This is a genomic window from Geodermatophilus sp. SMS 5-13 (assembly GCF_059428245.1).
In genome coordinates this window covers 2201316-2256890 of sequence record NZ_CP165729.1, presented here as the reverse complement: position 1 = coordinate 2256890, position 55575 = coordinate 2201316, and the positions used below count along the sequence as shown (strand labels likewise).

The 55575-nt window shown below is 74.0% G+C and carries 57 protein-coding genes and 1 riboswitch (2 of these 58 running past the window's edge); of the genes, 32 read left to right on the top strand and 25 right to left on the bottom strand.

Annotation, left to right across the window (positions count from 1 at the left end; all coding sequences use genetic code 11):
- Positions 1–296 carry the 5' portion of a polyadenylate-specific 3'-exoribonuclease AS gene (locus AB3388_RS11040; protein WP_495410818.1) on the bottom strand. The gene continues 190 nt to the left of window position 1, outside the view, so only the first 296 of its 486 coding nucleotides appear in the window; it begins with the start codon at positions 294–296; its stop codon lies beyond the left edge, outside the window.
- A gap of 20 nt (positions 297–316) precedes the next feature.
- On the bottom strand, positions 317–466 hold the full coding sequence (locus AB3388_RS11035; protein ID WP_495410817.1) for a PNPOx family protein: 150 nt from the start codon (positions 464–466) through the stop codon (positions 317–319).
- Between the two features lie 276 nt (positions 467–742).
- Here AB3388_RS11035 and glpK point away from each other — a divergent pair, with 276 nt between their 5' ends.
- From glpK to AB3388_RS11020, 3 genes are read left to right on the top strand one after another with little or no spacing between them, the layout of a single operon-like run.
- Positions 743–2215, top strand: a complete 1473-nt coding sequence (gene glpK / locus AB3388_RS11030) for a glycerol kinase GlpK (protein WP_495410816.1) — start codon at positions 743–745, stop codon at positions 2213–2215.
- Complete coding sequence (locus AB3388_RS11025; protein WP_495410815.1) at positions 2128–3000, top strand: TSUP family transporter; 873 nt, start codon at positions 2128–2130, stop codon at positions 2998–3000. The genes glpK and AB3388_RS11025 overlap by 88 nt, the downstream gene beginning before the upstream one ends.
- 16 nt (positions 3001–3016) lie before the next feature.
- The gene (locus AB3388_RS11020; RefSeq protein WP_495410814.1) at positions 3017–3373 is read left to right on the top strand and encodes a VOC family protein; all 357 of its coding nucleotides are present in this window, start codon (positions 3017–3019) and stop codon (positions 3371–3373) included.
- Positions 3374–3444: 71 nt separating this feature from the next.
- Here the strand turns inward: AB3388_RS11020 and AB3388_RS11015 are convergent, their stop codons facing one another.
- Positions 3445–4206, bottom strand: coding sequence for a lysophospholipid acyltransferase family protein (locus tag AB3388_RS11015; RefSeq protein ID WP_495410813.1), 762 nt, complete (start codon positions 4204–4206; stop codon positions 3445–3447).
- A gap of 114 nt (positions 4207–4320) precedes the next feature.
- Between AB3388_RS11015 and AB3388_RS11010 the strand changes: the two genes are divergently transcribed.
- From AB3388_RS11010 to AB3388_RS11000, 3 genes are read left to right on the top strand one after another with little or no spacing between them, the layout of a single operon-like run.
- Positions 4321–5124 (top strand): alpha/beta hydrolase, encoded by an 804-nt coding sequence (locus tag AB3388_RS11010; protein WP_495410812.1) that lies wholly within the window; start codon positions 4321–4323, stop codon positions 5122–5124.
- On the top strand, positions 5121–5804 hold the full coding sequence (locus tag AB3388_RS11005) for a hypothetical protein (RefSeq protein ID WP_495410811.1): 684 nt from the start codon (positions 5121–5123) through the stop codon (positions 5802–5804). Before AB3388_RS11010 ends, AB3388_RS11005 begins: the two co-directional genes overlap by 4 nt.
- A gap of 20 nt (positions 5805–5824) precedes the next feature.
- Positions 5825–7060 (top strand): ornithine cyclodeaminase, nickel-pincer nucleotide-dependent, encoded by a 1236-nt coding sequence (locus tag AB3388_RS11000; protein WP_495410810.1) that lies wholly within the window; start codon positions 5825–5827, stop codon positions 7058–7060.
- A gap of 43 nt (positions 7061–7103) precedes the next feature.
- On the opposite strand, the gene AB3388_RS10995 is transcribed toward AB3388_RS11000, so the two are convergent.
- From AB3388_RS10995 to AB3388_RS10980, 4 genes are read right to left on the bottom strand one after another with little or no spacing between them, the layout of a single operon-like run.
- Positions 7104–8075, bottom strand: coding sequence for an ROK family protein (locus tag AB3388_RS10995; RefSeq protein ID WP_495410809.1), 972 nt, complete (start codon positions 8073–8075; stop codon positions 7104–7106).
- Positions 8072–8371, bottom strand: a complete 300-nt coding sequence (locus AB3388_RS10990) for a hypothetical protein (RefSeq protein WP_495410808.1) — start codon at positions 8369–8371, stop codon at positions 8072–8074. The genes AB3388_RS10995 and AB3388_RS10990 overlap by 4 nt, the downstream gene beginning before the upstream one ends.
- Positions 8368–9516, bottom strand: a complete 1149-nt coding sequence (locus tag AB3388_RS10985) for an ArsA family ATPase (RefSeq protein ID WP_495410807.1) — start codon at positions 9514–9516, stop codon at positions 8368–8370. The genes AB3388_RS10990 and AB3388_RS10985 overlap by 4 nt, the downstream gene beginning before the upstream one ends.
- Positions 9517–9522: 6 nt before the next feature.
- A complete protein-coding gene (locus AB3388_RS10980; RefSeq protein WP_495410806.1) occupies positions 9523–9954 on the bottom strand; it encodes an SRPBCC family protein in 432 nt (143 codons plus the stop codon).
- Positions 9955–10119: 165 nt separating this feature from the next.
- Between AB3388_RS10980 and AB3388_RS10975 the strand changes: the two genes are divergently transcribed.
- The gene (locus AB3388_RS10975; RefSeq protein ID WP_495410805.1) at positions 10120–11913 is read left to right on the top strand and encodes an AMP-dependent synthetase/ligase; all 1794 of its coding nucleotides are present in this window, start codon (positions 10120–10122) and stop codon (positions 11911–11913) included.
- Here AB3388_RS10975 and AB3388_RS10970 read toward each other — a convergent pair whose 3' ends face one another.
- The 5 genes from AB3388_RS10970 to AB3388_RS10950 form a co-directional block, all read right to left on the bottom strand.
- The gene (locus AB3388_RS10970) at positions 11914–13032 is read right to left on the bottom strand and encodes a glycosyltransferase family 4 protein (RefSeq protein ID WP_495410804.1); all 1119 of its coding nucleotides are present in this window, start codon (positions 13030–13032) and stop codon (positions 11914–11916) included.
- A complete protein-coding gene (locus tag AB3388_RS10965) occupies positions 13029–14309 on the bottom strand; it encodes a M48 family metallopeptidase (RefSeq protein ID WP_495410803.1) in 1281 nt (426 codons plus the stop codon). Before AB3388_RS10965 ends, AB3388_RS10970 begins: the two co-directional genes overlap by 4 nt.
- Positions 14310–14497: 188 nt before the next feature.
- Complete coding sequence (locus AB3388_RS10960; RefSeq protein WP_495410802.1) at positions 14498–15481, bottom strand: C40 family peptidase; 984 nt, start codon at positions 15479–15481, stop codon at positions 14498–14500.
- Between the two features lie 141 nt (positions 15482–15622).
- Positions 15623–15798: riboswitch (cyclic di-AMP (ydaO/yuaA leader) on the bottom strand.
- Between the two features lie 169 nt (positions 15799–15967).
- The gene (locus tag AB3388_RS10955) at positions 15968–16297 is read right to left on the bottom strand and encodes a hypothetical protein (protein WP_495410801.1); all 330 of its coding nucleotides are present in this window, start codon (positions 16295–16297) and stop codon (positions 15968–15970) included.
- Positions 16298–16389: 92 nt separating this feature from the next.
- Positions 16390–18138 carry a D-alanyl-D-alanine carboxypeptidase family protein gene (locus AB3388_RS10950; RefSeq protein WP_495410800.1) on the bottom strand — a complete coding sequence of 583 codons (1749 nt, stop codon included), beginning with the start codon at positions 18136–18138 and terminating at the stop codon, positions 16390–16392.
- A 218-nt stretch (positions 18139–18356) separates the two neighbouring features.
- Between AB3388_RS10950 and AB3388_RS10945 the strand changes: the two genes are divergently transcribed.
- Both AB3388_RS10945 and AB3388_RS10940 read left to right on the top strand, forming a co-directional pair.
- Positions 18357–20216: a DEDD exonuclease domain-containing protein gene (locus tag AB3388_RS10945; RefSeq protein ID WP_495410799.1), complete on the top strand. Its 1860-nt coding sequence runs from the start codon at positions 18357–18359 to the stop codon at positions 20214–20216.
- Complete coding sequence (locus tag AB3388_RS10940; protein WP_495410798.1) at positions 20213–20500, top strand: Lrp/AsnC family transcriptional regulator; 288 nt, start codon at positions 20213–20215, stop codon at positions 20498–20500. The genes AB3388_RS10945 and AB3388_RS10940 overlap by 4 nt, the downstream gene beginning before the upstream one ends.
- Before the next feature lie 3 nt (positions 20501–20503).
- Here AB3388_RS10940 and trpD read toward each other — a convergent pair whose 3' ends face one another.
- Together trpD and AB3388_RS10930 are read right to left on the bottom strand one after the other, a co-directional pair.
- Positions 20504–21547 (bottom strand): anthranilate phosphoribosyltransferase, encoded by a 1044-nt coding sequence (trpD, locus tag AB3388_RS10935; protein ID WP_495410797.1) that lies wholly within the window; start codon positions 21545–21547, stop codon positions 20504–20506.
- A 6-nt stretch (positions 21548–21553) separates the two neighbouring features.
- On the bottom strand, positions 21554–21973 hold the full coding sequence (locus AB3388_RS10930) for a response regulator (protein WP_495410796.1): 420 nt from the start codon (positions 21971–21973) through the stop codon (positions 21554–21556).
- 133 nt (positions 21974–22106) lie between these two features.
- On the opposite strand from AB3388_RS10930, the gene ctaE reads away from it, so the two are divergent.
- Genes ctaE through qcrB form a run of 4 tightly spaced genes read left to right on the top strand, consistent with a single transcriptional unit; the run spans position 22107 to position 26329 of the window.
- Positions 22107–22718 carry an aa3-type cytochrome oxidase subunit III gene (ctaE, locus tag AB3388_RS10925; RefSeq protein ID WP_495410795.1) on the top strand — a complete coding sequence of 204 codons (612 nt, stop codon included), beginning with the start codon at positions 22107–22109 and terminating at the stop codon, positions 22716–22718.
- Between the two features lie 7 nt (positions 22719–22725).
- A complete protein-coding gene (gene qcrC / locus AB3388_RS10920) occupies positions 22726–23550 on the top strand; it encodes a cytochrome bc1 complex diheme cytochrome c subunit (protein WP_495410794.1) in 825 nt (274 codons plus the stop codon).
- Entirely contained in the window at positions 23547–24644 is a 1098-nt protein-coding gene (qcrA, locus tag AB3388_RS10915) for a cytochrome bc1 complex Rieske iron-sulfur subunit (protein WP_495410793.1), read from the top strand. Before qcrC ends, qcrA begins: the two co-directional genes overlap by 4 nt.
- Positions 24644–26329 (top strand): cytochrome bc1 complex cytochrome b subunit, encoded by a 1686-nt coding sequence (gene qcrB, locus AB3388_RS10910; RefSeq protein ID WP_495410792.1) that lies wholly within the window; start codon positions 24644–24646, stop codon positions 26327–26329. The genes qcrA and qcrB overlap by 1 nt, the downstream gene beginning before the upstream one ends.
- Before the next feature lie 422 nt (positions 26330–26751).
- Here qcrB and AB3388_RS10905 read toward each other — a convergent pair whose 3' ends face one another.
- Both AB3388_RS10905 and ctaC read right to left on the bottom strand, forming a co-directional pair.
- On the bottom strand, positions 26752–27156 hold the full coding sequence (locus tag AB3388_RS10905) for a cytochrome c oxidase subunit 4 (protein WP_495410791.1): 405 nt from the start codon (positions 27154–27156) through the stop codon (positions 26752–26754).
- 42 nt (positions 27157–27198) lie between these two features.
- Positions 27199–28053 (bottom strand): aa3-type cytochrome oxidase subunit II, encoded by an 855-nt coding sequence (gene ctaC, locus AB3388_RS10900; RefSeq protein WP_495410790.1) that lies wholly within the window; start codon positions 28051–28053, stop codon positions 27199–27201.
- A 288-nt stretch (positions 28054–28341) separates the two neighbouring features.
- Here ctaC and AB3388_RS10895 point away from each other — a divergent pair, with 288 nt between their 5' ends.
- From AB3388_RS10895 to AB3388_RS10880, 4 genes are read left to right on the top strand one after another with little or no spacing between them, the layout of a single operon-like run.
- On the top strand, positions 28342–28713 hold the full coding sequence (locus AB3388_RS10895; RefSeq protein ID WP_495410789.1) for a metalloprotease: 372 nt from the start codon (positions 28342–28344) through the stop codon (positions 28711–28713).
- On the top strand, positions 28713–29051 hold the full coding sequence (locus AB3388_RS10890; RefSeq protein ID WP_495410788.1) for a DUF3817 domain-containing protein: 339 nt from the start codon (positions 28713–28715) through the stop codon (positions 29049–29051). Before AB3388_RS10895 ends, AB3388_RS10890 begins: the two co-directional genes overlap by 1 nt.
- Positions 29052–29104: 53 nt before the next feature.
- Positions 29105–31036, top strand: coding sequence for an asparagine synthase (glutamine-hydrolyzing) (gene asnB, locus AB3388_RS10885; RefSeq protein WP_495410787.1), 1932 nt, complete (start codon positions 29105–29107; stop codon positions 31034–31036).
- Positions 31037–31091: 55 nt separating this feature from the next.
- On the top strand, positions 31092–31595 hold the full coding sequence (locus tag AB3388_RS10880; protein ID WP_495410786.1) for a DUF4231 domain-containing protein: 504 nt from the start codon (positions 31092–31094) through the stop codon (positions 31593–31595).
- Positions 31596–31649: 54 nt separating this feature from the next.
- Here AB3388_RS10880 and AB3388_RS10875 read toward each other — a convergent pair whose 3' ends face one another.
- Positions 31650–32006, bottom strand: coding sequence for a HesB/IscA family protein (locus AB3388_RS10875; protein WP_495410785.1), 357 nt, complete (start codon positions 32004–32006; stop codon positions 31650–31652).
- A gap of 141 nt (positions 32007–32147) precedes the next feature.
- On the opposite strand from AB3388_RS10875, the gene AB3388_RS10870 reads away from it, so the two are divergent.
- The gene (locus tag AB3388_RS10870) at positions 32148–32750 is read left to right on the top strand and encodes a DUF3043 domain-containing protein (RefSeq protein ID WP_495410784.1); all 603 of its coding nucleotides are present in this window, start codon (positions 32148–32150) and stop codon (positions 32748–32750) included.
- Between the two features lie 49 nt (positions 32751–32799).
- The gene (locus AB3388_RS10865) at positions 32800–33783 is read left to right on the top strand and encodes an aldo/keto reductase family protein (RefSeq protein WP_495410783.1); all 984 of its coding nucleotides are present in this window, start codon (positions 32800–32802) and stop codon (positions 33781–33783) included.
- 47 nt (positions 33784–33830) lie between these two features.
- On the opposite strand, the gene AB3388_RS10860 is transcribed toward AB3388_RS10865, so the two are convergent.
- Positions 33831–34043: a hypothetical protein gene (locus AB3388_RS10860; protein WP_495410782.1), complete on the bottom strand. Its 213-nt coding sequence runs from the start codon at positions 34041–34043 to the stop codon at positions 33831–33833.
- Between the two features lie 123 nt (positions 34044–34166).
- Here AB3388_RS10860 and AB3388_RS10855 point away from each other — a divergent pair, with 123 nt between their 5' ends.
- Genes AB3388_RS10855 through AB3388_RS10845 form a run of 3 tightly spaced genes read left to right on the top strand, consistent with a single transcriptional unit; the run spans position 34167 to position 35921 of the window.
- Positions 34167–34469 (top strand): DUF3618 domain-containing protein, encoded by a 303-nt coding sequence (locus AB3388_RS10855; protein ID WP_495410781.1) that lies wholly within the window; start codon positions 34167–34169, stop codon positions 34467–34469.
- Complete coding sequence (locus tag AB3388_RS10850; protein WP_495410780.1) at positions 34466–34738, top strand: DUF4235 domain-containing protein; 273 nt, start codon at positions 34466–34468, stop codon at positions 34736–34738. The genes AB3388_RS10855 and AB3388_RS10850 overlap by 4 nt, the downstream gene beginning before the upstream one ends.
- A 46-nt stretch (positions 34739–34784) precedes the next feature.
- On the top strand, positions 34785–35921 hold the full coding sequence (locus AB3388_RS10845) for a YihY/virulence factor BrkB family protein (protein WP_495410779.1): 1137 nt from the start codon (positions 34785–34787) through the stop codon (positions 35919–35921).
- Here AB3388_RS10845 and gcvT read toward each other — a convergent pair.
- Entirely contained in the window at positions 35918–37003 is a 1086-nt protein-coding gene (gene gcvT / locus AB3388_RS10840; protein WP_495410778.1) for a glycine cleavage system aminomethyltransferase GcvT, read from the bottom strand. The two genes, AB3388_RS10845 and gcvT, sit on opposite strands and share 4 nt — an antisense overlap.
- A gap of 90 nt (positions 37004–37093) precedes the next feature.
- On the opposite strand from gcvT, the gene AB3388_RS10835 reads away from it, so the two are divergent.
- Positions 37094–38605 carry a leucyl aminopeptidase gene (locus AB3388_RS10835; RefSeq protein ID WP_495410777.1) on the top strand — a complete coding sequence of 504 codons (1512 nt, stop codon included), beginning with the start codon at positions 37094–37096 and terminating at the stop codon, positions 38603–38605.
- A gap of 49 nt (positions 38606–38654) precedes the next feature.
- Here the strand turns inward: AB3388_RS10835 and AB3388_RS10830 are convergent, their stop codons facing one another.
- Complete coding sequence (locus tag AB3388_RS10830) at positions 38655–38999, bottom strand: oxidoreductase (RefSeq protein WP_495410776.1); 345 nt, start codon at positions 38997–38999, stop codon at positions 38655–38657.
- A gap of 146 nt (positions 39000–39145) precedes the next feature.
- Between AB3388_RS10830 and lpdA the strand changes: the two genes are divergently transcribed.
- From lpdA to AB3388_RS10815, 3 genes are all read left to right on the top strand, one after another.
- Positions 39146–40525 (top strand): dihydrolipoyl dehydrogenase, encoded by a 1380-nt coding sequence (gene lpdA, locus AB3388_RS10825; RefSeq protein WP_495410775.1) that lies wholly within the window; start codon positions 39146–39148, stop codon positions 40523–40525.
- 47 nt (positions 40526–40572) lie between these two features.
- Entirely contained in the window at positions 40573–42387 is a 1815-nt protein-coding gene (sucB, locus tag AB3388_RS10820) for a 2-oxoglutarate dehydrogenase, E2 component, dihydrolipoamide succinyltransferase (RefSeq protein WP_495410774.1), read from the top strand.
- Between the two features lie 79 nt (positions 42388–42466).
- The gene (locus AB3388_RS10815) at positions 42467–43375 is read left to right on the top strand and encodes a TIGR01777 family oxidoreductase (protein WP_495410773.1); all 909 of its coding nucleotides are present in this window, start codon (positions 42467–42469) and stop codon (positions 43373–43375) included.
- Between the two features lie 60 nt (positions 43376–43435).
- Here AB3388_RS10815 and AB3388_RS10810 read toward each other — a convergent pair whose 3' ends face one another.
- Positions 43436–44980: a serine/threonine-protein kinase gene (locus AB3388_RS10810; protein ID WP_495410772.1), complete on the bottom strand. Its 1545-nt coding sequence runs from the start codon at positions 44978–44980 to the stop codon at positions 43436–43438.
- A 71-nt stretch (positions 44981–45051) separates the two neighbouring features.
- On the opposite strand from AB3388_RS10810, the gene AB3388_RS10805 reads away from it, so the two are divergent.
- Both AB3388_RS10805 and lipB read left to right on the top strand, forming a co-directional pair.
- Complete coding sequence (locus AB3388_RS10805; protein ID WP_495410771.1) at positions 45052–45786, top strand: Type 1 glutamine amidotransferase-like domain-containing protein; 735 nt, start codon at positions 45052–45054, stop codon at positions 45784–45786.
- Between the two features lie 5 nt (positions 45787–45791).
- Positions 45792–46436, top strand: coding sequence for a lipoyl(octanoyl) transferase LipB (gene lipB / locus AB3388_RS10800; RefSeq protein ID WP_495410770.1), 645 nt, complete (start codon positions 45792–45794; stop codon positions 46434–46436).
- Positions 46437–46457: 21 nt separating this feature from the next.
- On the opposite strand, the gene leuS is transcribed toward lipB, so the two are convergent.
- Together leuS and AB3388_RS10790 are read right to left on the bottom strand one after the other, a co-directional pair.
- Entirely contained in the window at positions 46458–49358 is a 2901-nt protein-coding gene (leuS, locus tag AB3388_RS10795; protein WP_495410769.1) for a leucine--tRNA ligase, read from the bottom strand.
- A gap of 185 nt (positions 49359–49543) precedes the next feature.
- The gene (locus tag AB3388_RS10790) at positions 49544–50488 is read right to left on the bottom strand and encodes a helix-turn-helix transcriptional regulator (protein WP_495410768.1); all 945 of its coding nucleotides are present in this window, start codon (positions 50486–50488) and stop codon (positions 49544–49546) included.
- A gap of 61 nt (positions 50489–50549) precedes the next feature.
- Here AB3388_RS10790 and AB3388_RS10785 point away from each other — a divergent pair, with 61 nt between their 5' ends.
- Positions 50550–51158, top strand: coding sequence for a TIGR03086 family metal-binding protein (locus AB3388_RS10785; protein ID WP_495410767.1), 609 nt, complete (start codon positions 50550–50552; stop codon positions 51156–51158).
- 69 nt (positions 51159–51227) lie between these two features.
- On the opposite strand, the gene AB3388_RS10780 is transcribed toward AB3388_RS10785, so the two are convergent.
- Positions 51228–52157 (bottom strand): LLM class F420-dependent oxidoreductase, encoded by a 930-nt coding sequence (locus AB3388_RS10780; RefSeq protein ID WP_495410766.1) that lies wholly within the window; start codon positions 52155–52157, stop codon positions 51228–51230.
- A gap of 116 nt (positions 52158–52273) precedes the next feature.
- Between AB3388_RS10780 and AB3388_RS10775 the strand changes: the two genes are divergently transcribed.
- The 3 genes from AB3388_RS10775 to AB3388_RS10765 all read left to right on the top strand — a co-directional run bounded on the left by AB3388_RS10775 (position 52274) and on the right by AB3388_RS10765 (position 55393).
- Entirely contained in the window at positions 52274–53422 is a 1149-nt protein-coding gene (locus AB3388_RS10775; protein ID WP_495410765.1) for a hypothetical protein, read from the top strand.
- 127 nt (positions 53423–53549) lie between these two features.
- Entirely contained in the window at positions 53550–54524 is a 975-nt protein-coding gene (lipA, locus tag AB3388_RS10770) for a lipoyl synthase (RefSeq protein ID WP_495410764.1), read from the top strand.
- A 38-nt stretch (positions 54525–54562) separates the two neighbouring features.
- A complete protein-coding gene (locus tag AB3388_RS10765; protein ID WP_495410763.1) occupies positions 54563–55393 on the top strand; it encodes a DUF4191 domain-containing protein in 831 nt (276 codons plus the stop codon).
- A gap of 71 nt (positions 55394–55464) precedes the next feature.
- Here AB3388_RS10765 and AB3388_RS10760 read toward each other — a convergent pair whose 3' ends face one another.
- Positions 55465–55575: the end of an ABC transporter permease gene (locus tag AB3388_RS10760; RefSeq protein WP_495410762.1), read on the bottom strand. The gene runs 645 nt beyond the window's last position; the window shows 111 of its 756 coding nt (coding positions 646–756); its start codon lies off the right edge, out of view; it ends in the stop codon at positions 55465–55467.

The following is a 55575-nucleotide window of genomic DNA, read 5'->3' as shown; positions in this document are numbered from 1 at the left end:
AGCGCCACGTGGTCGTAGGCGGCGAACCAGGCCCACAGCTCGATCTCCTCGCCCGGCCCGGTGAGGAAGGCCAGCAGGTCCTCGCGGATCCGCTCGCGGCTGCGCCAGGCCCGGTCGGCCGGCGGCGGCAGCTTGTCGAGCACGTTGCGGCGCACCCACGGGATCGCCTTGCGGTCGTCGAACTCGGTGCTGACGGCGTAGAACTCGCGGCCGGCCTCGTCGACGACGCCGATCGAGACGAGGTCGATCGTCGTCCCGTCCTCGATGAACTCGGTGTCGTAGAAGAACCGGCGCACGCCGCCCACCGTAGGGGGCGCTACTCGGGGCCGAAGCTGCGCACCGTGTCCGGGTGGAGGCGGATGAAGGCCTCCCCGAACCCGGGGCCCCGGTGCGCGCCGCCGGTCGGGACGGCCTCCGCGCGGCCGCGGATCTCGAGGAACCGCGCCCGCCACGGGTCGACCGACACCGGGTCGTCGACGCACAGCGCCGCCCAGCCGTTCGCCTGAGAAAGGACCCCCCCTTCCCCCCACCGCTCGCAAGCTCGCGGCGGGACCCTGAAGGGGGGCCTCGGGCGTCGTAGCGGAAGGACGTCGGGGTGACGTGCGCCCGGGCGTCGGCGCCGGCCGTGGCCAGCCGCTGGCCGGCGAGGTACTCGATCTGCGCGGTGCTCAAGCTCGTCATGCCTGCCAGTGGACCGGTTCACGTCGGCCCGAGGTCAAGAGGCGTGGGCTAGCGTGCGGCCATGCCGGTTCTCGCCATCGACGCAGGCACGACCGGGGTGACCGCGCTGGTCGTGGGCGAGGACGGCGGCGTCCTGGCGAAGGGCTACCGCGAGTTCGCCCAGCTGTTCCCCCGCCCGGGCTGGGTCGAGCACGAGCCCGACGACATCTGGACGGCGACGCTGGCCGCCTGCCGCGAGGCACTCGCCGGCACCGACGCCGCGCCGACCTGCGTGGGGATCACCGACCAGCGGGAGACCGCGGTCGTCTGGGACCGCCGCACGCTGCGCGCCCCCCGGCCGGCGATCGTCTGGCAGGACCGCCGCACCTCCGGCATCTGCGACCGGCTGCGCGACGCCGGCAGCGAGGAGCGGGTCGCGGCGCTGACCGGCCTGCGCCTGGACCCCTACTTCACCGGCACCAAGTTCGCCTGGCTGGCCGCCGAGGAGCCTGCGCTCTGGGACGGCGTCCGCGGCGGCTCCCTGGCGCTGGGCACCGTCGACTCCTACGTCGTCGCCCGGCTGACCGGCGGCGCCCGGCACGTCACCGACCCGAGCAACGCCAGCCGCACGCTGCTGTTCGACCTGGAGAAGGGCGCCTGGTCCGACGAGCTGTGCGAGCTGTTCGACGTTCCCCGCGACGCCCTGCCCGAGCTCGTGCCCAACTCCGGGGTCGTCGGCACCACCGACCCCGACTCGTTCCTCGGCCTGGAGCTGCCGATCGCGGGGCTGGCCGGCGACCAGCAGGCCGCGCTCTTCGGGCAGGCCTGCTACTCCCCCGGCGACACCAAGTGCACGTACGGCACGGGGTCGTTCGTGCTCACCACCACAGGGTCGAGGCCGGTGCGGTCGGAGAGCCTGCTGACCACCGTCGCCTGGGACATCGGCGACGGGCTGGTCTACGCGCTGGAGGGCTCGATCTTCGTCACCGGCGCCGCGGTCCAGTGGCTGCGCGACGGGCTCGGCCTCCTCGACTCGGCCGCCGAGACCGAGGGCCTGGCCCGCACGGTGCCCGACTCCGGCGACGTCGTCTTCGTGCCGGCGCTGACCGGGCTCGGCGCGCCGCACTGGGACCCGCACGCGCGCGGCGCCGTCCTCGGGATCACCCGGGGGACGACGCGGGCACACCTGGTGCGGGCCACGCTCGAGGCGATCGCCTTCCAGGTGCGCGACGTCGTCGACGTGATGGTGTCCGAGGCCGGGCTGTCGGTGCCGGAGCTGTCCGCGGACGGCGGGGCCAGCGCCAACGGGCTGCTCATGCAGCTGCAGGCCGACCAGCTCGGCGTGCCGGTGCGCCGTCCGGTGGTCGCGGAGACGACGGCCCTCGGCGCGGCCTTCCTCGCCGGGCTCGGCACCGGGGTGTGGGCGTCGACCGACGAGCTGGCCGCGACCTGGACGCTCGACGCGCGGTGGGAGCCCACGCCCGAGCGGCGGGACGACGGCCGCTACGACCGCTGGCGCGACGCCGTCCGGCGCGCGGGGGGCTGGACCAGCTGACGGCGACCACCCTCGGATCCCTCGGTGCGGGAACGCTGGTCCTGCTCGTCCTGGCCGCCTTCGCCGCCGGCTGGATCGACGCGGTGGTCGGCGGCGGCGGGCTGATCCAGCTGCCGGCGCTGCTGCTCGTGCCCGGGATGCAGACCGTGCAGGCGCTGGCCACGAACAAGCTCTCCAGCGCCATGGGCACGGGCACGAGCGCGGTCACCTACTACCGCCGGGTGCGGCCGGGGCTGGCCACGGCGCTGCCCATGGCCGCGGTGGCGGCGCTGGGCTCCGCCTTGGGCGCGCTGTCGGCGGCGGCGGTGCCCGACGGCGTGCTGGAGCCGATCGTGCTGGTCGCCCTCGTGGTGGTGGCGGTCTACACCCTGCTGCGGCCGAGCCTCGGCGGCGCGACCGAGCTGCGCTTCCGCGGCCACCGGCACACGGCGGTCGCGGCCGCGGTCGGGGCGGTCATCGGTTTCTACGACGGCATCGCGGGCCCCGGCACGGGCGCGTTCCTCGTCTTCACCCTGGTGGGGCTGCTCGGCTACGCGTTCCTGGAGGCCAGCGCGACCGCCAAGATCGTCAACCTGGCGACCAACGTCGGCGCGCTGGTCGTGTTCGCCCTCCACGGATCGGTCCTGTGGGGGCTGGGGCTGGTCATGGGCGTGGCCAACCTGGCCGGCGGCTACCTGGGCGCCCGCACGGCGGTCGGTGCCGGGAGCCGCTTCGTCCGGGTCGTGTTCCTCCTCGTGGTCGGGGCGCTGATCGTCCGCCTGGCCTGGCAGGTGCTGGGCGGCTGAGCCCTAGGGTTCGCGCATGACGGTCGAGCTCTTCGCCGGCATCCCGGTCGGCGACCTCGCGCGCGCCAAGGACTGGTACGAGCGGCTGCTCGGGGCCGGACCGGCGTTCCTGCCCAACGACGTCGAGGCCGTGTGGGAGGTCGCCGAGCACCGGTTCGTCTACGTCGAGCTGCTGCCCGAGCACGCCGGCCACGCGCGGCACACCCTGTTCGTCGACGACCTGGACGCGCGGGTCGAGGCGATGGCCGCCCGGGGCCTCGAGCCGGCCCAGCGGGAGACCTACGACAACGGCGTCCGCAAGATCACCTACCGCGATCCGGACGGCAACGAGATCGGCTTCGGCGGCGGTCCGGACGAGTCGCCCCCGGGCTGATCATCGGCAGGTGGCTGCTCGACACGCCGACGGGCCCAGCCACTCGCCGATGATCACGGGAGGGCGACCCCTCAGCCGGCGAGGGTGTCGAGGCGGTCGGCGGACTCGTCCGTCGGGGGCTGCAGCCGGCCGAGCACCTCGGCGGCGCTGTCACCGGTGGCGTCCATCGACTTCTTCACGGTCGCGCCGTAGACGTCGACGTACTCCTGCCCGGACAGGGTCATGATCTCGTACATGATCTCGTCGGTGATCGACCGCTCGACGAACCGGTCGCCGGCCATGCCCTCGTAGCGGGAGAAGTCCAGCGGCTTGCCGAACTTCACGCACACGCGCACGAGCTTCTTGCCGAAGGGCAGCTTCCGGGAGCGGTAGATCATCGCCACGGGGACGACGGGGGCGCCGGTCTCCAGCGCCATGCGGGCGACGCCGATCTTGCCGCGGTAGAGACGGCGGCCGTCGGGCGAACGGGTGCCCTCGGGGTAGATGCCCAGCAGGTTGCCGCTGCGCAGGATCCCGATGCCCGTGCGGATCGCGTCCTCGGCGGCGCTGGCGCTGGTCCGGTCGATGGGCACCTGCCCGCTGCCGGCGAAGAAGACGCGCTGCGCCCAGCCCTTCAGGCCCGTCCCGGTGAAGTACTCCTGCTTCGCCAGGAAGGTGACCCGCCGCCGCAGCGACAGCGGCATGAAGATCCAGTCAGCGGCCGACAGGTGGTTGCTCGCCAGGATCGCGGCACCCCCGGAGGGCACGTGCTCCGTGCCCTCCGCCTGCGGTCGGATGACCAGCTTCACGGCCGGGCCGATCGCGACGAACTTGAGGAACCAGTAGAACAACACGCCTCCCTCGTGAGCTGCCAGACTAGGGAGGTCGGCGGCCCGTGGACAATCGGCGGGTGCTGTGACCTGTATCCGCTGGTCGGCGCGGCCGCCCGGCACCGAGGAGGAGCCACCGTGCCGCAGCCCCCCGCGCCCGACGAGGTGCTCGCCGGTGCCGAGCCGTTCGCCTTCCCGGGCGGGGACGGCCCGGAGGGGCGCACCGGCGTGCTGCTGGTGCACGGTTTCACCGGCTCGCCGATGAGCATGCGGCCGTGGGGTGAGCACCTCGCGGCCGCGGGGTTCGCCGTCCGCTGCCCCCTGCTGCCGGGGCACGGCACCCGGTGGCAGGACTGCAACCTGGTCACCGAGGACGACTGGACGACGGCGGTCGGCGAGGCGTTCGACACGCTGGCCCGGGACGTCGACCGCGTCGTCGTCGCGGGCCTGTCGATGGGCGGCACGCTGGCGATCCGGCTGGCCGAGCTCCGCCCGGACGACGTCGCCGCGCTGGTGCTGGTCAACCCCTCCCTGCTCACCCAGCGGCTGGACGCCAAGCTGCTGCCGCTGCTGGCCCGGCTGACCACGAGCTGGGCGCCGATCGCCAGCGACATCAAGAAGCCCGGCGTCACCGAGCTCGCCTATCCCCGGCTGCCGCTGCGCGCCATGCTCGGCCTGCGCCGGCTCTGGACGGCGACCCGAGCCGACCTCGCCGCGATCACCGCCCCCGTGCTGCTCTACCGCAGCGCGGTCGACCACGTCGTCGAGCCGGAGTCGAGCCGGGTGCTGCTGGCCGGCGTCGGCAGCTCCGACGTCACCGAGGTCGTGCTGGAGGACAGCTACCACGTGGCCACGCTGGACAACGACGCCCCGGCGATCTTCGCCGGCTCCGTGGACTGGATCCGTGCCCGCACCGGTGCGACCGCGCCGGAGACGACGTGAACGGCCGCGGACGGCGGGACAACGGGCTGGACGCCGCCCTCTGGAGCCCGCTGCGCGACGTGGACCCGAGGGTCGGCGAGCACCTGCTCGACGTCCTGTACGCCGCCGGCATCGCCGCCTATCTGGAGCCGGCCGCCGACGTCGGCCCCTACACCCGCACCGTCTTCCTGCCCAGCCCGCCGTCGGACCGGCTCTACGTCGACCGCGCCCACCGCGCCGAGGCCCGCGCGCTGGTCGACGCGCAGGCCGACGAGCACGTCCGCGGCCCGGTGCCCGAGCGCGCGCGGATCCGCCGCGACCTCGACGAGAACGCCGAGTGGGAGCGGATCGTGGCCGCCTTCGAGGCCGAGCACGGCCACACCGTGGTCGAGGACGCGCCCGCCGACGATCCCGTCCCGCCGCCCCCGCCGCCGGCCGAGCCCGAGGTCCTCGACCGGCCCGAGGAGCACTTCGAGCCGCCGCCGGCCCCGCCCGTGCCGCTGCCGTCGCCCCATTCGCTCTACGCGTTCCTGCTGATCGCCGCCGGCGTGCTGCTGGTGTGGGCGCCGGGCGTGGTCGGCCTGTCGTCGGACGTCGGGCTGGTCCTCGGCGTGGCCGCGGTCGCCGCCGGGGTGTTCACCGCCGTCTCCCGCATGCGGGACCGGTCGACCGACGACGGAGACGACGGCGCGGTGGTGTGACAGCCTCTACGGTGCGGCTGGTGAGCAGCGCACCGTCCTCCGCCACCGTCGCCCTGACCGGGCATCTCATGGACACCGGCATCCTGGCCAAGGTCCTCGACGACGTCCTCGAGTACGGCGGCGACTACCGCATCGAGAGCCTGGAGCTCGGCCGCGAGCACGAGGACGAGTCGCGCGCCGTCATCTCGCTGCGCGCCGCCGACGGGGACCTGCTCGACCGGATCGTCATGCGGCTGCAGACCCACGGCGCCAACGCCGTCGACCCCGGGACGGCGACGCTGCGGCCGGCGCCGGCCGACGGGGTCTTCCCCGACGACTTCTACTCCACGACCAACCTCGACACCTTCGTCCGGCTGGACCGCGACTGGGTGCGGGTCGACCGCGCCGAGATGGACTGCGGCCTGGTCGTCACCGAGGACGACGGGCAGGTCGTCGTCCGCACCGTCCCGGTGAGCGACGTGCGGGCCGGCGAGCAGGTCGTCTGCGGCGCCCACGGCGTCCGGGTGGTGATGCCGCCGGCGCCGGCCCGCGGCGAGGAGGAGGCCTTCGGGTTCATGTCCTCGATCGCCTCCAGCGAGAAGCCGCAGGCGCTGCTGGTCCGCCAGATCGCCGAGCGGATGCGCGAGGTCAAGGCGGCCGGCGAGAAGGTGCTCTGGGTCGGCGGCCCGGCGATCGTGCACACCGGCGCCGCGCCCGCGATGGTCCGGCTGGTCCGCGCCGGCTACGTCGACGTCCTGTTCGCGGGCAACGCCCTGGCCACGCACGACATCGAGGCGGCGCTGTTCGGGACCTCGCTCGGCGTCGACCTCGCCAAGGGCTCGGGCGTGCCGCACGGGCACGAGCACCACATCCGCGCGATCAACACGATCCGGGCCGCCGGCTCGATCCGGGCCGCCGTGGAGAAGGGCGTGCTGACCGGCGGCGTCATGCACGCGATCGTGGAGGCCGGCAAGCCGTTCGTGCTGGTCGGCTCGGTCCGCGACGACGGCCCCCTGCCCGACGTCCACACCGACGTCATCGAGGGGCAGCGGGCGATGCGCGCGCAGCTGCCCGGCGTCGGCTTCGCGATCATGGTGGCGACGATGCTGCACGCGATCGCGACGGGGAACATCCTCCCGGCGTCGGTGCCGCTGGTCTGCGTCGACATCAACCCCGCGACGGTGACCAAGCTGGCCGACCGCGGCAGCGCCCAGGCGATGGGCATCGTCACCGACATCGGCCTGTTCCTCGAGCAGCTCGCCCGAGAGCTGTGCTGATGCGGAGTCGCTCGGTGACGGAAACCGTCACCGAGCGACTCCGCTACAGCTCGTGGCGCACGAGGTCCGCGGCGCCCACGAGGCCGGCCTGCGGGCCGAGCTCGGCGGCGACCACCCGCGGGCCCGGCCGGAAGCCGCGGCCGGGCAGCGCGTGCCCCAGCCGGTCGCGCGCGGGGCCGAGCACCAGCTCGCCCAGCTTGCTCACCCCGCCGCCGATGACGACGACCTCGGGGTCGAGGACGGCGGCCAGGTCGGCGATGCCCTGGCCCAGCCACGTGCCGACCTCGGTGACCAGCTCGAGGGCGAGCGCGTCGCCGTCCGCGGCGGCCGCGGCGACGTCCTCGCCGGTCAGCCGGCGGGCATCGCCGTCCACCCGCTCGAGCAGCTGCGCCGCGGCGGCCGGGGACGACGTCGCCACCTCGCGTGCGGTCTGGCCGAGCGCGGTGCCGCTGGCGTACTGCTCCCAGCAGCCGCGGTTGCCGCAGGCGCACAGCCGCCCGTCCGGGACGACCCGCATGTGTCCCCACTCCCCCGCGACCCCGTGCGAGCCGCGCCGCAGCCGGCCGTCGAGGACGATCCCGCCGCCGATCCCGGTGCCGAGGGTGATCATCAGGGCGAGGTCGGCGCCGCGCGCCGCGCCGTAGCGGTACTCGGCCCAGCCGGCCGCGTCGGCGTCGTTGCCCACCCACAGCGGCAGCTGCAGCCGGCCCGCGAGGTCCTTGCGCAGCGTCGAGTGCCGCCAGGCCAGGTGCGGGCTGAACAGCACGGTGTCACCGGTGCGGTCGAACCAGCCGGCCGCGCCGACCCCGGCGCCGACCACCGGACCCTCGTGCCGCCCGAGCAGCTCGCCCACGACGCCCACGATGGCGTCCTCGGTCTCGGTGACCGAGGCGCCCGGCGTCGCCCGCCGCGCGGTGTCGAGGATGCGGCCGTCCGGCGCGACCAGGCCGCCGGCGACCTTGGTGCCGCCGATGTCGATGCCGACCGCGGGCAGCTCCGCGGCGCCTGCGCTCACGCGAGCTCGATCCGCTGGACCACCGGAGCGGGATCACGGTGCGTCGGCTCCTCCGCGTGGGCGGGGGGATCCGCGGCCGGCGCCTGCTCGGCGAAGGACCGCAGCGCGGCCGACGCGGTGGCGAGCACGTCACCCAGCACCGCGGTCAGCTCGGGCCGGTCGCCGCGCAGCACCGCCAGCAGCTGGCAGTGCGGGCACCACTTGCACTCGGCCGTGGGCTCGTGCGCCTCGGCGGCGGACTTCGCCGCCTCGAACAGGCGGCGGGCCTGGTCGGCCCAGTCGGCTCCGGTGGTCATGACGCACCCTCCTCGGCGGGCAGCAGGTCGGCCGGCCACAGCCGGGGATCGGGGGCGAAGGTGACCTCGAGCCGCGCGCCCGCGGTCCCGGGGTCGGCCAGCCGGCCGCCGGTCACCGAGCAGCGGCGCAGCAGGGCGTCGAGCCGCACCGACCGGCGCAGGCCCCCGGCGGTCACCACCAGCTCGTCACCCCAGCGGGTCAGCTCGACCTGCTCGCGCTCGGCGAACGGCAGCGGCAGGGCCAGCCGCCAGCTGCCGTCCAGCCGCTCCGGCGCCGGCGCCGCGACCGGCGCCGGCTCGGGCAGGTCCAGCCCGTCGACCAGCGCGGCGAGCTCCTCGACGCCGGACGGCGTCCCCGCGGACTCGGGCACCCGGCGCAGCGCGGCGACCTCGCCGAGGCCGGCCAGCACGGCCTCCTGCTCGGCCATCCGCCGCGCCCACCAGTTCCCGGACCCGCCCTCGGGCAGCACCCGGGCGACGACCGCCACCGGCCGCTGGCCGAGCAGCCCGAGCGTGGTCGCGGCCGACCGCAGCGCCGGGACGGCGGCCGGCCGGGCCGCGGCGGTCAGGACGACGGCGGTGGCCTCGGGGTCGGCGAGCGGCACCCGGGCCAGCAGCGCCTCGATCGCCGGGACGGCGCCGAGCAGCGCGTCGACCGGCCCCGAGCGGGCGACCCCGGAGCGGACGGCGGCCGTGCGGATCGCGGCGAGCGCGCGCATCCGCGGCGGCAGCGCGACGTCCAGCCACCAGCGCAGGGTCGTGGGCAGGGCCACCAGTGCGGTGCCGGACTCGAGCGGGCCGGCGTCCAGGACGACGACGTCGGCCTCGGCCCGCCCGAGCGCCGTGAGGAGGGCGAGCTCCGCGGCGCCCGGCAGCGGCACCACCGAGCTCGCCGGCGGCAGGTCGACCTGCGGGAGCAGCCCGGCCAGCGTGCCCGCGTGGGTCTGCCAGGTCTGCTCGGCGGCGGCCTGCGCATCGACGGCGACGACGTCCAGCCCCGGGACGGCGTCCAGCCCGGCGACGGCCGGGCGCTGACGGGACAGCAGCACGGTGCGGGCCCCCGACCGGGCCGCCCGCACCGCCGCGGCCGCGGCCAGCGTCGTCGTCCCGGCGCCACCGGGGCCGGTGAACAGCAGCCTGCGCACCGGGGCTCAGCCCTCGACGCGCTTCTTGAGCTCCTTGAGAGCCGTGTCGAGGATGACCTTCTCGGCCTTGCGCTTGATCATCCCGAGCATCGGGATCGAGAGGTCGATCGTGATGGAGTAGGTGACCTCGGTGCGGCCGCCGGACTCCACCAGCGTGTACGAGCCGTCCTGGCGCTTCTGCATCTGGCCCTTGACCAGCGTCCAGGAGACCTGGCGGTCGCCGTCCCACGTGTAGTCCAGGACGTAGTCGTCCTTGACCGCGCCGGCGTCCAGCACGAAGTGCACCCGGCGGGCGCGGCCGTCCTCGCCGGCCTCCACGACCTCGACCTTCTTGGCGGCGGCGACCCACTGCGGGTAGGACGGGAAGTCCGCGATGACCGCCATCACGTCGGCGGCGGGCGCGTCGACGACGATCGACTGGGTGGACTGGTCGGCCATGGGAGGCAGGCTAACCGCTGGGGGCCCACCCTTCCGGGCGGGGCGGGCCGTCCTCTGCTACTCGCGGGTAGGAGATGTCCTGCCCAGCCGCTAGATTGATCGTGACCCGTACCGGGAGCCGCGAGCGAGGGTGCTCGGCGGACGGTCGGGCGGAGAGGATCAGGCGTGCGCGAGTTCAGCGTTCCCGCGACGACCGAGGTGGGCCCGGACGAGGCGATCCCGGATCTGCTGGCCACCAACGTCGCCGAGCACGGCGACGAGGTGGGCTTGCGCGTGCACCTCGACGGCCAGTGGCGGGACGTGACGTGGCGGGAGTTCGGCGCCCAGGTCGCCGGCGTCGCCAAGGGACTCATCGCCTCCGGCGTCGCCGCGGGTGACCGCGTGGCGCTGCAGGCCCGCACCCGCTACGAGTGGACCGTCTGCGACTTCGCCATCTGGGCCGCCGGCGCGGTGACCGTGCCGGTGTACGAGACCTCCAGCGCCGACCAGGTCGCCTGGATCCTGTCCGACTCCGGCGCGACGGCCGCGATCGTCGAGCGCGCCGAGCACGCCGAGGCCATGGACTCGGTGCGCGACCAGACGCCCGACCTCGGTCCGGTCTGGGTCATGGACGACGACGCCGTCGGCACCCTCACCGCGGCCGGCACCGACGTCCCCGACGCCGAGCTCGACGCCCGCCGCGCCACGCTCAAGGCCGACAGCCTGGCAACGCTGATCTACACCAGCGGCACCACCGGCCGGCCCAAGGGCTGCGAGCTCACCCACGGCAACTTCCTGTTCGAGATCGGCAACGGCATGAGCCTGCTGGGCCGCTTCCTGAACATCGAGGGCTCGCTGCTGCTGTTCATCCCGCTCGCGCACGTGCTGGCCCGGGTCCTGCAGGTGGGCGCGGTGAAGACCCGCACGGTCATCGGGCACACCCCGGACGTGAAGAACCTGGTGGCCGACCTCGGCGAGTTCAAGCCGACGTTCGTCCTCGCCGTCCCCCGGGTGTTCGAGAAGGTCTACAACCAGGCCAAGGCCACCGCCGACGCCGGCGGCAAGGGCAAGATCTTCGACCGGGCCGCGCAGGTCGCCATCGACTGGTCGAAGGCGCAGGACACCGGCGGCCCCGGCCTCGCGCTGCGCGCCCAGCACGCGCTGTTCGACAAGCTGGTCTACGGCAAGCTGCGCGCCGCGCTCGGCGGCCGCTGCATCGGCGCGGTGTCCGGCGGCGCGCCCCTCGGCGAGCGGCTCGGCCACTTCTACCGGGGCATCGGCGTCACCGTCTACGAGGGCTACGGGCTCACCGAGACCACCGCGGCCGCCGCGGTCAACCACGACGAGGCCTTCCGCATCGGCACCGTCGGCCGCCCGCTGCCGGGCGTCTCCGCCGCGATCGCCGACGACGGCGAGATCCTCATCAAGGGCGGCATCGTCATGCGCGGCTACTGGAAGAACGAGGACGCCACCCGGGAGGCGATCGACGGCGAGGGCTGGTTCCACTCCGGCGACCTCGGCGAGATCGACGGCGACGGCTTCCTCAAGATCACCGGTCGCAAGAAGGAGATCCTGGTGACCGCGGGCGGCAAGAACGTCGCCCCCGCCGTCCTCGAGGACCGGCTGCGCGCCCACGCCCTGGTCAGCCAGACCATCGTCGTCGGCGACCAGCGGCCGTTCATCGGCGCGCTGATCACCCTCGACGAGGAGGCGCTGCCCGCCTGGCTGGCGTCCAAGGGCAAGCCGAAGGACACCCCGGTCGACAAGCTCCGGGACGACGAGGACCTGATCAAGGAGCTCGACGCCGCGGTGGCCGACGCCAACAAGGCCGTCTCGCACGCCGAAGCGATCAAGAAGTACCGCGTCCTCGGCTCGGACTTCACCGAGGAGAACGGGATGCTGACGCCGAGCCTGAAGCTCAAGCGCGCCGTCGTCCTCAAGGAGTTCGGCGACGAGGTCGAGGCGCTCTACGCCCGCTAGTCAGCCCTCCAGCAGGCGGGCGAACGTCGCGGCGATCGTCGTCCACGACCACCGCTCCTCGACCCAGGCCCGGCCGGCCGCGCCCATGGCCTGCGCCTTGGCCGGGTCGTCGAGCAGGCCGGTGATCGCCGCGGCCACGGCCTCGGGTGAGCGCGGCTCGACGACGTGCCCGGTGACGCCGTCCCGCACCGCCTCCGGGGCGCCGCCGGAGGTGCCGGCCACCACGGGCCGCCCGCACGCGGCCGCCTCGAGGAAGACCATGCCGAGGCCCTCGACGTCCAGCCCCGCGCGGCGGGTGCGGCACGGCATCGCGAAGACGTCGCCCGCGGCGTAGTGGGCCGGCAGCTCGTCGGCCGGCACGCTCCCGGTGAGGACGACGGAGCCGCCGAGCCCGCCGGCGTCGATCGCGCGGCGCAGCGAGGCCTCGGCCGGACCGCCGCCGACCAGCAGCAGGCGGGCGCGGGGGTGCCGGGCCAGGACCCGCGGCCAGGCCGCGACCAGGACGTCCTGGCCCTTGCGCGCCACCAGCCGGGACACGCAGACCACGACCGGCTCCTCCCCCAGCCCGTACCGGCGGCGGACGGCGGCCCCGTCGGCGGCCGGCGTGAACGCCTCGACGTCGACGCCGGGCGAGAGCTGGGCCAGCTCGGCGCGCCCGCCGAGCGCGGGCGCCAGCCGGCCGCGGGTGTACGCGCTGATGTAGGTGACCAGGTCGAGGCCCGAGGCGATCCGCTGCATCAGCTGCCGCGCGCCGGGCAGCGCCACCCAGCCGGTCTCGTGCCCGTGGGTGGCGCCCACCAGCCGCCGCACCCCGGCCGCGCGCAGCGCCGGGGCGAGCAGGCCCAGCGGGGCGGCGGCGCCGAAGAAGGCCGTGTCGCAGCCGTGTTCGCGGGCCAGCGCCACGGCGGCGCGCGCCGTGGCCCGGGTCGGCAGCAGCACCGACGTCGGCCGCCGCACCACCGGATACGGCAGCGCCGCGTCGTGGGCCTCCCAGCCCGGCGAGCGGGAGGCGAGCACGACCAGGGAGTCCGGCGGGCGGCGCTCGAGCAGCGCGGCGACGAAGGTCTGGATGCCGCCCTGCCGCGGCGGGAAGTCGTTCGTGACGACGAGGGTCTTCATCGCCGGTCCAGCTTCTCCCAGTCGCCGGCCATGGCCACCCGCTCCGCCGTGGTCGGGTGGCTGCCGAAGAACCACTGCCACACCGCGGGCGGGTCCGGCTGGGCGAGGTTGGTCTCGGCCAGCCGCTGCTGCATGGACACGAAGGCGTCCGGGTCCGCGGTGAGGTCGAGCGCATGGACGTCGGCGCGGGCCTCGATGCGCCGCGACACGAGGTTCTGCACGGGCGTGGTCAGCAACATCCCCACCGCGACGAGGAAGAGCAGCAGCGGCACGACCCGTGGGTCGCCCGGCCCGTCGGCGCCGGCCCGGCGCAGCAGCGGCGTCCAGGACAACAGCCAGCCCAGGAGCGCGACGCCGGCCGCGGCGCCCAGCGCGCCGAGCAGCGTCCCGGTGAGGACGTCGCCGGTGGACACGTGACCGAGCTCGTGCGCCACGATCGACTCGATCTCGTCGTCCGGCAGGGTCTGCAGCACCGTGTCGTAGAGGACGACGCGGCGGGTGGAGCCGAAGCCGGAGACGTAGGCGTTCAGCCCGGTCGTCCGCCGGGAGGCGTCGGAGACCAGCACGTCCCGGACCGGTGTGCCGTTCTCCTCGGCGAGCGCCAGGATCTGCGTGCGCAGCTCCCCGGCCGGCAGCGACTCGAAGCGGTTGAACGCCGGCTCGATGACCACCGGGTAGAGGAACGAGCCGACGACGACCAGCAGCGCGGCGGCGGCCGCGGCCCAGGCCCACCAGAACCGGGGCGCCCGGCGGGCGAGGACGACGAGCACGAGGACGGTGAGCGCGGTCAGGCCGGCGTCGATCGCCGTCGAGACGCCGACGTCGCGCAGGAACAGCGGCCAACTGCGGGTCGACAGCCCGTAGCGGTGCCGCACCACCTCGCCGTAGACCGCGAGCGGCAGGGTGACCAGCCGGCCGACGACCACCAGCGCCACCGTGCCGAGCAGAACCTGCCACACCCAGCCACCGCCGAGCGGGGCGGCGACCGCGCGGACCAGCCGGCTGCCCAGCCTGGTCAGCCCCAGCACCGCGGAGACCGCCAGCCCGAGGACCAGGTTCGCCAGCGAGGCCGGCCGCAGCGCGGCGGCGAAGGAGTCGGCGCGGTCGACGACCTCGGCCGGCAGCCCGGCGGTCGGGTCGAACGGCACGTGGCCGCCGGGCGGCGTGGGCAGCGGGGTCCACGGCGTGCGGAGGACCACCACCAGCACGAACGCGGCGCCCAGCACGATCGCCACGGCCAGGGCGGCGCGGGCACTGCTCCGCCCCGCCCCGCTCACGCCGCCGATCCTAGAAGGACCCCCTGCCCCCCACCGTTGAAGGACCCGGTCCTCCCCACCCCTCGCAAGCTCGGGGCGGTGCCCGGGATGGGGCCGGCGGCGGGACCCTGCAGGGGGCCACGGCCCAGTCCCACCAACGAGGGCCGGTGACCCGTGCGGGTCCACCGGCCCTCGCCGAGTGCTGCCGCCTAGGAGATGCGGCGGGCGCTGTTGTACCCCGGCATGGAGTCGACGCTCGCGATCTTGACCGGCTGGCCGGAGGTCGAGGCGTGGACCATCTGCCCGTTGCCGATGTACATCGCCACGTGGCTGACCGGGCTGTAGAAGAAGATCAGGTCACCCGGCTGCAGCTCCGAGCGCGAGACGGGCGTGCCCATCCGCGACTGCATGCTGCTCGAGTGCGGCAGGCTGATGCCCGCCGCCGCGTAGGCGTACTGGGTCAGACCCGAGCAGTCGAAGCTGTTCGGGCCGCCCGCGCCCCACACGTACGGGTCGCCGACCTGGGCCAGGGCGGTGTTCACCGCGGTCTGCGCGGCGGCGCTGCCGCCGCCCGCTGCCGCGGCCACCGGGGCGGCCGCGGGGGCCGCCGCCGGCGCGGTGAGCGCCCGGCCACCGTGGGACTCCGCCACCTGCTGCCGCTGCGCCGCGGTCAGCCGGTCGTACTGCTTCTGGTAGTCGGCGATGTCCGACTTCAGGTCGGCTTCCTGGGCCTTGATGCCGTCGAGGGTCCGCTGCGCCTTCGCGGCGGCCTCGTCGGCCTCGGTCCGGGCGGCCTCGGCGGCGTCGGCCGCCTCGGAGACCTGGTCGACCACCTGGTTGGTGTGACCGGCGATCGCGTTCAACGTGCCCAGCGACGAGACGAAGTCGTCGGCCGACTCGCTGGTCAGCAGCGCGTTGAGGGTCGTGACGTCGTCGCCCCCGGTCGTGTAGGCGCTGCGGGCGATCTCCCGGATCTGCCCGTCGAGCTCCTCGAGCTGCTGCTGCGCCTCCTCGGCGGCCTTGTCGGCGGCCTCGGCGGCGGCCTTCTGCTGCTCGAGCTCCTCGCGGGCGGTGTTGACCTGCTCCTGCACGACCTCGAGCTGGTGGCTGGCGTCGGCGACCAGCTGGGCGGCCTGCTCGGGCGTGGTGGCCCGGCCGGGTTCGGCGGCGGCCGTGCCGGGTAGGAGGGTCACGGTCAGGGCCGTGGTAGCACCCAACAGGAGCCCGGAGCGGAGCCAGGCGGAGGGGCGGGTGCGGCCCGGATGGCGGTTGTCGTTTCGTTCGCGTGCATGCCCCAGGGCAGGGCGAGGCGTCGCCACGTGCGGCGGCTCTCCTTCTTCCTCAGCTACCGCCTACCGAGTTAGCTGACGGGTTCGGGCTGGGAAGATGGCGCCCTATCTTCGTGCCCCGGCAAGCCGGCGCACGCTGAATTCACCCCAGTGCTGCGGTGGGTCCCCGGTTCCTCCTCGGGCACGTGACGTGCCGTCGGACGACTCGGCGGTGCTCGTCCGAGGTCACCCCGGTGGGGCGACGACCACCCGGTCGAACTCCGCCACCGTACGGGCGTGATGCAGTTGTGACAAACCGGCCCCCCCTCATTTGTCGTGATCGTCACTGCGAGCAGCATCACGGGCGCGCCGCGTGATGAGCCGCAGGTCCGACGGCAGGAGTGCCGGGGCTCAGCCGATCCGGCGGCCGCTCGCCCCGCCGGAGCGGTGGCGCAGCGGGGGCACCAGGCCGACGTCGGCCAGCGCACGGACGGCGCGGCGCTCCACGTCGTCGAAGTCCACGACGACCCCCGGCCTCGGGACGACGGCGTCCTCCGCGGCCGGCTCCCCGCCGGCACGGGCGGTCGCAGGTGCGCGGTCGGTCGCGGGTGCGCGGTCGGACAGCGCCACGACGACCGGGTCGTCGGTCTGCCAGCCGGGGGGCGCGCCGAGCAGCACGGTGACGACGCAGTCGGCGCAGCCGGTGCCGCGGGCGGTGCAGGTGTCGCAGTCGATGAGCATCGCTTCTCTCCTCCGTGAGTCGTCCGCACGGTAGGAGGAGCCACCGACAATTCCGGTGCGTTGTCGTGTCCGGGGGTTGACACGGACGCCGATCAGGTGCCCGCGTACTCCCAGTGCCACGGCTCCTCGCGGCCGTTGCCGGGATCGGCCCAGGTGGGGTGCAGCCAGCCGAACCGGCCGGCGTTGGCCACCATCCAGTTGTACTGCGGCGTGCCGTACGTCTGGATGCCGCCGCAGAGGTCGGTCGCCAGGCCCCACCCGTGGTTGCTGGTGCCGGGGACCGCCGCGAGCGCGGGCTTCTCCCCGTAGAGCTTCACCTGGCTGGCGTAGCTGCGGTAGGAGTCGGTGATGCAGATCGGCGACCCGAAGGCGTCGGCGAACGCCGCGGACATCGCCTTCCACGCCGCCGCGGCGTCGCAGCGCAGCTGGTGCCCGCCGACCCCGAGCGGGCACATGGCGCTCGGCGGGATCAGCCCGTTGGGATAGCCGCCCCACGCCCGCGCGCCGTCGAAGCTCGGCGGGTAGACGGTGTTGCCGCACTCGACCTTCAGCGCCCCGCCGGTGGGCCCGGGCACGTCGACCGGCGCACGCTTGCCCAGGCTCGGCCGGCCGATGCCGAGCACCTGGTCGGCCGGCAGCTTGCGGACGACGACCGCCCCCGCCCGAGCGTCGGCGGCCAGCATGGTCTGCGGGTCCAGGGCGATGCCGACGTGCCCGAGGCCGGACTCGGCGGTGCCGAGGAAGATCAGGTCGCCGGGGAGCACGTCGGCGGGGTCGACCGGCGTGGTGACGGCGAACAGCCCGGCCTGGTCGCCGGGCAGCTCGATCCCGGCCGACCGGTACACGGTCTGGACCAGCGTGCCGCAGGCCCAGGAGTCCGGCCCCGCGGTGCCGGGGGCGTAGGGCTTGCCGAGCGCGTCCATGGCGGACGTGACCGCGTTGAGCGTCTCGGCGGGCAGCACCAGCAGCGACGTGGGCTGGCGCGGCATCTGGGCCGCGCCCCGCTGCGCCCCGCCGGCCTTCGACGCGACGGGCTCCAGGCCGGGAGGCAGCGCGGACGCCGGGTCGCGCAGGGCCGCCGCGGCCGGCGCGACGATCCCGGCGTCGGCCAGCTGCTTGAGGTAGACCCGCCAGTTGGCCGCCGTCCGCGAGTTGACGTCCAGCTGCTCGCGCTGCAGCTGGGTGAGCTGGTCGTCGACGGCGTCGAGGGCCCGGCCCAGCTCGTCGGTGACCGCGTCGGCCTGCGCCTCGAGCTCGTCGATCTGCTCCTGCACCTTGCCGGCCCGCCGCTTCGCCTCGTCCAGCGCGGCCTGCGCCGCGGAATGGTCGGCGAGCGCGGCCTGGCGCTGCTGCTCGGCGGCGGCCAGCACGTCCGCCGTGTGGCGGTCGACGGCCTCGAGGTAGCCCATCGCGGCGACGATGTCGCCGGGGTCGCCGCCGTTGAGCAGCACGGTGAGCGGGGTCAGCGAGCCGCCGTCCCGGTAGGCCGCCGCCGCGTACTGGGCCACCACGGCCTGGCGCTCGGCCAGCACGCCCTCGCTGTCGTCCAGCACCGCCTGGGCGGCGTCCACGTCCTTCTGGGCCGCGGCGAGGTCCTCCTGCGCCTTGACGATCTCGACCTGGCGCTCCTGCAGGCCCACCTGCACCTCGGCCGCGCGCTGCTGCAGCTCGTCCAGCGCCGAGGAGTCCAGGACGCCGGAGGTGCCGCCCGGCTGGTCGCTGGGATCGGCCGAGGCGGGGACGGCGAGCGGGAAGGCCACGGCCAGCACGAGCGCCGCCACGACCGCCAGGAGGGACGCCGCAGACCGGCGTCGGGTGCGCCACCGGGAGCGCACGGGCATCGGATCCACCTCTGGGCTGTCTGGCCTGCTCTGACCGGCGAGGGGATCCTTGCCCGGGCCCCCGCGTCCCGCCACGTGAGCAGCCAGTTTCCCCCAGGCGGGCGACCGGCGGCACCCACGAATGTCTCCTGGCGGCCCCCAAATCGGGTGGGCCGCGGGCCGTCACCGACCGGCGCGCTTCCCCGGGACTGTCGTTGCCCCCACCTACCGTCCGCCCCGTGCCCCCCTCCCCCGGTCTCTTCCCCGCTCCCCGGGCCGGCGCCGCCGTCTTCGACCCGCCGGGCTACGTGCAGGGGACCATCGACGAGCTGGGCACGCCGCTGTCGGCGGTCACCTTCGTCGTCGTCGACCTCGAGACCACCGGCGGCTCCCCGGCCGACAGCGCGATCACCGAGATCGGCGCGGTCAAGGTCCGCGGCGGCCAGGTGCTCGGCGAGTTCCAGACCCTCGTCGACCCGGGCCGGGAGATCCCGCCCTACATCAGCGTGCTCACCGGGATCACCACGTCGATGGTCGCGGCGGCCCCGCGGATCGGCGCCGTCCTCCCGGCCTTCCTGGAGTTCGCGCAGGGCGCGGTGCTCGTGGCCCACAACGCGCCGTTCGACATCGGCTTCCTCAAGGCCGCCTGCGCCGAGAACGGCTTCGCGTGGCCCCCGGCCGCCTCCGTCGACACCGCCGTCCTCGCCCGGCGGCTGCTCACCCGCGACGAGGTGCCCAACTGCAAGCTGGCCACGCTCGCTCCTTACTTCTCCACCAGCACCCAGCCCTGCCACCGCGCCCTCGCCGACGCCCGGGCGACCGTCGACGTGCTGCACGGGCTCTTCGAGCGGCTCGGCCCGCTCGGGATCACCTCGCTCGAGGAGCTCACCGGCCTCACCCGGCAGATCGACCCCGAGCGGCGGCGCAAGCGGCACCTCGCCGACGACGTGCCGCACGGCCCGGGCGTCTACGTCTTCCGCGGCCCGCGCGACGAGCCCCTCTACGTCGGGACGTCGAACGACCTGCGCAGCCGGGTGCGCAGCTACTTCACCTCCGGCGAGCAGCGCAGCCGGATCACCGAGATGGTGGGCCTCGCCAAGCGGGTCGAGGCGCTGCCCTGCGCGCACGACCTGGAGGCGGCGGTGCGCGAGCTGCGGCTGATCGCCGAGCACAAGCCCCGCTACAACCGCCGGTCCCGGTTCCCGGAGCGGGCGCTGTGGCTGCGGCTGACCGACGAGCCCTTCCCCCGGCTGTCGGTGGTCCGGCGGGTGCGGCCGGGCGCCGGGGTGTTCCTCGGGCCGTTCCCCGACCGGCGGGCCGCCGACGCCGCGGCCGCCGCCGTCCACGAGGCCCTGCCGCTGCGGCAGTGCACCGCGCGGCTCTCGCCCCGCTCGACCGGGAACACCGCCTGCGCGCTGGCCGGCATGGGCCGCTGCGGCGCGCCGTGCACCGGCGCCCAGTCGGTCGAGGAGTACGCCCGGATCACCGCGGTGTTCCGCGCCGCCGTCGCCTCGGACCCGCGGGAGCTGATCGCGCCGCTGCTGCTGCGGGTCGACCGGCTGGCCGCCGCGGAGCGCTATGAGGACGCCGCGGTGCTCCGCGACCGGGTCGCCGTGCTCGTCCGCGCCGTCCGCCGCCGGCAGCGGCTGGAGTCCCTGGCCGCCGTCCCCGAGCTGGTGCTGGCCCGCCCCGACGGCGACGGCGGCTGGCAGCTGTCCGTCGTCCGTAGGGGGCGGCTGGTGGCGGCGGGCAACGCCCCCCGCGGCACGTCGGTGCGCGGCACGCTGCCGGGCCTGCTCGCCACCGCGGAGACGCCGATCGGCCCGGCGGACGAGCCGGCGGCCTCGGTCGACGAGACCGAGCTGGTGATGCGGTGGATCGAGAAGCCCGGCACCCGGCTGGTCCAGGTCGAGGGCACGCTCGCCTGCCCGGCCCCCGGCACCGGCGCGTACAGCGGCTTCCTCGCCCGTGTCGAGGCCGGCCGGATCGAGCGGGACCCGTTCGCCGACGCGCGCTCGCTGGGCACCCGCGCCCGGCCCGAACGCGTCACGCCGGCTCCGGGCGGCCAGGGTGCGGCCCGGCTAGGCTCCCCGGCGTGATCACCGCCATCGTGATGATCGACGCGGCCACCGACTCCATCGGCGAGGTCGCCCAGGCGGTCGCCGACCTCGAGGGCGTCAGCGAGGTCTACTCCGTCGCCGGCGACACCGACCTCATCGCGATCGTGCGGGTGCGCGAGTTCGAGCAGGTCGCCGAGGTGATCGCCGGCCGGATCAACAAGGTCCCCGGCGTCGTCGACACCGACACCCACATCGCCTTCCGCGCCTACTCGAAGCACGACCTCGAGGCGGCCTTCTCGATCGGCTTCGAGACCGCCGACTGAAGCTCAGCGGTCGGCGATCGCGCTGCTGACCGTCACCCAGCGGTCGAGCAGCGCCGCCGCGCGCCCGTCGTCGACCGCGGCGGCCGCCCGCGCCATCCCGGCGGCCAAGGCGTCGTGCAGCCGTTCGGCGCGGGTCTCGAAGGCCGACAGCGCGGCGGCGGCGTTGAGCAGCACGGCGTCGCGCACCGGGCCGGGCTCGCCGTCCACCACCCGCCGGAAGACCGCCGCGTTGAACGCCGGGTCGCCGCCGCGCAGGGCGTCCTGCGGCGGCGCGGCGATGCCGAGGGCGGAGGGGTCCACCCGGTCGGGCTCGACCTCGCCGTCGCGCACCACCCACGCCGAGGACGTCGTGGCGGTGGTCAGCTCGTCGAGGCCGTCGTCCCCCCGGAAGACCACCGCCCGCGTGCCCCGGCCGGCCAGGACCGCCGCGAGCACGGGGGCCATGCGCAGGTCGGCGCAGCCGATGGCGGCCGCCACCGGGCGGGCCGGGTTGGTCAGCGGCCCGAGGAAGTTGAAGACGGTGCCGATGCCCATCTCCCGCCGCGGCACCGCCGTGTGCCGGAAGCCGGGGTGGAAGACCGGCGCGAAGAAGAAGCCGATCCCGGCCTCCCGCACGCACCGGGCCACGCCGGGCGCGGGCAGGTCGATCACGACGCCGAGCGCCTCGAGCACGTCGGCCGACCCCGAGGACGACGACGCCGCCCGGTTGCCGTGCTTGGCGACCGGCACCCCCGCCGCGGCGGCCACGACGGCGGCCATCGAGGAGATGTTGACCGTGTGCGCCCCGTCGCCGCCGGTGCCGACGATGTCGACGCAGTCCAGCGGCAGGTCCACCGGCGTGGCCCGGTCGCGCATGGTGTCCGCGAGGCCGGCGACCTCCTCGGGCGCCTCCCCCTTGGCGCGCAGCGCGACGACGAAGGCGGCGATCTGCGCCGGGGATGCCTCCCCGCTCATGATCTCGCCCATCGCCCACGCGGTGTCGGCCGAGGACAGGTCCTGCCGGGCCAGCAGCCGGCCGAGCAGCCCCGGCCAGGTCGGCGCGCTCATCGGCGGCTAGCGGCGGGCGGCCGGCGGCCGGGCCGCGTGCTCGCGCACCAGCTCGGCGACGACGCCGGGGGCGGTCAGCGGGTCGACCGGGAAGGGCAGGGTGCCGTCGGCGAGGGACCAGTGGGCCAGCCAGCGGTCGGGCTGGCGGGCGATGAGCACGCACAGCGCCGGGCAGTCGGCCAGCTCCTCCTTGAGCTGGCGGGCCAGCGCCAGGCCGCCGGTGGGCTGCGCCTCGCCGTCGAGGACGCACAGGTCGATGCCGCCGAGGTCGACGGCGGTGACCACCTCGTCACCCGTCTCGCACTCCACCCAGGTGAGCGGCCCGACGTCCGCGGCCGGCCGTCGCCCGACCGCCGTCCGCACGGCGTCGCGGACCTCGGGCCGGTGGCTGTAGACGAGCACGGTGGCCGGTACGGCGTCAGTCACGGGCCGGAGCCTAGTGCCCACCAGCGACGATCCACGGCAGGCGGCGAAGGGCTGCATATCGAGGAGGTCACGGTGCCGCCACGCCATCCCACCCGCAGTCGTGACCACCCTGTGCCGATGCCATGATGACCCCGTGACAACGGCCCCCGTTGCGAGCAGCGCCTTCGACACCACGCGGGTGCACTCCCTGACCCGACCGAACATGGTCAGCGTCGGCACGATCATCTGGCTCGCCAGCGAGCTGATGTTCTTCGCCGGCCTGTTCGCCATGTACTTCACCGCGCGCGCCCGTTCCACCACGGGGTGGCCGCAGCCGCCGACCGAGCTGGACATCCCGTACGCCCTCGTCGTCACGATCATCCTGGTCGCCTCGTCGGTCACCTGTCAGATGGGTGTGTTCGCGGCCGAGCAGGGCAACGTCTACGGCTTGCGGCGCTGGTACTCGATCACGTTCCTGATGGGTCTGGCCTTCGTGCTCGGCCAGGCGAACGAGTACCGCACCCTCGTCGAGGAGGGGACGACGATCTCGTCGTCCACCTACGGCTCGGTCTTCTACCTGGCCACCGGCTTCCACGGCCTGCACGTCATCGGCGGCCTCGTGGCGTTCGTCTTCATGCTCATCCGGTCCACCATGGGCCGCTTCACGCCGGCACAGGCGACCTCGGCGATCGTGGTCTCCTACTACTGGCACTTCGTCGACGTCGTGTGGATCGGGCTGTTCAGCACGATCTACTTCATCCGCTAGGAAGCCGGTGTCCACCACGAACCCGAAGTCCGAGGCCACCCCGAGCGACCGGGCCCGCGCACGCCGCCGTTCCAAGTCGCGCCGCCGCCTGGCGAACGTCGCCGGCCTGATGGCCGCGCTCGTGCTGACCGGCGCCCTGTACTCGATCGTGGCGCCGGCCAACGCCGCCGACGACACGACCTCGGCGTCCAGCGCCGAGGAAGCCGGCCGGGCCCTGTACGAGCGCAGCTGCATCACCTGCCACGGTGACAACCTCGAGGGCGTCCCGCGGCGCGGCCCGTCGCTGATCGGCGTCGGCGAGGCGGCCGTCTACTTCCAGGTGCACACCGGCCGCATGCCGCTGGTGCGCCAGGAGGCCGACGCGCAGAACAAGCCGCCGGTGTTCTCCGACGAGGAGATCGACCAGCTGGCGGCGTACGTCGAGGCCAACGGCGGCGGCCCGACCCTGCCCTCCGGTGACCTGCGCGCCGGCGACCTGGCCCTGGGCGGCGAGCTGTTCCGGCTCAACTGCGCCTCCTGCCACAACTTCGTCGGCAAGGGCGGCGCCCTCTCGTCCGGCAAGGCCGCGCCGAGCCTGAACGACACCTCCGATCTCGAGCTGTACGCCGCCATGCTCACCGGCCCGGAGAACATGCCGGTGTTCGGCGACAACCAGCTCACGCCGGACGAGAAGCGCTCGATCATCAACTACGTCCAGACCATCAAGGAGCAGGCCGACCCCGGTGGCGCCGGTATCGGGCGGATCGGTCCGGTGGCCGAGGGCCTCGTGATCTGGGTCGTCGGCATCGGCGCACTGTTGTTCGGAGTCTTCTGGATGGGGAGCAAGGCGTGAGTTCGCGGGAGGAGCGGCCCGGCAGCACGGGCGGCACGGAGCACGGCGGGCTGGACGCGGAGTACAGCCGCGAGCGCCTGGCCACGATGAGCCGCGAGGACCTCGACCGGCTCGGTGCCCAGCAGGACGGCGTCGAGGTCGTCCACGTCGACCTGGGTCCCGAGCCGGGCTCGCGGGTCGAGCGGCGCGCCATCCGCCAGGTGGGGACGCTGTTCTTCCTCGCCGGCCTGCTCGCCTTCGGCTTCGTCGTCGTCTACGTCGGCTCGGGCTGGTTCCTGCCGGAGTGGTCGTGGACCGAGAACACCAGCACGTGGAGCGCCCTGTTCACGCCACTGCTGGGCCTGAGCCTCGGGCTCGCACTGACCCTCGTCGGCGTCGGCCTGGTGCTGTTCACCAAGCGCCTGCTGCCGCACGAGACCGCGGTGCAGGTCAAGCACGAGACGTCGCACTTCGACCAGATGACGACGGGCGCGACGCTGACCGGCTGGGGCCACCGCAGCGGCCTGGCGCGGCGCAAGCTGATCACCCGCTCCCTGCTGTTCATGGGCGGCGGCATCGGGCTGGCGCTGATCCTGCCGCTGGGCGGGCTGATCAAGAACCCGAACAAGGGCAACCCGCTGGGCACCACGCCGTGGGGCCCCGGGGTGCGGCTGGTCCGCCTCGACGGCACGCCGATCCGCCCCGGCGACGCGGAGCCGGGCTCGCTGCAGACGGTCTTCCCGGGCGTCGAGGGCGGGGACCGCGCCAGTGACGCCGCGACGATGCTCTTCCGCCTCCGGCCCGAGCAGCTCGCGGTCAACCAGCCGCGGCCGGGCCAGGCGGACTACGGCTACGCCGACTACGTCGCCTACTCGAAGATCTGCACCCACGCCGGCTGCCCGGTGTCGCTGTACGAGCAGGAGACCAGCCGGATCCTCTGCCCCTGCCACCAGTCGCAGTTCCTCATCACCGACGGCGCCAAGCCGGTCTTCGGACCGGCCACCCGCGCGCTGCCGCAGCTGCCGATCGGGGTCGACGACGAGGGCTACTTCATCGCCCGCGCCGACTACTCTGAGGCCGTCGGCCCCACGTACTGGAACCGGGAGCGCATCTGATGGCTCGCACCGCCACCGCGCCGGGAGTGCCGACCACCCGCCTGGGCAAGGCCGCCGTCGAGCTCGACGAGCGGTTCGTGGCGGCCAACTGGTTCCGGCGGACCCTGAACAAGGTCTACCCCGACCACTGGTCGTTCCTGCTCGGCGAGATCGCGCTCTACTCGTTCGTCGTCCTGCTGCTCTCGGGCACGTACCTGACCTTCTTCTTCGACGCCTCCATGCGCGAGGTCGTCTACGACGGCTCGTACGCCCCGCTGCGCGGCGTGTCCATGTCGGCGGCCTACGACTCGACGCTGAACCTGTCCTTCGACGTCCGCGGCGGCCTGTTCATGCGCCAGCTGCACCACTGGGCCGCGCTGCTGTTCGTGGCGTCGATCGTGGTCCACCTGCTGCGGATCTTCTTCACGGGCGCCTTCCGCCGGCCGCGCGAGACGAACTGGCTGATCGGCATCGGGCTGCTCGTGCTCGGTCTCGTCGAGGGCTTCGCCGGCTACTCGATCCCGGACGACCTGCTCTCCGGCACCGGTCTGCGGATCGCGTCGGCGATCATGCTGGCCATCCCGGTGATCGGCACCTGGGTGTACTTCGCCGTCTTCGGCGGCGACTACCCGGGTGAGCTGATCGTCGGCCGGTTCTACATCCTGCACGTGCTGCTCCTCCCCGGGATCATCCTCGCGCTGATCACGGTGCACCTGCTGATCCTGATCAAGCAGAAGCACACCCAGTTCCCTGGCCCCGGGCGGACCGAGCACAACGTCGTCGGGAACCGGTTCTTCCCCACCTTCGCGGCCAAGTCCGGCGGTCTGTTCTTCATCGTCTTCGGCGTCTGCGCGTTGCTCGGCGGCCTGGTGCAGATCAACCCGGTCTGGCTGTGGGGCCCGTACAACCCGGCGCAGGTGTCCGCGGCGTCGCAGCCGGACTGGTACATCGGCTTCCTCGACGGGTCGACCCGGCTCTTCCCGGCCTGGGACATCAACCTGCCGGGCGACTACACGATCCCGGCGCTGCTCTGGCCGACCCTGGTGCTGCCCGGGATCATGTTCACGGTCATGGCGCTGTACCCGATGATCGAGCGCAAGCTGACCCGGGACACGGCCACGCACAACCTGCTCCAGCGGCCGCGGGACGTCCCGGTCCGGACGTCGCTGGGCGCCATGGCGCTCGCCTTCTACCTGGTGCTGTTCATCTCCGGCGGCAACGACGTCATCGCCGACAAGTTCGACATCAGCCTGAACGCGATGACCTGGTTCGGCCGGATCGGCATGGTGGTCCTCCCGCCGCTGGCGTACGTGTTCACCTACCGGATCTGCCTCGGCCTGCAGCGGCACGACCGCGAGGTGCTCGAGCACGGCATCGAGACCGGCGTCATCCGGCGGCTGCCCCACGGTGAGTTCATCGAGGTGCACCAGCCGCTCGGCCCGGTCGACGAGCACGGCCACGGCCAGCTGGCCTACGGCGGCGCTCCGGTGCCCAAGCGGATGAACCACGTCGGCGGTGCCCGCCGCGCCATCCGCGGGTTCTTCAGCCCGATCGAGTCGCCGGCGCAGGTCGAGCTCGAGCAGCGCGCGGAGGGCCACGGCCTGGCCGCCGCGGAGGCCGCCGAGCGCGAGCTCACCACCAGCGGTCGTCCCGCCGAGGGTGGCCGGCCGTCGGACGGCGGGCGCCCGCAGGAGCCGCGCGACTGACACACCAGGACCTCACCAGGCAGGGCCCCGACGGATCCGTCCGTCGGGGCCCTGCTGCTTTCCTGCCCCCGTGGGCCGACGCCGCCCGGCGGGCTTGCCACCGCGAGCCGTCGTGGTGCGCCCAGGCCGGGTTCCAGGCGCCGCAACCCGCTGCAGCGCCCACGGTGCTGCCGGCGCGCGCGCATCAGTCAGGCACTCCACACGGCGGTAGGCCTGCGCCCAGGCCCCGGGGCCTCACGAGGCGGTGATGTGCGCCCTGGGTGCATTCCAGCGCCCGGAACGAGCCCGCCGCGCACGCCGCTCCCCCGCGCCCACGCCGACGTGCGCGCTCAGGTCGAGCCGGGCTCCCCAGGCGTGTGGCACAACGACGAGGGCCCCTCCCGCAGGGTGCGGGAGGGGCCCTCGTCGAGTGCTGCAGAGCGTCAGCTCTGGGTGGCGTTCTGCCCCACGTAGTACTCGAACAGCAGGCCGCCGATGGTGATCAGCAGCGCGATGCCGGCGATGATGATCAGCCACGCGTACCAGAAGGCCAGCGCCAGCCCCATCAGGGCGGCGGACAGGCCGATCGCGAACGGCCAGTAGCTGCTGGGGCTGAAGAAGCCCAGCTCCCCCGCGCCCTCGGCGATGTCGGCGTCCTTGCGGTCCTCCGGGCGCGCGTCGATGCGCCGGGAGATGAACCAGAAGAACCCGCCGATCAGCCCGGTGAGGCCGGCCGAGAGGACGAGCGCCGTCGTCCCGATCGGCTCCTGGGCCCAGATGCCGTAGACCACCGCGGCCACCACGCAGAAGAACGCGATGACGTTGAAGATGAGCGCCTCGACCTTCACGGCCGTCCCTCCTGCTGCCTCGTGAGGCCCGCGACCCGCGCGTCAGCCATTGCCGCCGTCGTCGGCCCGCTGGGTGTCCCTGACCAGGTCGAACGGGTGCGTGGTCGTCGCGGTGCCGCTCTGGCCGATGCTCTCCAGGGCCTGCGCCGTGGTGGCCCCGCCTTCGCGGGCGGCGATGTAGGCGTCGAAGTCGGACCCGGACACCGCCCGGACCTCGAAATTCATGTACGCGTGGTAGGTGCCGCACAGCTCGGCGCAGCGGCCGACGTAGGCGCCCTCCTGCTGGACGGTCACCTCGAAGACGTTGTTGCGGCCGTTCTCGTTGCCGGGGATGACGTCGAGCTTGAAGAGGAACTCCGGCACCCAGAACGAGTGGATGACGTCGGCCGAGGCGACCTCGAAGCGGATCGTCCGGTCGGTCGGGAGGACGAGGATCGGGATCCGCTCGCTGGTGCCGATCGTCTGCACCGGCTGGTCGTTCGGCCCGGTGGTCTCGGGGTAGACGAACTGCCAGTTCCACTTGAACGCGTTGACGTCGACGACCAGGTCGGGGTCGTCACTGCGCGCCTGCACCTTGTTCTGCACGACCACGGTGAAGAAGAACAGCACCGCGATGATGACGAACGGGATGATCGTGTAGACGATCTCCAGCGGCAGGTTGTACGCCGTCTGCCGGGGCAGCTCGTCGCCGCGCTTCCGGTACCGGACGATGGCCCAGCCGATCAGGAACCAGACGATGATGCCGACGATCAGGGCGGCGATCACCGACCCGGTCCACAGCCGGCGCATGTCCTCGGCCTGCTCGGTGATGCCCGCGGGCCAGCCGAAGCGCCAGAACTCGTTGTTGAGGTCGCACCCGGTGAGGGCGATTCCTCCCAGGAGACCGAGCGCGCCCACCCGCGCGAGCCTGCTGACTCGAGCCACTGCTCGTTGCCTCCTCGTCCTCCGCCCGGACGGCCCGGACGGTCCTCCCCGCGCGGGCCTCCGGCCGTCCCCGGCACACGGTGCCCACACGTCGATCACAGTGTGGGCCGAGACTATCCGACCCCGCTCGGCGGCTCCTCACCGCCAGACGGGTCGTGGCCGCGCCGTGACCAGGGACGTGTCGGATGCGCATCCGGGGCGCCGTCCGTGTCGGCGGGAACGCGCTCCGGGGGGACGGCGGCGACGGTTAGAGTCGGAGGCGTGTTCCGCCGGCTGCTGACCCCGAAGTGGGTGTTGCTGCACCTGCTGGTGGCGGCCCTGTTCATCGCCACCTGGTTCCTCGGCTACTGGCAGCTCACCAAGGCCGAGGCCGGCGGCGGCGCGGTGAACTGGAGCTACGCCCTGCAATGGCCCCTCTACGGGTTCATGGGCCTGTGGTTCTACAGCCGCATGATCCGCGAGGAGCTCCACCGCGATCCCGACGCGGACGAACCCGGCACGGAGGTCGTTCTGTACCAGCGCCCGCGCATCGACACGTCCGACGACCCGGAGCTGGCCGCCTACAACGCCTACCTGGCCGAGCTCAACGAGCGGGCGCTGAAGAGCTCCCGCGGCCAGGCGGCCGGCCGCTGATGGCGCAGCAGACGCAGAAGCTCCCTCCCGCCCTCGGCGCCGCTCTCACCCGCTACCGCGTGATGGCCTACGTCGTCGGCGTGATGTTGCTGATCCTGGTCTTCGTCGCGGTGCCGCTGCGGTACTTCGCCGGGATCCCCGAGGTCTCCAAGATCGTCTCGCCGATCCACGGGCTGCTCTACATCGTCTACCTGGTGGCCGCCTTCGACCTGGCGCTCAAGGCCCGCTGGACGGGCAAGGGCACCGTCCTGGTGCTGCTGGCCGGCGTCGTCCCCTTCCTGTCCTTCTGGGCCGAGCGCCGGGTGACGGCCCGGGTCCGCGCGGGTCAAGCGCTGTAGCCGGCTCTCCCACCGAACGCTCCCCCGTTCCCCGATCCCAGGAGACCACCCGCATGTGCGGTCTGCTCGCCTACCTTTCCACGGACGCCGACCGCGTCGACGAGGCGCGCGTGGCCGGCATGCGCGGCGCCCTGCACTGCCTGCACCACCGCGGCCCCGACGACACCGCGGTGTGGTCCGACGCCAACGCCGTCCTGGCCTTCAACCGGCTGGCCCTGATCGACATCGAGGGCAGCCCCCAGCCGATGCCCTACGCGCAGGACCGCTACCGGATCCTGTTCAACGGCGAGATCTACAACTACGTCGAGCTGCGCGAGGAGCTCGCCGCGGCCGGCGCCGAGCTGCACACCCACGGCGACACCGAGACGATCGTCGCCGGGTACCACCTGTGGGGCGAGAAGGTCGTCGAGCGGCTGCGCGGCATGTTCGCCTTCGTCATCTGGGACACCCACACGAGGACGGCGTTCGGCGCCCGGGACCCGTTCGGCATCAAGCCGCTGTTCACCGCCCGGCTGGCCGACGGCGGGCTGGTCTTCAGCTCGGAGAAGAAGGCGCTGCTGGAGCTGCTCGGCAGCAGCGACGCGGCCGGCGGCGTGGACGGGGCGAGCCTGCAGCACTACCTGACGCTGCAGTACGTGCCCGAACCGGCGACGCTGCACCGCGGCATCCGGCGCATCGAGAGCGGCACCAGCTTCACCGTCGCCGACGGCGAGCTGACGACGAAGCGCTACTTCCACCCGGCGTTCCCGGTCCGGCCGGTGGCCCCCGACGAGCAGCAGGCGCTCTACGACCGGATCGCCGGGGTCCTCGACGACTCGGTGCGGGTGCACATGCGCGCCGACGTCACCGTCGGGTCGTTCCTCTCCGGCGGCATCGACTCCACGGCGATCGCCGCGCTGGCCAAGCGCTACAACCCCAAGCTGATGACCTTCACCGTCGGCTTCGAGCGGCAGGGCTTCTCGGAGATCGACGTCGCGGCCGAGTCGGCGAAGGCGATCGGGGTCGAGCACATCACCAAGGTGGTCACGCCCGAGGAGTTCGCGGACTCGATCCCCCTGGTGGTCTGGTACCTCGACGACCCGGTGGCCGACCCCGCGCTCGTGCCGCTGTACTTCGTCGCCCGCGAGGCCCGCAAGCACGTCAAGGTCGTGCTCTCCGGCGAGGGCGCCGACGAGCTGTTCGGCGGCTACAACATCTACCGCGAGCCGCTGTCGCTGGCCGCCTTCGAGAAGCTGCCGCGCGGTGTCCGGCGGGCCCTCGGCGCGCTGTCGACCAAGCTGCCCGACGGCATGCGCGGCAAGGACCTGCTGCGCCGCGGCTCCATCCCGCTCGAGCAGCGCTACTACGGCAACGCGCGGATCTTCCGCGACGACGAGCTGACCTTCCTCGAGAAGCGCGATCCCGACCTCTCCCACGTCGCCGTCACCGCCGAGCTGTACCGGCGCACCCGCGAGGCCGGCTACGACGACGTGACCGCGATGCAGTACGTCGACCTGTTCACCTGGCTGCGCGGCGACATCCTGGTCAAGGCCGACAAGATGACCATGGCCAACTCGCTGGAGCTGCGGGTGCCCTTCCTCGACCCCGAGGTGTTCGCGGTGGCCAGCACGCTGCCGGTCGACCAGCGGGTCACCAAGGAGACGACGAAGTACGCGCTGCGCCGCGCGCTGGAGCAGATCGTCCCGCCGCACGTGCTCAACCGGCGCAAGCTCGGCTTCCCGGTGCCCACCCGGCACTGGCTGGCCGAGGACCTGCACGAGTGGGCGCGGCAGATCATCGAGGAGAGCCAGACCGACGAGTGGCTCGACCGCCGGCACATCCTCTGGATGCTCGACGAGCACCGGGACAACCAGCGGGCCGGCTCCGCGGTCGACTACTCCCGCAAGCTGTGGACCCTGCTCGTGTTCATGGTCTGGCACGGCATCTTCGTCGAGGGCCGGATCAAGCCCGAGGTCCCGGAGACGGTCTACCCGGTCCGGCTGTAGCCCGCCGGGCCGCGGGGCCTGTCCGGGCGGCGACCGCGGTGCCAGGCTGCCGCCCATGGCCAGTGCGATCCAGACCCCGCCCGCCGCCCGGAGCCCGCGGCCGCAGCGCGCCGGCGCGCTGCCCGCCCCGCCGGACGCCGAGGACGTCGTGTGGCGGGAGCTGGACCGCGAGTTCCGGCGCTACGACGCCGCGGCCCGCCGCCACCGGGTCGCCTACCTGGCGATGCGTCTGGTCGCGCTGCTCGTGGGGGCCGCGGTGACCGTCCTCGCGGCGATCAGCGCCCACCCGGCGCTCACGGCGAGCCTGGCCGCGGTGGTCGTGGTGGCCGAGGGTGCCCAGCAGCTGTTCCAGCTGCACACCCGCTGGATCTCCTACCGCGCCGCGGCGGAGATCCTGCGCCGGGAGGGCTTCCGCTACGTCGCGGAGCTGCCGCCCTACGCCGAGCCGGCCCTGCGCCGCGCGCGCCTGGCCGCCGTGCTCCAGGACGTCACGTCCCGGGAGAACACCGCGTGGCTGGAGAGCATGCGCCAGGAGACCGGCGTGGGCCAGGTCCGCTGAACGCAGCAGCGCCCCGGTTCCCGCGGAGGGGAACCGGGGCGCTGTCGCGTCGGCTCAGTGGAAGCTGTCGCCGCAGGCGCAGGAGCCCTGCGCGTTCGGGTTGTCGATCGTGAAGCCCTGCTTCTCGATGGTGTCGACGAAGTCGATCACCGCGCCGCCGAGGTACGGGCCGCTCATCCGGTCGACGATGACCTCGACGCCGCCGTACTCGTAGGTCTGGTCGCCGTCGAGGAAGCGCTCGTCGAAGAAGAGCTGGTAGCGAAGACCCGAGCAGCCACCCGGCTGGACGGCGATGCGCAGCCGCAGGTCGTCGCGGCCCTCCTGGTCCAGCAGCGCCTTCACCTTGGCGGCGGCGGCCTCGCTCAGGTTGACGCTGGTGGCGTCGGGGGCCTGCGTGTCCTGCACCGTCATGTTGTGTCCTCCCACATCCGAGGTCCCGCAGCGGTCCTTCCGAGAGCGGGTAACACCGCCGCGGCGGAGCTTCTTCCCACTGTACGGCGCTCCCACGCGTTCGCCGAGGCACACGAAGGAGCGCACGTAGACTTGCCGGTCGTGAAGCTTCGCCTGCCAGGCCGCCGGTCGACCGCCGAGACGACACCGGACTCCTCGACCGACCTGACCGAGCAGTCGGTCAAGGGCTCGGGCAAGGGCCGGCCGACCCCCAAGCGCAGCGAGGCCCAGGGACGCCGTCCCGGCCCTCCCCCGCCGCCGCCGACCACCCGCAAGGAGGCCTACAAGCGGATGCGGGAGAACCAGGCGGCGAACCGGGTGAACGCCCGCGCGGCCGCCGCCCGCGGCGACGACTCCTACCTGCCCCGCCGCGACCAGGGCCCGGTCAAGCGGCTGGTGCGCAACGTGGTCGACGCCCGCCGCAACGTCGGCAGCCTGTTCCTTTTCGTGGCCGGGATCGCGGTGATCGGCACGCTGGCGCCCAACCTCGTCGTCCGCAGCTACGCGAGCTTCGTGCTGTTCGCGTTCTTCCTCGTCTTCATCGTCGACTCGGTGCTCCTGTCCCGGCGGATCAAGCGGGCCATCGCCGAGCGGCTGCCGAACGACAGCCCCAAGGGCGCGGTCTGGTACGGCATCAGCCGCTCCACGATGATCCGGCGCTGGCGCTTCCCGAAGCCGGAGGTCAAGATCGGCGCCGAATCCTGACCGGAGGCGCCTCCGCGGCGCCCGGAGCGCAGGGATAGCGTCGGAGCACGTGGAGTACAGAAGACTCGGCCGTTCCGGCCTGACCATCTCCGAGATCGCATACGGCAACTGGCTGACGCACGGCAGCCAGGTCGAGGAGGACGCGGCGCACGCCTGCGTCCGCGCCGCCCTCGATGTCGGGATCACCACCTTCGACACCGCCGACGTCTACGCCGGCACCAAGGCCGAGTCCGTGCTCGGCCGCGCCCTGGCCGGCCAGCGTCGCGAGGGCCTGGAGATCTTCACCAAGGTCTACTGGCCGACCGGCCCCGGCCCCAACGACCGCGGCCTGTCCCGCAAGCACATCATCGAGAGCTGCCACGCCTCGCTGAAGCGGCTGCAGACCGACTACGTCGACCTCTACCAGGCGCACCGCTACGACGAGACGGTGCCGCTCGAGGAGACGATGACCGCCTTCGCCGACCTCGTCCGAGCCGGCAAGGCGCTCTACATCGGGGTCTCCGAGTGGCGCGCCGAGGAGATCGCCGCGGCCGCGCAGCTCGCCCGCGAGCTGGGCATCCACCTGATCAGCAACCAGCCGCAGTACTCGATGCTGTGGCGGGTCATCGAGGCGGAGGTCGTGCCCACCTCGGAGAAGGAGGGCCTCTCCCAGATCGTCTGGTCGCCGCTGGCGCAGGGCGTGCTCACCGGCAAGTACCGGCCGGGCGAGCAGCCGGGCGCCGACACCCGCGCCGGCAACTCCACCGTGGGCGGCTCGATGCAGGGCTTCCTGACCGACGAGATCCTCACCGCGGTCCAGGGCCTGCAGCCGATCGCCGACGACCTCGGCCTGTCGATGGCCCAGCTCGCCGTCGCCTGGGTGCTGGCCAACCCGAACGTCGCGGCCGCGATCATCGGGGCCAGCCGGCCGGAGCAGGTGCACGACAACGTCAAGGCCGCCGGCGTGAAGCTCGACGACGACGTCCTCAAGCGGATCGACGAGGTCCTCGGCGACGTGGTCGAGCGCGACCCGGCCAAGACCTCCCGCGGCTGACGAAGCGGAGGAGATCCGTGCGCGTCACGCGCACGGATCTCCTCCGCTCAGGTCGCGGCCAGGCCCATCGGGCCGTAGACCTCGTTCGCCCCGTCGAAGAGCGTCACCGTGGCCACGCCGCGGGCCAGCAGCTCCCGCCAGTTCTCCCCCAGCCACGACTCGGCGTCGCCCTGGTTGTCCGAGTCGGGGATCTCGACCCCGAGCGTGGCCGGGTCGATCGCCGCGCCGGACGGGTCCTCCAGGCGCCAGTGCCAGGTCATGGACGGCGAGGCTAGCGGGCCGGCACCGCCCCCGTTGCGCGAGTGTGATCAACGCCTGGTTATCCGCGGCGCCGCGCGGGCATGCACGTGCATCGATGCGCCCATCCGAGGACCGGAGGACCCATGACCGCGCGGAGCCCCGACGGCGCACGCCCGAACGACCCGGACGCGATCAAGGCCGACATCGAGGCGACCCGCGAGCAGCTCAGCCGCACGGTCGACGAGCTCAGCCGGCGCCTCGACGTCCCCGCCCGGGCCCGGGAGCGGGCCAGGGAGGGCGCCTACCGCGCCCGGGACACCGCCGTCGAGACCTACCGCGAGAGCCCCCCGATCGTGGTCGGCGCGGCCCTGGCCCTGGTGGCGGTGACGGTCGGTCTGGTGGTGTGGCGCCGGAAGCGTTCGAGACCTTCGAGGAGGAAACGGTGAGCAAGGGAGCCAAGATCGCCTACCGGCCGATCGGCCTGATCGGCGGCATCCTGGCGGGCACCCTGTCCGGGATCGTCTTCAAGCAGATCTGGAAGCAGATCGCCGACGAGGACGAGGCGCCCAGCGCGCTGCAGAGCGAGTACTCGATGCGCGAGGTGGTCCTCGCCGCGGCCATCCAGGGCGCCATCTTCGCGGCGACCAAGGCCGCGATCGACCGCGCCGGCGCACGCGGCTTCACCAGGCTGACGGGGTCCTGGCCGGGCGACTGACCCCTGCAGCACCCCGCTTCCCGCACCGATCCGTCAGGGGGACGACATGGCCGGCACCAGCCACCGCGAGAGCGCCGTCGACCGGATCCGGGAACGGGTCGAGGAGAAGGCCGCGCGCCGGGCGGCCGCCAAGGCCGCCGCGGAGGAGGCCGCGGCCGCCCCGCGGCCGGACGCCGACCAGCCGCCGCGCGGTGCGCCGGACGAGCGGCAGCTGCCCGGCGTCACGGCCGAGAAGCCCACGCAGATCCCGCTCAAGGGCTGGAAGCAGATCGTCAAGCGGGCGTGGGCCGAGAACAAGGCCGACAACATGCCGATCATCGGCGGCGGCGTGGCCTTCTTCGGCTTCCTCGCGATCTTCCCGGCACTGATCGCCACGATCTCGCTCTACGGTCTCGTGGCCTCGCCGCAGACCGTGGCGAAAACGGTGCAGTCGCTGGCCTCCATCGGGCTGCCCAAGGAGGCGCAGACCCTGATCGAGGAGCAGCTGAAGAGCATCACCAGCAACAGCGGCGGCGCGCTCACCTTCGGGCTGATCCTGTCGATCCTGCTCGCCCTCTGGAGCGCGTCCGGCGGCGTGAGCAACCTCGTGACCGCGATCAACCTCGCCTACGACGAGGTGGAGACCCGCAACTTCGTGAAGCTGAAGCTGCTCTCCCTGGCGCTCACCCTCGGCGGCATCGTGTTCTTCCTGGTCACCATCGGTCTGCTCGCCGTCGTCCCCGCCGTGCTCGACGCGCTGCCGCTGGGCGTGGTCGGCACGATCCTCGGCCAGGTCATCCGGTGGGTGCTCCTGCTCGCGGTGATGGCGGGCGGGCTCGCCGTCGTCTACCGGGTCGCCCCCGACCGGGACGCGCCGAAGCTCCGCTGGGTGAGCCTCGGCTCGATCGTCGTCACGGTCGTCTGGGCGGTCGTCAGCCTGCTGTTCAGCCTCTACGTGAACAACTTCGGGTCCTACGACAAGACCTACGGCGCCATCGCCGGCGTCATCGTGCTGATGCTGTGGCTGTACCTGACCTGCTACCTGATCCTGCTCGGCGCGGAGATCAACGCCGAGGCCGAGCACCAGACCGCGCGGGACACCACCGAGGGGCACCCGCAGCCGATGGGCAAGCGCGACGCCACGGTCGCCGACACCCTGCCCGACCCGCCCGAGCCGACCAAGGAGTCGAAGCAGAGCGCTTAGCGGACGTGTGAGTCCACGAAGGGCGGCTTGACCACCTCGGCCGGCTGCGGGCGGCCGCGGACGTCGACGCTCACCTCGGCGCCCTCCTGCACGCCCGCCGCGGTGTCGAGCAGCGCCAGCCCGATGCCGGTCTTCAGCGTGGGCGAGAACGTGCCGCTGGTGACCTCGCCGATCCTGTTCCCCTCGCTGTCGAGCACCGCCATCCCCGGCCGCGGGATGCCCCGGCCGGTCGCCTTCAGCCCCCACAGCAGCCGCGCCGGGCGGGCCTTCTTCTCGGCCAGCAGCGCCTCACGACCCCAGAACCGCGGCTTCTTCCAGCCCACGGCCCAGCCGGCGCGGGCCTGGTTCGGCGTGATGTCCCGCGACAGCTCGTGCCCGTGCAGCGGATAGCCCATCTCGGTGCGCAGGGTGTCGCGGGCGCCCAGCCCGCACGGGCGGATGCCCTCGGCCTCGCCGGCGGCGAGCAGCGCGTCCCACAGCTCCCCCGCCCGCTCGGCCGCGACGAGCAGCTCGTAGCCGTGCTCGCCGGTGTAACCGGTCCGGCAGACGGTGACGTCGCCCGCCACGAACGACATGTACGGCAGATCGGCCGTCAGGCCCACGGCCTCGACCACCTGCGGCGAGCGAGGTCCCTGGACGGCGAGGACGGCGACCTCCTCGTGCCGGTCGGTGATCTGCACGCCGTCCGGCGCCTCGGCGGCCAGCCGCGCGAACACGTCGGCGGCGTTGGCGGCGTTCGGCACGAGCAGGACGTCGTCCGGACCGTGCAGGTAGAGGATCAGGTCGTCGACGACGCCGCCGTCCTGGGTGCAGCACAGCGTGTACTGCGCCTGCCCGGGCCCGATGCGGGACAGGTCGTTGGTGAGGCACTGGTCGACGAACGCGGCCGCGCCCGGTCCCCGGACGGTGCCGGTGCCGAGGTGGGAGACGTCGAAGAGCCCGACCGCCGTCCGGACGGCGGTGTGCTCGGCCAGCACCCCTCCCCCGGCGTACTCGATGGGCATCGACCAGCCGCTGAAGTCGGCCAGCTTGGCGCCGGCGGCGACGTGCCGGTCATGGAGGGGGGAGGTCCGCGGGCTCACGGGCCCTCACGCTAGTGCGGCCCTCCTGCAGGGGCCCGCCGCGAGCCTGCGAGCGGTGGGGGGCAGGAGGGTCCTTCTACGATCGTCGCCGTGCCGCCGACGATCTCCGCCACCGACCGCCCCCTCGAGAAGCTCTCCGCCGACGCGGTCGTCGTCGGCGTCGGCAAGGGCCCGGACGGCCCCCTGCCCACTCCCGGCAGCGAGGCGGTGGACCGGCTGCTCGGCGGCCGGCTGTTCCCCGCGCTGGCCGACCTCGGGGCCCGCGGCGCGGAGGACGAGGTGACCCGGCTGCCCACGTTCGGCCAGGGCCCGTTCCCGGTGGTCGCGGTGGTGGGCCTCGGCGCGCCCGAGAACGGCGGCGGCTACTCCGCCGAGGCGGTCCGCCGGGCCGCGGGCGCGGCGAGCCGGGCGCTGTCCGGGCGCGGCTCCGTCGTCACGCTGCTGGCCGCCGTGGGCGGCTCCCCGGACGCCGGCCGGCTGCACGCCGTCGGCGAGGGCGCCCTGCTCGGCGCCTACGAGTTCACCGAGTACAAGTCCGACCTGCCGGCCAACCGGCCGACGCCGCCGCGCGAGTTCACCGTGGTGGTGCCCGACGCCGGCGACGCGAAGGCGGCGCTGTCCCGCGTGCGCGCCGTGGCCGACGCGGTCGCGCTCGTCCGCGACCTGGTGAACACCCCGCCGAACGACCTCTACCCCGCCGAGCTGGCCGCCCGCGGCGCCGCCGCCGGCGAGAAGGCGGGGCTCGCGGTCGAGATCCTCGCCGAGAAGGAGCTCGCCGCCGGCGGCTACGGCGGGATCCTCGCCGTCGGCCAGGGCTCGACCCGCGGCCCCCGCCTGCTGCGCCTGACCTACAAGGGGAAGAAGGCGAAGAAGAAGATCGCGCTGGTCGGCAAGGGCATCACCTTCGACAGCGGCGGCCTGTCGATCAAGCCCGCGCTGAACATGCAGAACATGAAGAGCGACATGGCCGGCGCCGCCGCGGTGATCGCCACCGTCTGCCTGGTCGCCGAGCTCGGCCTGCCGGTCGAGGTCACCGCCACCGTGCCGATCGCCGAGAACCTGCCCAGCGGCAGCGCCTACCGGCCGGCCGACATCGTGACCTTCCGCAACGGCAAGAAGTCGGAGATCACCAACACCGACGCCGAGGGCCGCGTCGTCCTGGCCGACGCGATCGTCCGCGCCGCCGAGGACTCCCCGGACGCGCTGCTGGAGACCTCGACCCTCACCGGCGCCCAGCAGGTCGCGCTCGGCAACCGCACCTCCGGCGTCATGGGCTCCGACGAGCTGCGCGACGCCGTCGTCGCCGCGGGCACGCGCGTCGGCGAGGGCATGTGGCCGATGCCGCTGCCGGCGGAGCTGCGTCGCGGCATCGACTCGCCGGTCGCCGACTTCGTCAACTCCAACGCCGACCGCTTCGGCGGCATGCTCGTGGGTGGGCACTTCCTCGCGGAGTTCGTGCCCGAGGGGCTGCCCTGGGCGCACATCGACGTGGCCGGGCCGGCCTACAACGCGCAGGCGGCGTGGGGCTACACGCCCAAGGGCGGCACCGGCGTCCCCGTGCGCACCCTCCTCGCCACCATCGAGGACCTGATCGCCGACTGACCCCGGCGCTTTATCGCGATGAAGCGCGCGTGCTTGATCGCGACAAAGCTCAGTCGAGGCGGTTGTCCTTCTGGCGGCTCGACCAGTCGCGCATGCGCTGGGGGTAGCCGGTGACCTGGGCGTCGTAGACGGGGATCGCCAGCTCCTTGGACAGCCGGCGGGCGACGTCGGGACCGTCGATGCGCCGGCGGGTCCACTCCCCGTCGGCGGCGACCAGCACGATCGTCGTCTCGGTGACCGCCGTCCGCGGCTCGACGTAACCCTCCACGCCGCGGCGGGTGGCGACGAACTGCTCCAGGTGGGCGAGGTCCCCGCGGTGCGAACCCCGGTCCAGCGTGCCGCGCCGGCCGTGCCCCCCGGAACCGCGCCCGCGCAACCGGTCGAGCAGCCCCATTCCGCTCTCCTGTCGTCGCATCGTCGCGGCCCGCGCCGCGACGTTTCGCCTGGCCCCAACGGTGCGCACGGCCGCGCCGTTCCCGGAGTGGCAGGATGAGCCACGGACCCCGCCGCTGCCAGCCGTCGATGGATCGAGGAGAACCCGTGAGCGCACCGACCTCGCCGGCCGACCTCGTGATCCTCGGCGGCGGCTCGGGTGGCTACGCAGCGGCGCTGCGCGCTGCCGAGCTGGGCCTGTCGGTGGTGCTCGTCGAGAAGGACAAGGTCGGCGGCACCTGCCTGCACCGCGGCTGCATCCCGACCAAGGCGCTGCTGCACAGCGGCGAGATCGCCGACGCCGCCCGCGAGGGCGAGCACTTCGGCGTCAAGACGACGCTGGCCGGCATCGACATGGACGGCGTCAACGCCTCCAAGGACGGCGTCATCAGCCGGCTCTACAAGGGTCTGCAGGGCCTGATCAAGAGCCGGCAGATCACCTACGTCGAGGGCGAGGGACGGCTGGTCTCCCCCACCGCGGTCGCGGTGAACGGGCAGACCTACGAGGGCCGCCACGTCCTGCTGGCCACCGGCTCGTACGCGCGGAGCCTCCCGGGCATCGAGATCGACGGCACCACGATCCTCACCAGCGACCACGCGCTCAGCCTCGACCGGGTGCCCACGTCGGCGGTGGTCCTCGGCGGGGGCGTCATCGGCTGCGAGTTCGCCAGCGCCTGGAAGTCCTTCGGCGTCGACGTCACCATCGTCGAGGCGCTGCCCCACCTCGTCCCGCTGGAGGACGAGTCCTCCTCCAAGCTGCTCGAGCGGGCCTTCCGCCGCCGCGGCATCGGCTACGAGCTCGGCAGCAAGGTCACGGGCGTACGGACGACGGACGTCGGCGTCCGGGTCGAGCTGGAGAACGGCAAGAACGTCGAGGCCGAGCTCGTGCTGGTGGCCGTCGGCCGCGGGCCGGTCAGCCAGGGCCTGGGCTACGAGGAGACCGGCGTCGCGATGGACCGCGGCTTCGTCCTCGTCGACGAGTACTGCCGCACCTCCGTCCCGACCGTCTCCGCCGTCGGCGACCTCATCCCGACGCTGCAGCTGGCGCACGCCGGCTTCGCCGAGGGGATCCTCGTCGCCGAGCGGCTGGCCGGGCTGCCCGTCACGCCGATCGACTACGCCGGCGTCCCACGGATCACCTACTCCGACCCCGAGGTCGCCTCGGTGGGTCTCACCGAGGCCCAGGCCCGCGAGAAGTACGGCGACGTGACCTGCCTGACCTACGACCTCGCCGGCAACGGCCGCAGCCAGATCCTGCGCACGGCCGGCGCGGTGAAGCTGATCCGGACCGCCGACGGCCCGGTCGTCGGCGTGCACATCGTCGGCAGCCGGGTCGGCGAGCTCATCGCCGAGGCCCAGCTGATCTACAACTGGGAGGCCCTCCCCGACGAGGTCGCCGCCCTGATCCACCCGCATCCCACGCAGAGCGAGGCCTTGGGCGAGGCCCACCTCGCCCTCGCCGGCAAGCCGTTGCACGCGCACAGCTAGACCCGCACGGTCCCCAACCGCACAGCGCCAGAAGGAGCACTGCCTCGATGCCGACGTCCGTCACCATGCCCGCCCTGGGCGAGAGCGTCACCGAGGGCACGGTCACTCGCTGGCTCAAGCAAGAGGGCGAGCAGGTCGAGGTCGACGAACCCCTCCTCGAGGTCTCGACCGACAAGGTCGACACCGAGATCCCCTCGCCCGCCGCGGGCGTGCTCAGCAAGATCCTCGTCGCCGAGGACGAGACCGTCGAGGTCGGCGCCGAGCTCGCCGTCATCGGCGGGGACGGCGGCGGTGGGGGCGCGCCCCAGGCCGAGGCGGCTCCCCAGGAGGAGGCCGCCCCCGAGCCCGAGCAGCAGCCGGCGCAGGCCGAGCCGCAGGCCCAGCCCGCCGAGCAGGCGGAGGAGCAACCGGCCCCCGAGGCCGCCCCGGCGCGGTCCTCCGGTGGTTCCGGCGAGGGCACGCCCGTGACCATGCCGGCGCTCGGCGAGAGCGTCACCGAGGGCACCGTCACCCGCTGGCTCAAGGCGGTCGGCGACGAGGTCACCGCCGACGAGCCGCTGCTGGAGGTCTCCACCGACAAGGTGGACACCGAGATCCCGGCACCGGCCTCGGGCACGCTGCTCGAGATCACGGTGCAGGAGGACGAGACCGTCGAGGTCGGCGCCCAGCTGGCCGTCATCGGGACCGGCGCCGCGGCCGGCGGTGGCGGCGGTGGCGGTGGCGGCGGTGGCGGTGGCGCACCCGCGCCGTCCGCACCCCAGCAGGAGGAGCGCCCGGCGCCCGCCCCGCAGCCGGAGCCGGAGCCGGAGCCCGAACCGCAGGCGCAGGCGCAGGCGCAGCCCCAGGCTCAGCCGCAGGCGCAGGCACCCTCCCGCGCCCCCGCTCCGGCCCCCGAGGCCGCTCCGGCCGCGGAGGGCGACGGCGGCGGCACGTACGTCACGCCGCTGGTGCGCCGGCTCGCCGCCGAGCACGGCGTGGACCTCGGCAGCGTCCAGGGCTCCGGCGTCGGCGGGCGGATCCGCAAGCAGGACGTCCTCGCCGCCGCCGAGCAGGCGCAGGCGCCGGCCGCGGCGCCGGCTCCCGCGGCAGCGGGCGGCACCCGGACGCCGTCCCCGGCGGCGAGCCAGGACCCGTCGCTGCGCGGCCGCACCGAGAAGCTGTCCCGGCTGCGCACGGTCATCGCCAAGCGCATGGTGGAGTCGCTGGCGGTCAGCGCCCAGCTGACCACCGTCGTCGAGGCCGACATCACCCGGATCGCGCAGCTGCGCACCAAGGCGAAGAACGAGTTCGAGGCTCGCGAGGGCGTCAAGCTCTCCTTCCTGCCGTTCTTCGCCAAGGCCGCGATCGAGGCGCTCAAGGCCCACCCGAGCGTCAACTCCTCGATCGACCTCGAGGCCGGCACGGTCACCTACCACGACAACGAGAACCTCGGCATCGCGGTGGACACCGACCGTGGCCTGCTCGTTCCGGTCATCAAGGACGCCGGCGACCTGTCCATCGGCGGCCTCGCCCGCAAGATCGCCGACCTGGCCGAGCGCACCCGGCTGAACAAGGTGACCCCGGACGAGCTGGGCGGCGGCACCTTCACGCTGACCAACACCGGCAGCCGCGGGGCGCTGTTCGACACCCCGATCATCAACCAGCCGCAGGTCGCGATCCTGGGCACGGGCTCGGTGGTCAAGCGTCCGGTGGTCGTGCAGGACGCCGACCTCGGCGAGGTGATCGCGGTCCGGTCGATGGTCTACCTGGCCCTCACCTACGACCACCGGATCGTCGACGGCGCCGACGCCGCCCGCTTCCTCACCACCGTGCGGGAGCGGCTGGAGGCCGGTCAGTTCCAGGGCGACCTCGGGCTCGCCTAGAGGTTCACCTCGGGGCCCCGGCGGAGATCGCCGGGGCCCCGCTGCGTCCACGGGGGGCTCGGGAGGAGAAGAACCTGGCGTGAAGATCGCGGTCACCGGCGCCTCGGGCCTGATCGGCGGCGTCCTGGTCCCCCGTCTGCAGGCCGACGGCCACGACGTCCTCCGGCTGGTCCGGCGCACTCCCCGCACCGCCGAGGAGCACCGCTGGGCACCGGAGCACCGGCGCATCGACCCGGCGTTGCTCGCCGACGTCGACGCCGTCGTCCACCTGGCCGGCGAGCCGATCCGGCCCTGGCTCTGGACCAAGGGGTACAAGCAGCGGCTGCTGCAGAGCCGGGTGGACGGCACGTCCACCATCAGCGAGGCGCTGGCCGCGGCCGCCGCCGCAGATCCCGGCCGCCCGCGCGTGCTGATCTCCGCCTCGGGCATCGACTGGTACCCCGTCAGCGGCGACCGGGCGGTCACCGAGGCCGATCCGCCCGGCGACTCCTTCCTCGCCCAGGTGTGCGTGCAGTGGGAGGGCGCCACCGCCCCGGCCGCGGCGGCGGGCGTGCGGGTGGCGACCCTGCGCACCGGGCTGGTCCTGGCCCCGGACGCCGCCCTGGTCCGGATCCTCGGGTTGGTGTTCCGGCTCGGGCTCGGTGGCCGGATGGGCTCGGGCCGGCAGTACTGGCCGTGGATCGCGCTGACCGACGAGGTGGAGGCGATCGTCCACCTGCTCGGCTCCGACGTCTCGGGCCCGGTCAACCTGACCGCGCCGAACCCGGTGACCAACGCCGAGTTCACCCGCAGCCTCGGCCGCGTCCTGCACCGCCCGACGCCGCTGCCCGTGCCCGGCTTCGCGCTGTCCCTGGCGCTCGGGGAGTTCGCCCGCTCGAGCATCCTCGGCGGGCGGCGGGCGCTGCCGGAGAAGCTGCTCGCGTCCGGCTACCGCTTCACCCACCCCGACCTGGAACCGGCCCTGCGGGCGGCGCTGCGGCAGCACTGAGAAGAAGGACCCCCTCCTCCCCACCCCTCGCAAGCTCGCGGCGGTACCCGAGAGGGGGCCTCAGGAGCGCTCGGCTCGCTCGATCCGCCACCCGTCGCCGGTGCGGCGCAGCACCATGCGCACCGTCGCCTCGGGCCGCCCCGGCTCGGCACGGACCGCCAGCCCGTCGGCCGTGCCGGCGGGCACCACGTCGTAGCCGGGCCAGGCGTCGACGAGCTCGACCTCGGCGCGGTCCCCGTCGAGGGTCGCGGCGGTCACGCGGACGACGGACGGCGCGAACCCGCGCAGCACCTGCCGCGCCGCGGCGAGCTCGTCGACGAACGCGGCATCGGCGGCGCGCTGGGCGCTGTCCTCGGTGTAGACGCCGTCGAGCGGCCCGGGCGACGCGGTGGCGAACGCCTCGGCGCGGCGGCCGTACAGCTCGGCCAGCACCGGCCGCCACCCGGCCGGGTCGGCCGGCGCCTCGGCGCGGTCGGGGGCGAGCGGCTCCTCCACGGGCACGGGTGCGGCCGCCGTGGCCGGCGCGGTGGCAGCCGCCGACACGGCGCCGCCGCCCGCCCCCCACCGGGTGCCGAGCCAGACCGCCGCGGCGAGCGTGACCCCCACCGCGGCGAGGACGGCGACCCGGCGCAGCACGGGGACGATCCGGTCCCGCCGCGACTCGACCGGCTCCGGCGGAGGCTCGCGGCGGTGCCGGCCCGGCACCTGGTGGGTCAGCTCGGTGCGCGGACCGCGGCCGGTGCGGCCGAGCTCCTCGTCGGGGACCCCCGCCGCGGGCAGCCGGACCGGCTCCGGCCGGCAGGCGTGCCGCAGGTCGAGGGCGAACGCGCCGGCCGAGCCGCGCTCGTGGGGGTCGTCGGCCAGGCCGCGGGCGATGACCGCGATCAGCTCCGCGGGCGCCTCGGGCGCCAGCTCCGCAAGGTCGGGCAGCACGCCCGCCGCGGCGACGGCGAGGGTGTCGGCGGGGCTCGCCGCGTTCCACGGCGCGATGCCGGTCAGCGCGTGGAAGGCCGCGGCCGCGACGCCGAAGACGTCCGAGGCGGGGCCCGGGGCACCGCCGCGGGCGACCGTCGGGTCGACGTAGGCGGGGGTCACCTCGCCCGCCGCGGACTCCCCCAGCACCCGCGCCACCCCGAGGTCGGTGAGCACGGGTCGGCCCTCGGCGGTGAAGACGATGTTGCCCGGGGAGAGGTCGCCGTGGACGACGCCGTGCTCGTGCGCGTGCGCCAGCGCGGCCGCCACGGGCGCGATCGCGGTGACCACCTCGCCCGGCCGCAGCCGCCCACGCCGGCCGAGCAGCGCGGCGAGGCTGCCCCCGGGCAGCAGGTCCAGGACCAGCGCGACGCGGACCTCACCGCCCCGCCGGGGCTGGTGGACGACCTCGTGCAGCCGGACCAGGTGCGGATGGTCCAGCTCCGCCAGCAGGGCGGCCTCCCGGGCCTGCCGCTCAGGGTTGCCGGCGACGAGCACCTTCACCGCCACCGGCGCTCCCCCGCCGCGCGGCACCGCCCGCCACACCTCGCCGGAGCCGCCGCGGCCGAGCCGCTCCAGCAGCCGGTAGCCGGGCACGATCGGCGCGACGGCGTCCTCCGGGTCAGCGGGCATGCCGGGACGGTAGGTCGGCGGCGCGGTCCCCCGCCGCCGTTGTCCACAGGCCGCCGACCTAGGTTCGGGGCATGCCGGCGTCCGCACCGACCATCCTGGCCACCAGCATCGGCTTCGACAGCCGCGGCCGCGGCCCCTACGACTGGGCGCCGGGTCCGGTCTTCGACCTGGCGTTCGAGCTGGCCGGCGCGCCCGCGCGGCCGAAGCTGTGCTACCTCGGCACCGCGACCGGCGACGACCCGGTGCGGGTGGCCGGCGTGTACGGCGCGTTCGCCGGCAGCGGCGTCGAGGTCAGCCACCTCAGCCTGTTCACCATGCCGACGGTGCCCGACATGCGCGCGCACCTGCTCGCGCAGGACGTCGTCTGGGTCGGCGGCGGCAGCGTGGCCAACCTGCTCGCGGTGTGGCGTGTGCACGGCCTCGACGAGATCTTCCGCGAGGTGTGGCGCGCCGGCGTCGTCCTGGGTGGGGTGTCGGCCGGCTCGCTGTGCTGGCACGTCGGGGGGACGACGGACTCCTACGGCCCCGACCTGCGGCCGGTCACGAACGGGCTGGGGCTGATCCCCACGTCCAACGGCGTGCACTACGACAGCGAGGAGCAGCGCCGTCCCCTCTACCAGCGGCTCGTGGCCGACGGCACGCTGCCGGCCGGGCACGCGACCGACGACGGCGTCGGCCTGGTCTACCGCGGGACCGAACTGGTCGAGGCGGTCGCCGACCGCGCGGACAGGGCCGCCTACCGCGTCGAACGCAGCCCGGAGGGCGGCGTCGTCGAGACGCGCCTGGAGCCGCGACGCATACGCTGATGCCCGTGAGCGACCTGCAGGTGCTGCGGCTGGGACTGATCGACTACCAGGAGGCCTGGGACCGCCAGCGCGAACTCCACGCGCAGGTGGTGGAGGGCTCCGCGCCGGACACGCTCCTGCTGCTCGAGCACCCGTCGGTCTACACCGCGGGCAGGCGCACGCTGCCGCACGAGCGCCCGTTCGACGGGACGCCGGTCATCGACGTCGACCGCGGCGGCAAGATCACCTGGCACGGTCCCGGACAGCTGGTCGGCTACCCGATCGTCACGCTGCCCGACCGCAAGGACGTCGTCTCCCACGTCCGGCGCCTCGAGCAGGCCCTGATGGAGGTCTGCGCGGGCCTCGGCGTCGCCACCGAGCGGGTGGAGGGCCGCAGCGGCGTCTGGGTGCGTGCCGACGAGCGGGGGCCCGACCGCAAGGTGGCCGCGATCGGCGTCCGCGTGGCGAAGGGCGTCACCATGCACGGCTTCGCGCTCAACTGCGACCCCGACATGGCGGCGTTCGCGAACATGATCCCGTGCGGCATCGTCGACGCCGGCGCCACCTCGCTGTCGGCCGAGCTCGGCCGCGACGTCCCCGTCACCGAGGTCATCGACGCGGTCGAGTCCGCGATGCGCGAGGTGCTGATCGGAGTGGCCTCGTCGGTGTGACGCCGACGAATCCACTCCGCGTCAGCCCACGACGAAGTTGACCAGCCGGCCGGGGACGGCGATGACGCGGCGCACGGTCGTGCCGTCGATGTAGCCGGCGACCTTCTCGTCGGCGCGCGCCGCCGCCTCCAGCGCCGCGGCGTCGGCATCGGCCGGCACCCGCACCTGGGCGCGCACCTTGCCGTTGACCTGCACCGCCACCTCGACGGTGTCCTCGACCAGCCAGCGCTCGTCGGCCACCGGGAAGGCGTGCCAGGCCAGGGACGACGAGTGGCCCAGCCGCGCCCACATCTCCTCGGCGATGTGCGGGGCCAGCGGCGCCAGCAGCAGCACCAGCGGCTCGGCCACCGACCGAGGCACCGCCTGGTCCGCCCCGTACGTCGAGGTCAGGTGGTTGGTCAGCTCGGTGATCCGCGCGATCGCGATGTTGAACCGCAGCGTCGCCATGCCGTCGCGGACGCCGGCGATCGCCTTGTGCAGCGCCCGCAGCGTCTCCTCGGCGGGCTCGACGTCGGCCGCCCGGACCGCACCGGTCTCCTCGTCGACGACCACGCGCCAGACCCGCTGCAGCAGCCGCTGCGAGCCGACGACGGCCTTTGTCTCCCACGGCCGCGACTGGTCCAGCGGCCCCGTGGACATCTCGTACACCCGGAAGGTGTCGGCGCCGTAGGCCCCGATCATCTCGTCGGGCGTGACCATGTTCTTCAGGCTCTTGCCGATCTTGCCGTACTCGCGGTTGACCGGCTTGCCCTCGTAGAAGAACTGCCCGTCCCTCTCCTCCACCTCGGCGGCCGGCACGTAGAAGCCGCGCTCGTCGGTGTAGGCGTAGGCCGAGATGTAGCCCTGGTTGACCAGCCGGCGGAACGGCTCCTCGCTGGAGACGTAGCCCAGGTCGAACAGCACCTTGTGCCAGAACCGCGCGTACAGCAGGTGCAGCACGGCGTGCTCGACGCCGCCGACGTACAGGTCGACGCCGCCGACGTCGCCGGGCTCGCGCGGGCCCAGCCAGTAGCGCTCCAGCTCGGGGTCGACCATGCGCTCGTCGTCGCTCGGGTCCAGGTAGCGCAGGTAGTACCAGCAGGAGCCGGCCCAGTTGGGCATCGTGTTGGTCTCGCGGCGGTACTTCTTGGGGCCGTCGCCCAGGTCCAGCTCGACCGTCGTCCACTCGGTGGCGCGCGACAGCGGCGGCTCCGGCGCGGACTCGGCGTCGTCGTCGGCGAAGGTCTTCGGCGAGTAGTCGTCGACCTCCGGCAGCAGCACCGGCAGCAGCGACTCGGGGACGGCGCGCGGCAGCCCGTTCTCGTCGTAGACGACGGGGAACGGCTCGCCCCAGTACCGCTGCCGGCTGAACAGCCAGTCCCGCAGCTTGTAGGTGGTCGTCGCCTCGCCGTGGCCGTGCGCGACCAGCCAGTCGGTGATGGCCGCGATCGCCTCGGCCTTGCCCAGGCCGTTCAGCGACACCTCGTCGTTGGCGGAGTTGATCATCGGCCCGGTGCCCGTGTACGCACCGCCGTCCCAGCCGTCCGGCGGCTGCACGGTGCGCACGATCGGCAGGCCGAACGTCTCGGCGAACTCCCAGTCGCGGGTGTCCTCGCCGGGCACGGCCATGATCGCGCCGGTGCCGTAGCCGGTCAGCACGTAGTCGGCGATGAACACCGGCAGCTCGTCCCCGGTGACCGGGTTGACCGCGGTGACGCCCAGCCAGACGCCGGTCTTCTCGCGCGCCTCGTTCTGCCGGTCCAGCTCGGATCGGCGGGAGGCCTGCTTCTGATAGGCGGCGACCGCCTCGGCGGGGGTGGCCGCACCGCCGGTCCAGCGGGGGTCGGTGCCGTCCGGCCACGCGGCCGCGGTCAGCGCCTCGACCAACGGGTGCTCGGGCGCCAGCACCATGTAGGTGGCGCCGAACAGCGTGTCGGGGCGGGTCGTGAAGACCTCGACGGTCTCGCTGCCACAACTGAACCCGATCCGCGCGCCGGTCGAGCGGCCGATCCAGTTGCGCTGCATCTGCTTCAGCGAGTCCGACCAGTCCAGCCGGTCCAGGTCGGTCAGCAGCCGCTCGGCGTAGGCGGTGATCCGCATCATCCACTGGGTCAGCGGACGCCGGAACACCGGGAAGTTGCCCCGCTCGGAGCGCCCGTCCGGCGTGACCTCCTCGTTGGACAGCACGGTGCCCAGCCCGGGGCACCAGTTGACCGGGGCCTGGTGCAGGTAGGCCAGCCGGTGCGCGTCGACGACGGTGCGCCGCTCGACCTCGTCCAGCTCGGCCCACGGGCGGCCGGACGGGTTGGTGCCGGGCGCGGGCTCGCGCACCCCGGCGTCCAGCTCGGCGACCAGCTCCTCGATCCGGCGCGCCTTGCCGGCCGCTTCGTCGAACCAGGACCCGAAGATCTGCAGGAAGATCCACTGGGTCCACTTGTAGTAGCCCGGGTCGATGGTGGCGAAGCTGCGGCGGTCGTCGTGGTCGACGCCCAGCCGGCGCAGCTGCGCCTTGATCGCCTTGATGTTGGCCTCGGTGGTGATCCGCGGGTGCTGCCCGGTCTGGACGGCGTACTGCTCGGCGGGCAGGCCGAAGGCGTCGTAGCCCATCGGGTGCAGCACGTTGTCGCCGTCCATCCGGCGGAACCGGCTGGTGACGTCGGTGCCCAGGTAGCCCAGCGGGTGGCCGACGTGCAGGCCGGCACCCGAGGGGTACGGGAACATGTCCATCACGAAGAACTTGGGCCGGTCGGCCACCTTGTCGAAGCCGGCCGACAGCCGCCCGGTGGGGTTCGGCGTGTGGAAGGTGCCCTCGGCCTCCCAGCGGTCCTGCCAGGAGAGCTCGATCCGCTGCGCCAGCGCCGGGGTGTACCGGTGCGGGGGCACCTCGCTGCCCGGGCCGGTGCTGCTCGGCTCGGTGCCCGTCTGACTGGCCGTCTGGCTCATCGCGCTCGCTCCTGGGTGCTCGTAGGCGTCGGTAGGCAGAAAAAAACCCCTCGCGCAGGAGGGGTCGCCGTGCTGTCCGTCTCGTTCAGGTCAGCACGGCCGCAGAAGGAGCAGCCCACCGGACACACGCCCAGAATACCCCGCCGCCCGGACGCCCGACGCCGGACACCGGGGCCGCGCCCAGCTCAGCCGGCGTAGAGCCGCCGGAGTTCCTCGGCGAGGGCGAGCAGCCGGGGGCGTGCCTCCGGCGAGGTGATCTCCAGCCTTCGGCCGAACCCGGCGAACTGCGCCGCGAGCACCTCCACGGAGGGGCCGCCGAGCTCCACGGGCACCCGCCCGTCGTCGGCCGGCTCTCCGATGCTCACCTGGGCCGGCCCTAGCCAGCGCCGCAGCAGCGGCACCAGGGCGGGGTCGGCCAGCGCCTGCACCCGCGCCTCGACCCGGCGGCGCTCCACCTCCTCCGCGCTGGCCTCCCACGCCGTGCGCAGGTCGAACCCCTCCGGCCGCCGCACGGGCGCGCCGGTCGGCGCCACCTCGGTCACGCGGCCGACCCGGAAGGTGCGCACCCCGGCGTCCGTGCCGGCGATCAGGTACCAGACCCCCGCCTTGGTCACCAGGCCGAGCGGGGAGACGGTCCGGGTGGACGGCGCCTTGCCCCGCCCGGCGTAGCCGAGGACGACCTGCTCGCCGTCGACCACCGCCCGCTGCAAGGCCGGCAGGTGCTCCGGCTCCGGTGGCGCGGTGCGGCCCCAGGTCGCGGCGTCCACCACGACCGCGGTCCCGGCGACGCGCGCGCCCTCGCGCAGCGGCGCCGGCAACGCGCCGAGCAGCTTGCGCAGCGCCGCCCGGGCCTCCGGGGTGGCCGCCGACGCCGAGCCGGCGGCCAGGAACAGCGCCGTCGCCTCGTCGGCGGTGAGCCCGGTCAGGTCGGTACGGGCGCCGCCGACCAGCGCCCAGCCACCCCCGCGGCCGGGCGAGCTGTACACCGGGACGCCGGCCAGGCTCAGCGCCTCCAGGTCGCGCCGGGCCGTGCGCTCGGAGATCTCCAGCTCGCGGGCGACCTCGGCCGCGGTCAGCCGGCCGCCGGTCTGCAGCAGCAGGAGGACGGCGATCAGCCGGTCGGCGCGCACGGTCGAACCTTCTCACGGAAACTGGCCAGAGGATGGCCAGTTTGGCTGCGACGGTGGCGGCATGACGATCTCGACACCGCCGACGACCGACCCCCGCCCCCGGTTCGCCGCCGCGACCGCGACCGCCGTCGCCGTCGCGTCCGCCGTCCGGCCCGACCAGCTCGCCGGCCCGACGCCGTGCACGGAGTACGACGTGCGCGCCCTGCTCGGCCACCTCGTGTCCGTGCTGCGCCGGGTGGCCGCCGTGGGCCGCGGCGCCCCGCCGTTCTCGGTTCCGCAGGTGACCACCGACGTGCCCGACGACGGCTGGGCCGCCGCGGCGCGGGCCGCCGCGCACGACGTCCTCGCCGTCTGGGCCGACGACGCGCTGCTCACCCGGGAGCTCACCCTGCCGTTCGGCACCTTCCCCGGCGCCGCGGCGCTGGCCACCTACACCGGCGAGCTGACCACCCACTCCTGGGACGTCGCGGCGGCCACCCGGCAGACGCCCGACTGGGACGACGACGTCGTCAGCGCCGCGCTCGCCGCCGCCCACCGCGTGCTGCCCGCCGAGGGCCGCGGCGAGGGCATCCCGTTCGGCCCGGTCGTCCCGGTGCCGGACGACGCCGCGCCGATCGACCGGCTCGTCGCCTGGCAGGGCCGCGACCCGGCCTGGACGCCGGCCGCCTGAGCTCGACCGTGCGGTTTGTCGCGCCAAAGCACGGGTGCTTTATCGCGACAAAGTGCGGGAGGGGGCGCCTCAGCCGAGCTGGGGCGCCACCTCGGCCGCGATCAGGTCCAGGTGGTCGAGGTCGGCGAGGTCGAGCACCTGCAGGTAGGCCCGCTGCGCCCCGGCCTCGGCATACCGGCCCAGGACGTCGACGACCTGGGCCGGCGTGCCGCCGACGTCCGAGGGCCCCCACTGCCCCGGCGTCCGCCGGATCGCGGCGGCCCGCCGGGCGACCTCGGCGTCGTCCCTGCCGACGCAGACCGTCACCGCGGAGCTGTACACCAGCGACGCGGCGTCCCGGCCGGCCTCCTCGCAGGCCGCGCGGACCCCGGCGAACAGGCGCCCGTTCTCCTCGGGCCCGGCGAAGGGCACGTTGAACTCCGCGGCGTAGCGGGCAGCCAGCCGCGGGGTCCGCCGGGCGCCCTTGCCGCCGACGATGATCGGGATGCCGCCGTCCTGGACCGGCTTGGGCAGCGCCGGGGAGCCGGCCAGCCGGTAGTGCGCGCCGTCGAAGTCGAAGGTCTCGCCCCGCGGGGTCTGCCACAGCCCGCTGAGCACCGCCAGCTGCTCCTCGAGGCGGTCGAAGCGCTCGCCGGTCGGCGGGAACGGGACGCCGTAGGCGGTGTGCTCGGCCTCGAACCAGCCGGCGCCGAGACCGAACTCGACCCGCCCGCCGCTCATCTGGTCGACCTGGGCCACGGCGATGGCCAGCGGCCCCGGCAGCCGGAAGGTGGCCGACGTCATCAGCGTGCCCAGCCGGATCCGCGCCGTGTCCCGGGCCAGGCCGCCCAGGGTGATCCAGGCGTCGGTCGGGCCGGGCAGCCCGTCCCCGCCCATCGTCAGGTAGTGGTCGGACCGGAAGAAGGCGTCGAAGCCGGTCTCCTCGGTTCGTCGCGCCACGGCCAGCAGGTCGTCGTAGGTGGCGCCCATCTGGGGCTCGGTGAAGATCCGCAGCTGCACGCGCCCGACGCTAGCCAGCGGCGCGGACCTGCGCCCACCGGGCCGGCCCGGGGTGTGCTCGCGACCCGGACCGGGCAGGATGGCCGCGAGTCGATCTTTTGGAAAGGGTGCATGCCGTGTTCCGCAAGAAGACGCATGGCGAGGTCATCAGCGCCGAGCTGCAGGAGGGCCTCAGCCACCTCGGGACGGCCGCGACCGAGGCCGGCCGCGCCCTCGCGGAGGAGCTCGCGCCCCGCGTGGAGGCCGCCCGCGAGGCCGCCGCCCCCAAGGTGGCAGCCGCCGTCGCGGCGGCCGCGCCGGTCGTGGCCGGCGCCCGCGACAGCCTGGCCCCGCGGGTCGAGGCGGCCCGCGAGGCCGTCGCCCCGCGGGTCGAGGCCGCGCGCGAGGCGATCGGGCCGCGGGTGGACGCCGCCCGCGTGGCCGCCGCCCCGCGGGTGGAGGCCGCCCGGGCCGCCGCGGTCAAGGCCGCCGCCGATCTCGCGCCGCGGGTCGAGGCGGCCCGTGAGGCGCTGGAGAAGGACGTCGTCCCGAAGCTGGCGGCCGGCCAGGCGGCCGCGCTGGCCTACGCGGCGCCGAGGGTGATCGCGGCCCGGGAGGCCGTGGCCGCGGCGGCCGAGACGGCGCTGCACGAGATCGAGGTGCGCCGCGAGGAGCTCGCCGCGAGCACCGCCGAGGCACGCAAGCAGGCGCAGAAGAAGGCCAAGAAGCAGCGCAAGCAGCTGGAGAAGAAGGCCGCGAAGACCGCCACCAAGGTCAAGCGGAAGGTCGGCGTGGAGCCCGAGCCGCGGCGCTGGCCGTGGCTGCTCGCCGTCCTCGCCGTCGGCGGGGTCGCGTTCGCCGTCCTCCGGCGGCTGAAGGGGTCGAACGAGTCCTGGACCCCCGCCCCGGCCGGTGACGGCCCCGTTCCCAGCTACCGGGAGGACCCCGTGCCCAGCAGTGAATCAGGGAGAACGCCCTCTGCCGGGCAGACCGCACCGGGCGACGCGTCGCCGCCGGACGACGACCTCGGCACGCAGATCAACCAGCCGGTCGGCGGTCCGGACGACGAGAACCGGGGTGACGTTCCCGAGCCCGGCTCGATCCGTCCCGCGGACCCGGCGCTCTCCGAGACCGTCGCCGGTCCGGACGCCGTGGCGGAAGGCCCGAGCGGTGTCGACCCGCGGACCGACGCCACCAACCCCACCGACACCCCTCGCGGCCCGGGCGGCACCCCGCTGGCCGACCGCGGCCAGGAACCGCGCCTGAACCCGCAGGACCCCGCCTGACCCGGCCTCCCTGCAGGCTCCCGCCGCGAGCGTGCGAGCGGTGAGGGGCAGGGAGGTCCTTCGTCCGCCCCGGGACGAGCCCCGCGCTCGGCCCGGGGCGGCCGTGTGTCCGGGTACCGTGCAGGTCATGACGGAGACGGCCGCGCCGACCACGGACCCGGGATCGCCGATCGGGCCGGGCGGCCGCAAACTCCTGCGCCTCGAGGTCCGCAACAGCCAGGTGCCGATCGAGCGCAAGCCGGAGTGGATCAAGACCCGGCTGCGCACCGGCCCGGAGTACACCGAGCTCAAGTCGCTGGTCCGCCGCGAGGGGCTGCACACGGTCTGCGAGGAGGCCGGCTGCCCCAACATCTACGAGTGCTGGGAGGACCGCGAGGCCACCTTCCTCATCGGCGGCGACCAGTGCACGCGGCGCTGCGACTTCTGCCAGATCGACACCGGCAAGCCCGCCGACTTCGACGCCGACGAGCCGCGGCGGGTGGCCGAGAGCGTGGCGACCATGCAGCTGAAGTACGCCACGGTCACCGGCGTCGCCCGCGACGACCTGCCCGACGGCGGGGCGTGGCTGTACGCCGAGACGGTCCGGCAGATCCACGCCGCCGTCCCCGGCTGCGGCGTCGAGCTGCTGATCCCCGACTTCGACGCGAAGCCCGACCAGCTGGCCGAGGTGTTCTCCTCCCGGCCCGAGGTGCTCGCGCACAACGTGGAGACCGTGCCGCGGATCTTCCGCCGGATCCGCCCGGGCTTCCGGTTCGAGCGCTCGCTGTCGGTGCTCACCGCGGCCCGCGAGGCCGGCCTGGTCACCAAGAGCAACCTGATCCTCGGCATGGGCGAGGAGCCGCACGAGGTCGTCGAGACGATGCAGGCCCTCCACGAGGCCGGCTGCGACCTGCTCACGATCACCCAGTACCTGCGCCCGTCGGTCCGGCACCACCCCGTCGTCCGCTGGGTCAAGCCCGAGGAGTTCGTCGGGTTCTCCGCCGAGGCGGAGAAGATCGGCTTCGCCGGGGTGCTGGCCGGGCCGCTCGTGCGCAGCTCCTACCGCGCGGGGCGGCTCTACCAGCAGGCGATCGAGGCGCGTGGGGTGACGGCGCAGGCCTGATCCTCGGGACGGCGCCGACGCGCCCTTATCCTGGGGGCATGGCACGCAGCAAGCCCACAGACACCCCTGCTCCCAGCGGCAAGGCCGGACGCGGGCCCGCGGCCGGCGGGCGGGGGCGAGGCGCTGCGAGCGGCGCGACCGCGTCCGGCCGCAAGGGCGACAAGAAGAGCGGCGAGAAGAAGCCTGGCCGGCTGAAGCGCTTCGGCGCGCAGCTGGGCATGATCAAGCAGGCCTACACGATGACCCGCAAGAACGACCCCAAGCTGCCGTGGATCCTGCTGATCGTCTTCGTCGCGGTCTTCGCCGTCGTCGAGGTGATCGCGATCCTGCTGGGTTCACCGTTCCTGTTCCTGCCGATCGCGATCCTGCTCGCCGTCCTCACCGCGCTGATCGTCTTCGGCCGGCGCGCGCAGGGCACCGCCTACCGGCAGGTCGAGGGCCAGCCGGGCGCGGCGTCCTGGGTGCTCGAGGGCATGCGCGGCGACTGGCGGGTCACCTCGGGCGTCGCCGGCACCCCGCAGCTGGACGCCGTCCACCGGGTGCTCGGCCGGCCGGGGATCGTCCTGGTCGGTGAGGGTGCGCCGAACCGGGTCCGCGGCCTGCTGGCGCAGGAGAAGAAGAAGGTCGCGCGCGTCGTCGGCGACACCCCGATCTACGACGTGATCGTCGGCGACGACGAGGGCCAGGTGCCGCTGAAGAAGCTCTCGGCGCACGTGATGAAGCTGCCGCGCAACCTGACCGCGGCCGAGGTCAACGCCCTCGGCCGGCGGATGAGCGCGCTCGGCGGCCCGAAGATGCCGGTGCCCGGCGGCCCGCTGCCCGGCGGCAAGTCGATGACCATCAGCCAGCGCCAGGTCCGCCGCCGCTGAGCTCCGGACTTTCGGCGCGGAAAGTCCGGAGCTCGCGAGGGACTTTCCGCGCCGAAAGTCCCCTGCGGCGTTCAGGGGACGTCGCGACGGCGCACCAGGGCCAGCGCCAGGACGGCGAACCCGGCCAGGTAGAGCGCGACCCAGGCGGTGGCGACCGGCCCGGTCAGGGTGTCGACCACGCC

What these genes read in the sequence shown, in the direction of transcription:
- AB3388_RS10890 (WP_495410788.1), top strand. Translation starts at nt 28,713, where the DNA reads ATGGCGCAGCAGACGCAGAAGCTCCCTCCCGCCCTCGGCGCCGCTCTC.
- AB3388_RS10830 (WP_495410776.1), bottom strand. Translation starts at nt 38,999, where the DNA reads ATGGGGCTGCTCGACCGGTTGCGCGGGCGCGGTTCCGGGGGGCACGGC.
- sucB (WP_495410774.1), top strand. Translation starts at nt 40,573, where the DNA reads ATGCCGACGTCCGTCACCATGCCCGCCCTGGGCGAGAGCGTCACCGAG.
- AB3388_RS10880 (WP_495410786.1), top strand. Translation starts at nt 31,092, where the DNA reads ATGGCCAGTGCGATCCAGACCCCGCCCGCCGCCCGGAGCCCGCGGCCG.
- trpD (WP_495410797.1), bottom strand. Translation starts at nt 21,547, where the DNA reads ATGAGCGCGCCGACCTGGCCGGGGCTGCTCGGCCGGCTGCTGGCCCGG.
- AB3388_RS10970 (WP_495410804.1), bottom strand. Translation starts at nt 13,032, where the DNA reads ATGAAGACCCTCGTCGTCACGAACGACTTCCCGCCGCGGCAGGGCGGC.
- AB3388_RS10785 (WP_495410767.1), top strand. Translation starts at nt 50,550, where the DNA reads ATGACGATCTCGACACCGCCGACGACCGACCCCCGCCCCCGGTTCGCC.
- qcrB (WP_495410792.1), top strand. Translation starts at nt 24,644, where the DNA reads ATGGCTCGCACCGCCACCGCGCCGGGAGTGCCGACCACCCGCCTGGGC.
- AB3388_RS10810 (WP_495410772.1), bottom strand. Translation starts at nt 44,980, where the DNA reads ATGCCCGCTGACCCGGAGGACGCCGTCGCGCCGATCGTGCCCGGCTAC.
- lipA (WP_495410764.1), top strand. Translation starts at nt 53,550, where the DNA reads ATGACGGAGACGGCCGCGCCGACCACGGACCCGGGATCGCCGATCGGG.
- AB3388_RS11020 (WP_495410814.1), top strand. Translation starts at nt 3,017, where the DNA reads ATGACGGTCGAGCTCTTCGCCGGCATCCCGGTCGGCGACCTCGCGCGC.
- leuS (WP_495410769.1), bottom strand. Translation starts at nt 49,358, where the DNA reads ATGAGCCAGACGGCCAGTCAGACGGGCACCGAGCCGAGCAGCACCGGC.
- AB3388_RS10860 (WP_495410782.1), bottom strand. Translation starts at nt 34,043, where the DNA reads ATGACCTGGCACTGGCGCCTGGAGGACCCGTCCGGCGCGGCGATCGAC.
- AB3388_RS10845 (WP_495410779.1), top strand. Translation starts at nt 34,785, where the DNA reads ATGGCCGGCACCAGCCACCGCGAGAGCGCCGTCGACCGGATCCGGGAA.
- AB3388_RS10980 (WP_495410806.1), bottom strand. Translation starts at nt 9,954, where the DNA reads ATGGCCGACCAGTCCACCCAGTCGATCGTCGTCGACGCGCCCGCCGCC.
- AB3388_RS10855 (WP_495410781.1), top strand. Translation starts at nt 34,167, where the DNA reads ATGACCGCGCGGAGCCCCGACGGCGCACGCCCGAACGACCCGGACGCG.
- AB3388_RS10875 (WP_495410785.1), bottom strand. Translation starts at nt 32,006, where the DNA reads ATGACGGTGCAGGACACGCAGGCCCCCGACGCCACCAGCGTCAACCTG.
- AB3388_RS10990 (WP_495410808.1), bottom strand. Translation starts at nt 8,371, where the DNA reads ATGACCACCGGAGCCGACTGGGCCGACCAGGCCCGCCGCCTGTTCGAG.
- glpK (WP_495410816.1), top strand. Translation starts at nt 743, where the DNA reads ATGCCGGTTCTCGCCATCGACGCAGGCACGACCGGGGTGACCGCGCTG.
- AB3388_RS10805 (WP_495410771.1), top strand. Translation starts at nt 45,052, where the DNA reads ATGCCGGCGTCCGCACCGACCATCCTGGCCACCAGCATCGGCTTCGAC.
- AB3388_RS10955 (WP_495410801.1), bottom strand. Translation starts at nt 16,297, where the DNA reads ATGCTCATCGACTGCGACACCTGCACCGCCCGCGGCACCGGCTGCGCC.
- AB3388_RS10765 (WP_495410763.1), top strand. Translation starts at nt 54,563, where the DNA reads ATGGCACGCAGCAAGCCCACAGACACCCCTGCTCCCAGCGGCAAGGCC.
- asnB (WP_495410787.1), top strand. Translation starts at nt 29,105, where the DNA reads ATGTGCGGTCTGCTCGCCTACCTTTCCACGGACGCCGACCGCGTCGAC.
- AB3388_RS10950 (WP_495410800.1), bottom strand. Translation starts at nt 18,138, where the DNA reads ATGCCCGTGCGCTCCCGGTGGCGCACCCGACGCCGGTCTGCGGCGTCC.